The organism is Halolactibacillus sp. JCM 19043, assembly GCF_001310395.1.
Lineage (GTDB): Bacteria > Bacillota > Bacilli > Bacillales > Amphibacillaceae > Halolactibacillus > Halolactibacillus miurensis.
On the sequence record NZ_BAXD01000011.1, the window covers coordinates 1 to 57671 of the forward strand.

The 57671-nt window shown below is 38.3% G+C and carries 54 protein-coding genes and 6 pseudogenes (1 of these 60 running past the window's edge); 13 read left to right on the forward strand and 47 right to left on the reverse strand.

Annotated elements, in window-relative coordinates; translation table 11 throughout:
• Positions 1-338 precede the first annotated feature (338 nt).
• The 7 genes and pseudogenes from JCM19043_RS07260 to metE all read right to left on the reverse strand — a co-directional run bounded on the left by JCM19043_RS07260 (position 339) and on the right by metE (position 11525).
• A complete protein-coding gene (locus tag JCM19043_RS07260) occupies positions 339-1262 on the reverse strand; it encodes a cation diffusion facilitator family transporter (RefSeq protein ID WP_231631439.1) in 924 nt (307 codons plus the stop codon).
• On the reverse strand, positions 1246-2172 hold the full coding sequence (locus JCM19043_RS07265; protein WP_082394471.1) for a DUF72 domain-containing protein: 927 nt from the start codon (positions 2170-2172) through the stop codon (positions 1246-1248). The genes JCM19043_RS07260 and JCM19043_RS07265 overlap by 17 nt, the downstream gene beginning before the upstream one ends.
• A gap of 221 nt (positions 2173-2393) precedes the next feature.
• Positions 2394-5828 (reverse strand): glycoside hydrolase family 2 TIM barrel-domain containing protein, encoded by a 3435-nt coding sequence (locus tag JCM19043_RS07270; protein WP_369813814.1) that lies wholly within the window; start codon positions 5826-5828, stop codon positions 2394-2396.
• Between the two features lie 117 nt (positions 5829-5945).
• Positions 5946-6347: a cupin domain-containing protein gene (locus JCM19043_RS07275; protein WP_062321295.1), complete on the reverse strand. Its 402-nt coding sequence runs from the start codon at positions 6345-6347 to the stop codon at positions 5946-5948.
• Positions 6348-6471: 124 nt separating this feature from the next.
• Positions 6472-8069, reverse strand: a pseudogene (locus JCM19043_RS07280) (xylulokinase).
• Between the two features lie 318 nt (positions 8070-8387).
• Positions 8388-9254 (reverse strand): methylenetetrahydrofolate reductase [NAD(P)H], encoded by an 867-nt coding sequence (gene metF, locus JCM19043_RS07285; RefSeq protein ID WP_062321297.1) that lies wholly within the window; start codon positions 9252-9254, stop codon positions 8388-8390.
• Positions 9241-11525, reverse strand: a pseudogene (gene metE, locus JCM19043_RS07290) (5-methyltetrahydropteroyltriglutamate--homocysteine S-methyltransferase). The gene metF and the pseudogene metE overlap by 14 nt, the downstream one beginning before the upstream one ends.
• Positions 11526-11732: 207 nt before the next feature.
• Here metE and JCM19043_RS07295 point away from each other — a divergent pair.
• Together JCM19043_RS07295 and JCM19043_RS07300 are read left to right on the forward strand one after the other, a co-directional pair.
• Positions 11733-12899 (forward strand): sugar MFS transporter, encoded by a 1167-nt coding sequence (locus JCM19043_RS07295; protein ID WP_062321299.1) that lies wholly within the window; start codon positions 11733-11735, stop codon positions 12897-12899.
• Between the two features lie 82 nt (positions 12900-12981).
• Positions 12982-13605, forward strand: a complete 624-nt coding sequence (locus tag JCM19043_RS07300; protein ID WP_062321302.1) for a flavodoxin family protein — start codon at positions 12982-12984, stop codon at positions 13603-13605.
• Positions 13606-13707: 102 nt separating this feature from the next.
• On the opposite strand, the gene JCM19043_RS17465 is transcribed toward JCM19043_RS07300, so the two are convergent.
• Entirely contained in the window at positions 13708-13824 is a 117-nt protein-coding gene (locus JCM19043_RS17465) for a hypothetical protein (protein ID WP_231631442.1), read from the reverse strand.
• A gap of 194 nt (positions 13825-14018) precedes the next feature.
• Positions 14019-14462 (reverse strand): CopY/TcrY family copper transport repressor, encoded by a 444-nt coding sequence (locus JCM19043_RS07310; protein WP_062321304.1) that lies wholly within the window; start codon positions 14460-14462, stop codon positions 14019-14021.
• 215 nt (positions 14463-14677) lie between these two features.
• Here JCM19043_RS07310 and JCM19043_RS07315 point away from each other — a divergent pair, with 215 nt between their 5' ends.
• The 4 genes from JCM19043_RS07315 (at position 14678) to JCM19043_RS07330 (ending at position 17434) form a co-directional block, all read left to right on the forward strand.
• Positions 14678-15643, forward strand: coding sequence for a tocopherol cyclase family protein (locus tag JCM19043_RS07315; protein WP_062321305.1), 966 nt, complete (start codon positions 14678-14680; stop codon positions 15641-15643).
• Between the two features lie 211 nt (positions 15644-15854).
• Positions 15855-16193 carry a hypothetical protein gene (locus tag JCM19043_RS07320; RefSeq protein ID WP_231631443.1) on the forward strand — a complete coding sequence of 113 codons (339 nt, stop codon included), beginning with the start codon at positions 15855-15857 and terminating at the stop codon, positions 16191-16193.
• Positions 16194-16252: 59 nt separating this feature from the next.
• A complete protein-coding gene (locus JCM19043_RS07325) occupies positions 16253-16573 on the forward strand; it encodes a hypothetical protein (RefSeq protein WP_062321309.1) in 321 nt (106 codons plus the stop codon).
• A gap of 246 nt (positions 16574-16819) precedes the next feature.
• Complete coding sequence (locus JCM19043_RS07330; RefSeq protein WP_062321311.1) at positions 16820-17434, forward strand: hypothetical protein; 615 nt, start codon at positions 16820-16822, stop codon at positions 17432-17434.
• A gap of 99 nt (positions 17435-17533) precedes the next feature.
• Here JCM19043_RS07330 and wrbA read toward each other — a convergent pair whose 3' ends face one another.
• From wrbA to JCM19043_RS07375, 10 genes are all read right to left on the reverse strand, one after another.
• Complete coding sequence (wrbA, locus tag JCM19043_RS07335) at positions 17534-18139, reverse strand: NAD(P)H:quinone oxidoreductase (RefSeq protein ID WP_062321313.1); 606 nt, start codon at positions 18137-18139, stop codon at positions 17534-17536.
• A gap of 142 nt (positions 18140-18281) precedes the next feature.
• Complete coding sequence (locus JCM19043_RS07340) at positions 18282-18878, reverse strand: flavin reductase family protein (protein WP_062321315.1); 597 nt, start codon at positions 18876-18878, stop codon at positions 18282-18284.
• 234 nt (positions 18879-19112) lie between these two features.
• Complete coding sequence (locus JCM19043_RS07345; RefSeq protein WP_369813815.1) at positions 19113-19448, reverse strand: nucleoside deaminase; 336 nt, start codon at positions 19446-19448, stop codon at positions 19113-19115.
• Positions 19445-19582: a hypothetical protein gene (locus tag JCM19043_RS17470; protein WP_231631444.1), complete on the reverse strand. Its 138-nt coding sequence runs from the start codon at positions 19580-19582 to the stop codon at positions 19445-19447. Before JCM19043_RS17470 ends, JCM19043_RS07345 begins: the two co-directional genes overlap by 4 nt.
• 95 nt (positions 19583-19677) lie before the next feature.
• On the reverse strand, positions 19678-20784 hold the full coding sequence (locus tag JCM19043_RS07350; protein WP_197274771.1) for an ankyrin repeat domain-containing protein: 1107 nt from the start codon (positions 20782-20784) through the stop codon (positions 19678-19680).
• A 540-nt stretch (positions 20785-21324) separates the two neighbouring features.
• On the reverse strand, positions 21325-22116 hold the full coding sequence (locus JCM19043_RS07355) for an ABC transporter ATP-binding protein (RefSeq protein WP_062321319.1): 792 nt from the start codon (positions 22114-22116) through the stop codon (positions 21325-21327).
• Between the two features lie 31 nt (positions 22117-22147).
• Positions 22148-23188, reverse strand: coding sequence for an ABC transporter substrate-binding protein (locus tag JCM19043_RS07360; RefSeq protein ID WP_062321382.1), 1041 nt, complete (start codon positions 23186-23188; stop codon positions 22148-22150).
• 2 nt (positions 23189-23190) lie between these two features.
• On the reverse strand, positions 23191-23826 hold the full coding sequence (locus JCM19043_RS07365) for an ABC transporter permease (protein ID WP_231631445.1): 636 nt from the start codon (positions 23824-23826) through the stop codon (positions 23191-23193).
• Positions 23827-24167: 341 nt separating this feature from the next.
• On the reverse strand, positions 24168-25865 hold the full coding sequence (locus JCM19043_RS07370) for an FAD-dependent oxidoreductase (protein WP_062321321.1): 1698 nt from the start codon (positions 25863-25865) through the stop codon (positions 24168-24170).
• A 106-nt stretch (positions 25866-25971) separates the two neighbouring features.
• Positions 25972-27309 carry a YeeE/YedE family protein gene (locus JCM19043_RS07375; protein ID WP_062321324.1) on the reverse strand — a complete coding sequence of 446 codons (1338 nt, stop codon included), beginning with the start codon at positions 27307-27309 and terminating at the stop codon, positions 25972-25974.
• A 476-nt stretch (positions 27310-27785) separates the two neighbouring features.
• Here JCM19043_RS07375 and JCM19043_RS07380 point away from each other — a divergent pair, with 476 nt between their 5' ends.
• Positions 27786-28700, forward strand: a complete 915-nt coding sequence (locus JCM19043_RS07380) for a LysR family transcriptional regulator (RefSeq protein ID WP_062321326.1) — start codon at positions 27786-27788, stop codon at positions 28698-28700.
• 106 nt (positions 28701-28806) lie between these two features.
• On the opposite strand, the gene JCM19043_RS07385 is transcribed toward JCM19043_RS07380, so the two are convergent.
• From JCM19043_RS07385 to JCM19043_RS07405, 6 genes and pseudogenes are all read right to left on the reverse strand, one after another.
• On the reverse strand, positions 28807-29967 hold the full coding sequence (locus JCM19043_RS07385; protein WP_062321327.1) for a cobalamin-independent methionine synthase II family protein: 1161 nt from the start codon (positions 29965-29967) through the stop codon (positions 28807-28809).
• Positions 29968-30087: 120 nt separating this feature from the next.
• A pseudogene (locus JCM19043_RS07390) lies at positions 30088-31010 on the reverse strand (LysR family transcriptional regulator).
• A 64-nt stretch (positions 31011-31074) separates the two neighbouring features.
• Entirely contained in the window at positions 31075-31197 is a 123-nt protein-coding gene (locus tag JCM19043_RS18150; RefSeq protein WP_255349947.1) for a hypothetical protein, read from the reverse strand.
• Positions 31198-31604: 407 nt separating this feature from the next.
• Positions 31605-32177, reverse strand: coding sequence for a class I SAM-dependent methyltransferase (locus JCM19043_RS07395; protein ID WP_062321329.1), 573 nt, complete (start codon positions 32175-32177; stop codon positions 31605-31607).
• Positions 32178-32467: 290 nt separating this feature from the next.
• Complete coding sequence (locus tag JCM19043_RS07400) at positions 32468-33307, reverse strand: metallophosphoesterase (RefSeq protein WP_231631446.1); 840 nt, start codon at positions 33305-33307, stop codon at positions 32468-32470.
• Between the two features lie 109 nt (positions 33308-33416).
• Entirely contained in the window at positions 33417-34115 is a 699-nt protein-coding gene (locus tag JCM19043_RS07405) for a helix-turn-helix transcriptional regulator (protein ID WP_062321334.1), read from the reverse strand.
• A gap of 122 nt (positions 34116-34237) precedes the next feature.
• Here JCM19043_RS07405 and JCM19043_RS07410 point away from each other — a divergent pair, with 122 nt between their 5' ends.
• Genes JCM19043_RS07410 through JCM19043_RS07420 form a run of 4 tightly spaced genes read left to right on the forward strand, consistent with a single transcriptional unit; the run spans position 34238 to position 35942 of the window.
• The gene (locus JCM19043_RS07410; protein WP_062321335.1) at positions 34238-35062 is read left to right on the forward strand and encodes an alpha/beta hydrolase; all 825 of its coding nucleotides are present in this window, start codon (positions 34238-34240) and stop codon (positions 35060-35062) included.
• A 13-nt stretch (positions 35063-35075) separates the two neighbouring features.
• Entirely contained in the window at positions 35076-35450 is a 375-nt protein-coding gene (locus JCM19043_RS07415; protein ID WP_062321338.1) for a ChaN family lipoprotein, read from the forward strand.
• A gap of 37 nt (positions 35451-35487) precedes the next feature.
• Complete coding sequence (locus JCM19043_RS16810; protein ID WP_197274772.1) at positions 35488-35637, forward strand: hypothetical protein; 150 nt, start codon at positions 35488-35490, stop codon at positions 35635-35637.
• The gene (locus JCM19043_RS07420; RefSeq protein ID WP_062321340.1) at positions 35634-35942 is read left to right on the forward strand and encodes a hypothetical protein; all 309 of its coding nucleotides are present in this window, start codon (positions 35634-35636) and stop codon (positions 35940-35942) included. The genes JCM19043_RS16810 and JCM19043_RS07420 overlap by 4 nt, the downstream gene beginning before the upstream one ends.
• A gap of 171 nt (positions 35943-36113) precedes the next feature.
• Here the strand turns inward: JCM19043_RS07420 and JCM19043_RS16815 are convergent, their stop codons facing one another.
• The 9 genes from JCM19043_RS16815 to JCM19043_RS07445 form a co-directional block, all read right to left on the reverse strand.
• The gene (locus tag JCM19043_RS16815) at positions 36114-36569 is read right to left on the reverse strand and encodes a GH32 C-terminal domain-containing protein (RefSeq protein ID WP_197274773.1); all 456 of its coding nucleotides are present in this window, start codon (positions 36567-36569) and stop codon (positions 36114-36116) included.
• Positions 36566-36718, reverse strand: a complete 153-nt coding sequence (locus JCM19043_RS18155; protein WP_197274783.1) for a hypothetical protein — start codon at positions 36716-36718, stop codon at positions 36566-36568. Before JCM19043_RS18155 ends, JCM19043_RS16815 begins: the two co-directional genes overlap by 4 nt.
• A 41-nt stretch (positions 36719-36759) precedes the next feature.
• Positions 36760-37554, reverse strand: coding sequence for a glycoside hydrolase family 32 protein (locus JCM19043_RS16825; protein WP_197274774.1), 795 nt, complete (start codon positions 37552-37554; stop codon positions 36760-36762).
• An 84-nt stretch (positions 37555-37638) separates the two neighbouring features.
• A complete protein-coding gene (locus JCM19043_RS16830) occupies positions 37639-38349 on the reverse strand; it encodes a PTS transporter subunit EIIC (RefSeq protein WP_197274775.1) in 711 nt (236 codons plus the stop codon).
• A 118-nt stretch (positions 38350-38467) separates the two neighbouring features.
• Entirely contained in the window at positions 38468-39001 is a 534-nt protein-coding gene (locus JCM19043_RS16835; protein WP_197274776.1) for a PTS transporter subunit EIIB, read from the reverse strand.
• Between the two features lie 214 nt (positions 39002-39215).
• On the reverse strand, positions 39216-40199 hold the full coding sequence (locus tag JCM19043_RS07435; RefSeq protein ID WP_062321342.1) for a LacI family DNA-binding transcriptional regulator: 984 nt from the start codon (positions 40197-40199) through the stop codon (positions 39216-39218).
• 14 nt (positions 40200-40213) lie between these two features.
• On the reverse strand, positions 40214-40738 hold the full coding sequence (locus tag JCM19043_RS17475) for an NmrA family NAD(P)-binding protein (protein ID WP_231631447.1): 525 nt from the start codon (positions 40736-40738) through the stop codon (positions 40214-40216).
• Complete coding sequence (locus JCM19043_RS17480; RefSeq protein WP_231631448.1) at positions 40638-41141, reverse strand: SDR family oxidoreductase; 504 nt, start codon at positions 41139-41141, stop codon at positions 40638-40640. The genes JCM19043_RS17475 and JCM19043_RS17480 overlap by 101 nt, the downstream gene beginning before the upstream one ends.
• Positions 41129-41557, reverse strand: coding sequence for a MarR family winged helix-turn-helix transcriptional regulator (locus JCM19043_RS07445; protein WP_062321343.1), 429 nt, complete (start codon positions 41555-41557; stop codon positions 41129-41131). Before JCM19043_RS07445 ends, JCM19043_RS17480 begins: the two co-directional genes overlap by 13 nt.
• A 158-nt stretch (positions 41558-41715) precedes the next feature.
• Between JCM19043_RS07445 and JCM19043_RS07450 the strand changes: the two genes are divergently transcribed.
• Positions 41716-42480, forward strand: coding sequence for a DUF3784 domain-containing protein (locus JCM19043_RS07450; RefSeq protein WP_062321345.1), 765 nt, complete (start codon positions 41716-41718; stop codon positions 42478-42480).
• A gap of 273 nt (positions 42481-42753) precedes the next feature.
• Here JCM19043_RS07450 and JCM19043_RS07455 read toward each other — a convergent pair whose 3' ends face one another.
• The gene (locus tag JCM19043_RS07455; RefSeq protein WP_062321347.1) at positions 42754-43617 is read right to left on the reverse strand and encodes an ATP-binding protein; all 864 of its coding nucleotides are present in this window, start codon (positions 43615-43617) and stop codon (positions 42754-42756) included.
• 542 nt (positions 43618-44159) lie between these two features.
• On the opposite strand from JCM19043_RS07455, the gene JCM19043_RS07460 reads away from it, so the two are divergent.
• Positions 44160-45431, forward strand: coding sequence for a RidA family protein (locus tag JCM19043_RS07460; RefSeq protein WP_062321349.1), 1272 nt, complete (start codon positions 44160-44162; stop codon positions 45429-45431).
• A 453-nt stretch (positions 45432-45884) separates the two neighbouring features.
• Here JCM19043_RS07460 and JCM19043_RS07465 read toward each other — a convergent pair whose 3' ends face one another.
• The 12 genes and pseudogenes from JCM19043_RS07465 to JCM19043_RS16860 all read right to left on the reverse strand — a co-directional run.
• A complete protein-coding gene (locus JCM19043_RS07465; protein ID WP_062321351.1) occupies positions 45885-46781 on the reverse strand; it encodes a zf-HC2 domain-containing protein in 897 nt (298 codons plus the stop codon).
• The gene (locus JCM19043_RS07470; protein WP_062321353.1) at positions 46781-47263 is read right to left on the reverse strand and encodes an RNA polymerase sigma factor; all 483 of its coding nucleotides are present in this window, start codon (positions 47261-47263) and stop codon (positions 46781-46783) included. The genes JCM19043_RS07465 and JCM19043_RS07470 overlap by 1 nt, the downstream gene beginning before the upstream one ends.
• 620 nt (positions 47264-47883) lie before the next feature.
• Positions 47884-47985 (reverse strand): annotated as a pseudogene (locus JCM19043_RS18775) (YkvA family protein); the annotation flags it as partial.
• A 361-nt stretch (positions 47986-48346) separates the two neighbouring features.
• Positions 48347-49471 (reverse strand): DUF2812 domain-containing protein, encoded by a 1125-nt coding sequence (locus tag JCM19043_RS07480; protein ID WP_231631449.1) that lies wholly within the window; start codon positions 49469-49471, stop codon positions 48347-48349.
• A gap of 66 nt (positions 49472-49537) precedes the next feature.
• A complete protein-coding gene (locus tag JCM19043_RS07485) occupies positions 49538-49858 on the reverse strand; it encodes a PadR family transcriptional regulator (protein ID WP_062321357.1) in 321 nt (106 codons plus the stop codon).
• A 510-nt stretch (positions 49859-50368) separates the two neighbouring features.
• A pseudogene (locus JCM19043_RS16840) lies at positions 50369-50687 on the reverse strand (recombinase family protein); the annotation flags it as partial.
• 439 nt (positions 50688-51126) lie between these two features.
• The gene (locus tag JCM19043_RS16845) at positions 51127-52980 is read right to left on the reverse strand and encodes a DEAD/DEAH box helicase (RefSeq protein ID WP_231631450.1); all 1854 of its coding nucleotides are present in this window, start codon (positions 52978-52980) and stop codon (positions 51127-51129) included.
• Between the two features lie 20 nt (positions 52981-53000).
• Positions 53001-54269 (reverse strand): DNA replication ATP-dependent helicase dna2, encoded by a 1269-nt coding sequence (locus tag JCM19043_RS16850; RefSeq protein WP_197274777.1) that lies wholly within the window; start codon positions 54267-54269, stop codon positions 53001-53003.
• Positions 54270-54292: 23 nt separating this feature from the next.
• Complete coding sequence (locus JCM19043_RS07495) at positions 54293-55054, reverse strand: recombinase family protein (protein ID WP_197274778.1); 762 nt, start codon at positions 55052-55054, stop codon at positions 54293-54295.
• A gap of 439 nt (positions 55055-55493) precedes the next feature.
• A complete protein-coding gene (gene rlmD, locus JCM19043_RS07500; RefSeq protein WP_062321360.1) occupies positions 55494-56663 on the reverse strand; it encodes a 23S rRNA (uracil(1939)-C(5))-methyltransferase RlmD in 1170 nt (389 codons plus the stop codon).
• 10 nt (positions 56664-56673) lie between these two features.
• On the reverse strand, positions 56674-57081 hold the full coding sequence (locus tag JCM19043_RS16855) for an MATE family efflux transporter (RefSeq protein WP_369813818.1): 408 nt from the start codon (positions 57079-57081) through the stop codon (positions 56674-56676).
• Positions 57045-57671, reverse strand: a pseudogene (locus tag JCM19043_RS16860) (MATE family efflux transporter) (it continues 350 nt past the right edge of the window). Before JCM19043_RS16860 ends, JCM19043_RS16855 begins: the two are co-directional and overlap by 37 nt.

Below are 57671 nucleotides of genomic sequence, written 5' to 3' on the forward strand. Positions count from 1 at the left end.
TTTAATGCTAAATAAACTCTCTTGTCGTATAATAGGCATAGGGAGTTCTCCTCCAGTCTTTTGGTTTAGTTTGTTTACTTACCATTATACAAGACTTGGGGAGGTACTTCCTTTTTTATGCTTCAAAACCATTGGGCTGCAAGGCCTCAGAATTATGAAATTCATTCAATGAAGTCCTTGAATAATTTTAAATGCTGTTTTGGCCATATGCGCTCCAAGCGGAGCGCTTTTCGCTCTGCAAAAAATTGAGAAAAAATATAAAAAGCGGCATCTCATATTTTTGTATGAAATGCCGCTTTTATCTAGTTATTTAGAATTTTGTCCCTGGCTCTTCAGTCTTACTCACAATCACTTGCCTCACAGAATTCTTTTTCAAATTCTAACTCTAACGTGACGTGATCAATTTCATGATCATTGAGCCATTGTCTGACCCGACTTTTTTCTTCGATTAATTCATCCGTCGTTAAATCATCTTTAACTTCTAAATGTAATGATAACATTGTTTTCTCCCCATCCAGTGACCAAAGGTGTAAATGGTGGGTATGAACGTTGAGTTCTTCCTCAAGCGCCTGTTTAAGCTCGCTCTTTGACACACCTGACGGTGTTTTTTGTAAGAAGATCCCGACGATTTCTTTTAAGTTACCGACGACATTATATAAAATATATAACGTTAGACCGAGTGACAGTAGTGGATCGATAATAGGCCAATCAACAAACATTAAGACGATACTCGCAGCTAACACTACGACCCAGCCTAAAATATCTTCCATCAAGTGCCAGGTGACAACTTTTTCGTTCATTGAGCTACCTTTTTTTAGTCTCAACACCGCTAAACCATTCATCACGATACCTAGAATCGATAGCAGCAACATTCCACTTGCTTCAACGGGTTCGGGATTCAATATTCTTGGAATCACATGGTATAAAATAATCGTTGACCCGACAATCAATACCATACTATTGATGAAAGCCGCTAATAAAGAAAAGCGCGCATAACCAAAGGTAAATGTCTCATCTGGTTTTTTTCCTGATACTTTTTCTAAAAACCATGCGATGCCTAGGGATAACGAGTCACCTAAGTCGTGCAGAGCGTCGGCTAAAATGGCCATACTATTTGTCATTAAGCCCCCGATAATTTCAATGATGGTAAAACTGAGATTGAGGAAAAATGCGATTTTAATATTACCTGTCTCGTGACCATGATCGTGATGGTGGTGATGTCCCATAATGCTTCTTCCTTTCTTTTCATAACGTTTTAACATGCCTACGTATCATTATATTATTTGCTCTGTTTGCTATGTCGATAGAAATAACAGACACTTCATTAAAATAAAGATAATTGAGATGGCAAGAGCCTTCTTCTTTAATGTTTAATAGCCGCTTTAACTCAGCCGCATTATCATTAGCGTCCTTACCTGAATTATTATTAAAGATCACATACACATTTTTCACTTCCGCTTGTTTCGTTAAGATCAGATCTTTAAATGCTGTTAATTCCTCGGTGTTGTAGCGATACAAATACCTCACCTCGCGCCAATTCGTCTCTCTGTCCTTAGGTCGATACCAGCCGGCTCTATTTCTACCGTGAAGCCGGATAAACAACGTCTCATTGACAACATCTGAAACAAACGGAACTGAGCCGTCACCGATTTGCGGTTCATCCGCCGCCGTATGAATAAAAGCTAACTCCCTTAACAGCTGTAGCATCTCTCTCTTTACTTTTTCGTCATACCACGTCCGGTTACGAAACTCAATCGCTACTGGGATCTCTTTCATCTCTTGACGCACATACTTCAAATAGAGAAGATGATCTTTCCGGTAATCAAACCATGGCGGAAATTGAAACAACACAAAGGCTAACTTTTTATGTTCAATATATGGCGAAAGCGCCTCTCGAAACGCTTGAAACATCTCACTTTTTGATGCGTAACGCTCATCGTCTTTCACATGCCCTGTCATGCCGCGATACGCTTTTACGATAAACTTAAAATTTTCCGGTGTCGTCTTGACCCATTTTTCTACTTGTGTCAGACGCGGAATCGCATAATAGGTGCTATCTATTTCAACGAGTAAATAATGGCTCGCATAATCAGCAAGGCGTTCGCTCGGTTTTGTTTCTGGTAAATAAAGCTGTGGATGATCACCAAAGCTTGATAGGCCAATATGTATCATACTTCTCACCTTCTTACTGATGACTTTACCATTCAAACAATCGTTTGATTAATTACATTCTAATACACATTTGAATGTTCGTCAATCTTATTCTTTTCCCTTATCTTTTCCCATCAAAAAGCACGCAAAAACCTGTACCGGTCTTTACGCGCTTTTTTATAAAGTATTCATCCATCTCTTTCTATTTATAGTCTTGACTATTTTAGATTTTGACATAGCGCCTATTTTCTCGTGAGCTTAAATGAAGCAAAATCAAACTGTGAACCAGGAAGAAAAATAAAGGTCACGGATTGTTTGCCATATACAGACTCAAGTTCAAACACTTTTTCAGTTAGCGTGTCTGTCTCAGTAAATTCAATAAGCTGATTCATTTCCACTTCACCGTCAGAAAAACGCACATGAACGGTATTTTTATCAATCGGCGAGTGACCGTTGATGACTAACCTGTTCGCACCCGCTTCGCCAAAATCAAAGTCGTTGAATGTAAGTGAGACATTATTGCCAATCTGACTGATTTTATCTTCTTCTAGCGTATAATGATCACCATAAAGTGTATCAACCGTTGTCACGTCAACGGTTCGATTGGCTCGGTTAAATGGCTCAAATTGAAAACCTTTGACATGCATTTTATTAGCTGTTTCAATATACAACGATTGAATATTCGTCAGGCGTTTATTTAAACGATATGTTTCTGATTGATAGACATTCCAGATGGACGGTTTTTGATACGTATCATCGAGTAATAACGTTGCCCCTTCATCTGGATGACAATCCCAAATCTTTAACGTATAGACATCATCATTTAAAGTAAAAATCGGTAACGTTACTGTATCAGCGCCACGATCTTTAAAATCCAAATCATGAAAACCAACGAGACATCTCTCATCATTGCTTGTCGCAAATCCTCGATCATTCCCACCTCCCACATCCCCTGTTGCGTCGTCATATAAACTGCCGGCAATAAATTGATACGGATCTTTATAAAATTGACCAAGGCCTGTTGCAGTAAAATCCAACTCTGAAATAAGACGCACAGCATTTGTATGATCTTTACTCATCGCCCGTAGCCTAAAGTTTCCGTCTCCTTTAGCGGTAACCCTCACACCTTGTGGCGTTTCTTCAACAGCGCCGCGGGTCGTTTCTGCTCCTTCATCGGTCACAATTTTATAAGCGATAGCTTTATCTGTCGCGTACTCTGGCGACAATGTGACAGACACATCAACCGATGGTTGTGCATGCGTCAACTGATGGATACCGTGACTATCGAGCGTGATCTTTCTGACCGTCACTTCATCTCTTTTTCCCGTCACAATCATCTGATCACTATTTTCTGCCACAACACCAATTGTTTGATCCCGTGGACACATAACGTCAATCGTTTCTGTCGCTTTAGTTAAACCAATGGATGAGACGTTAATCATGACTTTTCCACGCGTCTGTTTTGGTTGTATGATTGCCATTAACTTTCCACTAAAGAGACGCTTCGACTTTCCTTTATAGGTATCATAGTCGGTACTGTCACCATTATCTAGCCCAACCAGTCGGCCAGCACCTGAGACATCAACATAGATACGATTTGTCGCGTTCTTCACTTCACGCCCGAACTCATCAAGCGCTTTAATCGTCACAAATACAAGATCTTCGCTATGGGTGAGAGTCTGTTTATTTGTCTCAATCACAAGCAAAACCGGGTCGTTAAAACTCTGTTGATTATCCGTCGCGATGACGTGACCTGTTTCATCATAAGCCACCGCTTTTAATTCACCGGGTTCATAACGCACCTGATAGGTCGGTACAAGCACTGTCCCATGTTGGTGATCAATGGCTTTTTGACCGAGTGATTCACCGTTTATAAACAGTTCTACTCGCGGTGCATTCGACGCTACCCGCACATCAATCAGTTGACCGGGATTAAAATCCCAATAAGGAAAAATATGAACTATCGGATTGGTTTTTACATCCATCCATCCGGCTTGATAAATGTAATAACTATCTTTCTTAAAGGTAGCTGTATCGAGTTGGCCAAAATACGCATTCTTCGTATGATACGGGGTTGGTTCTCCAATGTAATCAAACCCGGTCCAAAGAAACTGGCCAACGGAATACGGTGTGTCTCGTTCAGCGATGATACACGCTTCAGGAGATTTCGCCCCCCAACTTGTCGTACTATTTCCTAAAGCGGAACACTGTTGATCATCATCAGATAAAATATTGGTATCATACGGAAAATGATAAATGCCCCGGCTTTGCACGACAGACGCTGTTTCACTCCCGTAAATAATCCAATCGGGATACTTTTTATGGTGTTGATCGTAATATTTTTCTGCATAATTATAGCCAGCCACTTTCACCACATCTGCACAGGCCTTTGCATGTTCCCACGGCATATAATTAGACCCAATTGTCACACGGGCATTGCCTTTTGGGTCATATGTTTCCACTAAAGCTCTTAACATTTCCGTAAGCTCTACCCCGCGGTTTGACGCATGCGTATCATATATTTCATTCCCAATACTCCACATCACGACCGATGGGTGATTCCGGTCGCGCTTAATCCAGCTAGCGACATCACGATGAACCCAGTCGTTAAAGAATCGGCCATAGTCATAAGGTGTTTTTGTCCGCTCCCACATATCAAAGGCTTCTGATACAACGTAAAAACCCATCTCATCACATAAGTCCATCAGGCCTTTTGCCGGCATATTGTGTGCTGTTCTAATACCGTTAACGCCCATGTCTTTCAATAACTCAAGACGGTAACGCATCGCTTCTTTATTAAAGGCCGCACCTAAAGCCCCGAGGTCATGGTGTTCACACGTGCCGTTAATTTTTACTTGTTGACCATTTACTATAAACCCGCGATTCGGCTCTAATTGAAACGTTCTAAAACCGATGCGCTCACGGTAACGCTCCAGTACAACTTGTTGATCTGTCAACAATTCCGTGGTTAGGGTGTATAGCGCTGGATCACGATGCGACCATTCTTTTGGTGAGAGAACCGTAAGCGTTTGGGATGTTGTCCCTGTTGATTGGTCTGTCGCTTCAATAACGGACGCTTCACCATGCCCGGTTAATGTACATCTGACGGTAACAGGATGCGTGGTTTCAATCGTCGTATCAATCGTCAATTGATAATCGTTACCGTTTTTTTCTGTCGTGACATAAGTACCATCCGTTTCAATAAAGGCTGTCCCTCTCACTTTTAAATAAACATCCCGGTATATCCCAGCACCAGAATACCAGCGACTATTAGGCGCTTGATGCGTCACCTTTAATAGCAGGTTATTATCTCCTTCAACTAAAAAGTCCGTCATGTCAAACTCAAAACTTGAGTAACCGTATTTCCATTCCCCTACTAACTTGTCATTAACATAGAGCATACTGTCCATATAGACGCCTTCAAAATACAACGCGTAACTTTTCGATAAGTCCGTGATGGTCAGTGTCTTCTGATACCAACCGATACTATCTTCATATAAGGCTTGACTGTTATAAATCAACCAATCGTGCGGAATGTCTACTGGTTTGAAATGTTCTTGTGTAACTGTTGTGGTATGTAGTGGTGTTTTTTGAAACGACCAATCGTGATTAAATAATAATGTCTGGTTCATTTTATTGTTTATCCTTTCTCTCAATGTTTTATTGTCATACATCATCACTCTAACTTTATCAGAAAGCGCTCACATGAAAAACCAGATAAAGTAGTGTAAAAACACCCTGTTTTAATGACGTTAAAAACGCAACAAGACCATTGTCTCGTTGCGCACAGTGACTCACTCTGGCTGTTGTTGGATTAACTGCGGTGGATGGTGTGGCGGTGCATAAAGGGTATAGAGTTTAAGCGGGGTATTATTTAAGTTCTTAATGTAATGGGCATAGCCTTTTGGGATCAGTAAGACGTCATCTTCTTCTAGCATCCATTGTTGATTTAACTGTTGCTCATTTGGTCCAACGATAGCCCAAGCCCGGCCCTGTTCTACTCGAATAAATTGGTCTTCTGCCTCATGTCGTTCTACCGGAATATCACCCATAGGTGGGATGCTCATGACGACGAGCTGTAACTCATCCCCTGTCCAGATGACTCGCCGATAAGCATTGTTTTGCTTAGTGAGCGTTTCAATATTCGTCACATAAGGGACAGCATTTTGGCGCGGGAAGCGATTAAACGGATACATATAAAACCTCCTCTTTTTCTCTTGCTACCTCTAACGTATGCGCCAATAAGGTAAGCCGTGCCTAACTTAAAGCGAAAAAACAGACAGATCACTATAACAGCTGATCTGTCTAAAGAAACGTGTATTATTTAAGATGATCAACGGCTGCCCGTTCAATCGGTAAACCTTGTTTATATCGCGTCATAAACTGTTCAAACCCTAAAACATCGTCTTGGTTTGGATGAATCGTGTCCGCTTCCGCTTGATTAAAGACATGGACATTGAGGAAGTGATCCAATGTTTGCCCTTCTTCTTTTTGAAGCATAAAGGAGGCAAGTACCGCAATCCCCCAAGCTCCACCTTCACCAGCTGTTTCCATTACGGAGACGGGTGTATTTAAAGCTGCGGCCATCATCGATTGGCCCACGCCCTTTGTTTTAAATAAGCCACCATGACCAAGCATCTCATCAAGCGCGACGTGTTCTTCTTTTAGTAAGAGATCCATACCAATCTTCATCGCTCCAAGCATGAATAGAGGTGGGTACGCATAAAGTTACTTAAGTTAAACTTCGCATCGGTACCACGGACAAAGAGAGGGCGCCCTTCTTCGAAGTGTGTCATATGTTCACCCGATAGGTAGCCGTAACTGAGTAGACCGCCACCATCTTTATCACCTGAAAGTGCTGCTTCATATAGCGTTTGATATAACGTATCCATATCAACAGCCATCCCCATTGTCTCTTGGAATTCTTTAAACAAGTTCACCCAAGCGTTTAAGTCAGACGTACAGTTATTTGAGTGCGCCATCGCCACGAGATTTCCAGTTGGTGTGGTGACTAAATCAATTTCCGTATAGACTTTTGATAATTCTTTTTCTAACACCACCATCGCAAACACAGACGTACCTGCTGAGACGTTACCTGTTCTCACCTTGACACTGTTTGTCGCCACCATGCCCGTACCCGCATCACCTTCTGGTGGACAAAGTAATGAGCCGCTTGTTAAGTCACCCGATGGATCAAGTAATAAACAACCCGCTTCCGTTAACGCCCCTGCTGATTCACCTGCCACTTTTACTTCAGGTAAAATCGCGCGTAAATCGATCACTACACCTCTATTGCTCGCAAGCTTTTCAAATGTATCCACCATTTTTTGTTGGTATGACTTTGTTTCTAAATCGATTGGGAAAACACCTGACGCCTCACCAACACCTAAAATCTTTTCACCGGTTAACTTCTCGTGCACATAACCCGCTAACGTCGTTAACGTATGAATATCTTTCACGTGTGATTCCCCGTTTAAGATTGCTTGATATAAATGCGCAATCGTCCAGCGCTGTGGAATTTGATAGTTAAACGCTTCCGTTAACGCACTGGCTGCTTCTTCTTGACGATTATTTCGCCACGTCCGAAACGGTACTAACCAGTTACCTTCTTTATCTAGCGCAATATAGCCGTGCATCATGGCACTGAATCCTAACGCACCAATTTTTTTAAGCGTGACACCATACTGATTTTGAACATCTTCTTTCAACTTCAGATACGCTTGTTTAAGCCCTTCCCAAATCGATTGTTCACTATATGTCCAGTAACCCTCTACCAATTGATTTTCCCAATCGAATGCACCACTGGCAATCGGCTGGTTATTCTCCGCAATGAGTACCGCTTTAATACGCGTAGATCCGAGCTCAATCCCTAAGACTGTTTGGCCTTGTTCAATCATTTGTTTCATATCATACATCATAAACCCTCCATTGACTTAATCATTTTAGACTTAAAAGATAACGTTTACATAAATACACCTATTCTTATAAGTTGACCTTATGATTCTCTTATTAAATCATACCATGATTAACTTGTAAGTCCAAGTTAAAATTATAAAAGACATATACTTTTTAAAATTAATTGCTTATAAAATAAGGATTTATCATTAAGTTATTGTTAAAATAAAATTAAAATAATCAATAAATTAAAAGGTACGTACAAAAATTAATAAAATTAAAAGCCCCATATTTTAAATACAACTTTTACTCCATCAAAAAAAAGAGAGGCAGACCTCTCTTTATGATGCAATCAACAATTGATTGACCGCTTGATAAATTCTATGGGCAATATAGGGGTTATTCATCGTATAAAGGTGAATACCATCTGCCCCTTGAGTAATCAAATCAACAATCTGATCAATCGCATAAGCAATCCCCGCATCACGCATCGCTTCTGGATGATATTCATAACGCTCCATCATTTTCAGGAATTTTTTCGGTACGTTAACCCCACACATTTTAACCATTTTTTCGATTTGGCGTTTATTCACAACTGGCATAATGCCCGCTTGAATCGGCACATCGATCCCAATCAGTTCGGTGCGTTCCTTGAAGGTGTAGAAGTAATCATTATCAAAAAACAATTGCGAAATCAGTTGATCACAGCCGCTGTCGACTTTTTCTTTTAAATGCCGAACATCATCAAGTATAGACACAGATTCAATATGGCCTTCTGGATAACAGGCGCCAATGATGTTAAAGTCACCTTCCGATTTAATATATTCGATGAGATCACTCGCATAATGAAAATCTTTTTTCTCTTTGTGCTCTGTGATGTCATCTCCACGTAAAGCAAGAATATTATCAATCCCTAATTGTTTAAAACGGGTGAGCAAGGCTTGCACGTCTCTTTTTGTGAATTGACTAGAAGGTAAGTGCGCCACACTTTCCACGCCATACGTGTGTTTTACCGTTGAGGCAATATCTAACGTGCGCTGGTTATTCTTTGTGCCAAGGGCGCCGAAGGTGACACTAATAAAGTCCGGCGCCAGTTCTTTTAAGGCATTGACCGTTTGATAAATAGCCGCTAAATTTTCCGTCTGTTTAGGTGGAAAAATTTCAAAAGATAACACCTTTTTATGCTGAAATAGCTCAGACGTTTTCATAAACAATCTCCTCTTTTACCGTCCGAGTGGCAGATACTAAATGTTTGAGGCTTTGATCGACTTCTGCTTCTTTCCGCGTTTTCAAACCACAATCTGGATTGATCCAAACATTTTCAATCGGTAAAACAGACAGAATGTATTCGATGGTCGTTTTTAGCTCAGGTACTGATGGGATACGTGGTGAGTGGATATCATACACACCTGGTCCGACTGCCATCTTAAAATCAACGGCTTTAAGGGTTTGAAGTAGCTCTAAGTTCGAACGCGAGGACTCAAAGGTGATGACATCCGCATCCATCGCATCTATATCGTGAATAATATCGGTGAACGCACTATAGCACATATGGGTATGGATTTGTGTCTCCGGTTTGACTTTCGCATGGGTCAATCTAAAGAGCGGAATGGCCCAGTCTAAGTACTTCGCATGCCAATCGGTTTGTCTTAGCGGTAATTTTTCACGTAACGCCGCTTCATCGATTTGAATAATACCGATACCGGCTTCTTCTAAATCTAATACTTCCTCACGAATAGCTAAGGCGATTTGAGCGACTGTCGCTTTAACCGGTAAGTCCTCACGCGGGAACGACCAATTCAAAATCGTGATTGGCCCTGTCAACATCCCTTTAACGGACGATGCGTAAGGCTTTGAGCATACGTCGCATAATCAACAGTCATCGGCGCACGTCTTGACACATCGCCCCATACAATCGGTGGTTTCACACAACGCGTGCCGTAAGACTGTACCCACGCATGTGAAGTGAAAATAAAGCCATTTAGTTGCTCCCCAAAATACTCGACCATATCATTGCGTTCATATTCTCCGTGCACCAACACATCGAGTCCTAGCGCTTCTTGCCATTTGATACACGCCTTTACTTTATCTTTATTAAAACGGTGATAGGCGTCGGCTGTTTTTTCTCCTGCCTTAAAGGCACGTCGATTGTCTTTCACATCAGCCGTTTGCGGAAACGACCCGATTGTCGTTGTTGGGAGAAGGGGTAACTTTAGCCGTTCTTGTTGGCGTTTCTTTCGCTCATGCAGTGACGGCGAGCGCTCAAAGTCTCGATCCGTTAAACGCGCCACGCGTTCTCTTACATGTTGGTCGACTTCTGTTCGTGCGTTTTCAAATAATTGTTGATTATTTATAAAATACTCATCAGCGGCAACATCCGTTACGTCTACTAACTGACTTAATTCATGTAATTCCGTCAGCTTTTCTTCCGCAAAACTAAAATGTCGCACATGCTCAGCCGATAAATGTCTCTCGCTTTTCACTGTATACGGCACATGAAGTAGTGACGATGATGACGATAAGACAATCTCACCAACGTGTGGCTTGATTTGGTTAATGATCTCTAGTGATTGCTTATAATTGTTGCGCCAAATATTCTTCCCGTTGACAAGGCCTAGAAAGAGCACTTTTGATTGATCGAAACCATACGTTTTAATGAGTTCAATGTTGTAGACACCTTCAATCACGTCAAGACCGATTGCATCAAACGGTAAAGATTGCAGTGTTTGATACACATCTCGTACATCACCGAAGTACGTTTGAAGCAGGACGTTGACGTGTTGTTTATGACGTGAAATTTCTTCATATAATCGAGTAAACAGCTTTTGGTCTTCTTCTGTTAAATCATAAACCAATGCGGGTTCATCGATTTGAATCCATTCTGTTCCTAGTGTATCAAATTGATGCAGAAGTTGTTGATAAGCTTTTATCAGCGGTTGAACAAATGCGTCTTTGTTCAAACCTTCCTGATAACTCGCCAGCTGTAAGAAAGTAAACGGGCCAATGAGGACGGGTTTTGTTTCAATCCCGAGTGTTTTTGCTTCTTTGTATTCATCGAATGGTTTAGTGCCGACGAGTTTTATCTGTTCAGGGTCTGATAACTCAGGAACAAGATAATGGTAGTTCGTGTTAAACCATTTTTTCATCGGTAAGGCATGGACATCCTTATCCCCTTGTTGATAACCTCTTGCCATCGCAAACATGACATCAAGCGGTGATAAGTTCAGTGCACGATAACGTTTTGGAATTGCATTTAACAGGACCGCAGTATCAAGGACTTGGTCGTAAAAAGAAAAGTCATTTGACGGGATATAATCGACCTTTGCATCTCGCTCTTTTTCCCAATGTTTTTGTCGTAAGTCCTTTCCTACTTGTTTTAATTCCTCCGCTGTTTTCTCTTTTCTAAAATAAGCCTCGGTCTGAAATTTCAACTCACGGTTTGTACCGATACGCGGGTAACCAATAATCGCACTTTTCATATTAAAATGCCTCCTCTAATTAAGTTAACGTTACTATAGCACGCCCAGACGCTTGGTAAGTAATGGTTATTTCTGATAGTATGTTATAGCGTGACCCTATAACACAATCAACCTAAATCAAATCGGTCATTTTCTTAGCTTTTTCTTATTTAATCGCTTACAATAATGAGAAGCATTGAAACTATCATACAACCAAAGGAGTCACTTATGTACACATTATTACTCGTCATTATTTACATAGCGTTTATTAGCCTGGGTCTCCCCGATTCACTACTTGGTTCAGCTTGGCCCGTGATGCATCGATCACTGGATGTGCCCATTTCTTATGCCGGCATGATTACGGTTGTCATTTCCATCGGAACGATTGTATCTAGTTTACTCTCAGATCGCTTAACAAAAAAATTCGGTACCGGTCTAGTGACGCTTGTGAGTGTGATGTTAACGGCCATCGCCTTATTTGGTTTTAGCTTTAGTCAGTCATTCATCATGTTGCTCGTCTTTTCTATTCCGTATGGGATTGGTGCCGGGGCCGTTGATGCTGCGCTTAATAACTATGTCGCGCTCCACTATGCCTCACGACATATGAACTGGCTTCATAGCTTTTGGGGTGTGGGGGCGTCGGTTAGTCCATATATTATGAGTTATTTTTTAACTGGCGGGCGAGCGTATACCGAAGGGTATTTCTTCGTCTCCTTGCTACAAATCGGTTTAACTTTTATTTTATTTATGAGTTTACCGTTATGGAAACAATCAAGACGCGTATCAGCAGCTGATGAGCATTACGAACCCATCGCCCTTAAAGACACGTTAAAGATCAAAGGGGTCAAGTTTGTCCTCATCACCTTTTTCGGTTACTGCGCGATTGAAAGTACCGCTGGACTTTGGGCGAGTAGTTACTTGGTTGAACACCGCGGGGTACCAGCAAATATCGCCGCTCAGTTTGCGTCTTACTTTTTTATCGGTATTACAGCAGGCCGGTTCCTGGCGGGGTTCATCTCTGATGTTGTCGGCGATAAGCGGATGATTCGTTACGGGTCCTTGATTATTCTCTTAGGTATTAGCCTATTTATGTTTGAGTACCGTTCACATTCGATGTATATGATCAGTTTAATCATTATTGGTCTCGGGTGCGCGCCGATTTATCCAGCGATTATTCATTCAACACCGGTCAACTTCCCTAAGCGCTATTCGCAAAGTATTATCGGGATTCAGATGGCCAGTGCTTATCTCGGGACAACGGTTATGCCACCGCTCTTTGGGTTCATCGTGAGTGTGTCTACTATCGGCCTCTTCCCCGTCTACTTACTTGTCTTAACTGGGTTTATGCTGTTTTTCTCTGAAAAACTCAACCAGACACTAAAGCTAACAGCTTAATACGTTAACGACCATCGTACGTTTAACGCTGATTGCTAAGTGGAACATGTATACTGACAGACAAAAAGGAGGAACGGTCCACATGACAGACATTCATGTTTTGTTTCTAAACGCTTCGTTAAAAGATAGTTCAGAACCGTCGCACACACAAGGATTATATGAAAGAGCACGGAAGCTTTATGAACAAGAAGGGGCACAGACTGAAAGTGTGCGCCTAGCCGATTACGACATTCGTCACGGTGTCACAGGCGACGAAGGAGACGGTGATGAGTGGCCACAGCTATTAGAGAAAGTTATACAAGCTGATATAGTCTTAATCGGTACCCCGCTTTGGCTCGGCGAAAAAAGTAGTCTCGCCACCCAAGCCATTGAACGGTTATATGGTACGAGCGGTGATACAAACGACAAAGGGCAAGCAATTTATTACAACAAAGTAGGAGGCGTTGTGATTACTGGGAATGAGGACGGCGCAAAACATGCCGCCGCTTCGATTCTTTATGGTTTGAGTCATATCGGTTTTGTCATTCCACCAAACGTCGATGCCTACTGGGTCGGAGAGGCAGGACCAGGGCCATCTTATATGGATGGTAAGGCAAGTGAGAATGCCTTTACGAATAAGCATATCGAGATGCTTGTTTATAATACCTTGTATTTTGCTAAGCTGTTAAAAGACCACCCGATTCCTGCGAAAGGGAATACGTTGTAAGCTGATCAGTGAACAGCTTACACAAATAAGAGAGGCATTAGTCATTGACCTAACGCCTCTCTTATTTTTTAACATTGTATTTAACCCTTGATGATGATTGGTTTATTTGGTTGTGGCAGTGTAGCCCGCTACTTTGATGCTTTCGATTAACTGATCAGCGGTAACGGCTGATTCGTCGTATTTCACTTTGGCTTCACCTTTTTTTAAGTTTACTTTCACTTTCTCTACACCTGCTTGATCTGTGAGGCTGATTCTACTTTACCTACACAGTGCATACAATTCATACCGGCTACTTCAAAGATTGTTTTAGTCATACTATTTCCCCCCTTAAATTTATTGAAACCCATTTTAAATGGCTAGCTTCTCTCGCCCAATATCCATTGAGTGATACGATCATCACTTGTATTAAATCGTTATCTGTGATGCTGACACTGACACTGGCCTTTTACACAATTACATGGCACCGTATCATAGGCTACCTGCTCTTTTTGAATCAGTTTTTCTTTTAATAAAGCAACATCGTCATGACTCAACATTGCCTCGTCAATCAACACGCCAATCGTTTTACCAATATCTTTACTACAAATGTTGTGGAAAAACTGATCCAGTGTTTCATTGACAAGCGTATCTTCTTTAATATCGGTTGAATAAAGAAATTTCCGTCCGTCTTTCCTTGTTTTCAGCGCGCCTTTTTTAACAAGGCGACCGATTAAAGTTTTAATCGTTGGTTCTTTCCACCCGCGTTTATCTGTTAACACATCGATAATGACGTGAGAAGGCACTTCTGTTTGAGCCCAGACAACGCGCATCACTTCCCACTCCGCATTGGTAATGTCTTTATCCATTTCAATTGTCATTGTATCACCACTTCCGTTTACAAGTGTAATCTTTAATTATAGTGTACAAGCGATTGCTCGTTCTGTCAAGATAAAGACACACTTTATCCCTTGGGGATAAGGGTTATGTTGTTATTCATCTGTTACTCATAAGATTAAAACAGCTTTCCTTGCTAAAAATTGTTATAATGGATAAAAGCTATCAATTAAAACCATCGTTTGAAAGGATGACGCATATGATTAACCGACATACTCACCCTGAAATCTTTCAAGGGCAGTTAAAACATCAGCACTATTTTGAAGGTTGGTATTTTAAGCATACATCGACATCATCAAATCAAAGTATCGCTTTTATTCCGGGTATCAGTTTAAATCCTGATGACAGCCATGCTTTTATTCAGGTGATCCAGTCTCACCCGGTGAGAACATATTATTTCACTTATCCACTTGATACTTTTCATACAACGGATGTTCCTTTTTCCGTGACGATTGGTGATTCTTTCTTTAGCTTAACCGAAACGCGCATTGATATAAATGATGACACCTATCATTTTAAAGGACAATTTCTTTATGACACTATCATACCCATCAACCGATCACTATTGACCCCTAACATTATGGGGTTTTTCAGCTATATCCCAAAGATGGCCTGTAAACACGGGGTCATCAGTATGCATCACCATGTGAACGGGACATTAACTGATGCTGGCGGGCATACCTTAACATTTAAACAGGATCACGGCTATATCGAAAAAGACTGGGGGCATTCGTTCCCTGAAAAATACATTTGGTCGCAAGCCAATCACTTTCCTACAAAACAAGCGAGCTTAATGGTGAGTGTCGCAACGATTCCGTTATTAAAAACGTCTTTTATCGGGCATTTATGTCATCTTCACCTTGATGGGAAGGACTATCGCTTCGCGACTTATAACGGCAGTAAAATTACGCAGCTGAAAATCACCGACCAGCATCTATTCTTAATCTTGACTAAAAACCAATGGCGGCTAGAAATAAATGCCTGGCTTGATGATGCGAAAGAATTAAAAGCACCACTCAATGGTGCCATGACCGACACCATCAAAGAAGGCTTAGGTGGCAAGCTTGACTTTAAACTCTACCACCACAACCAATTAATCCATGCGGATTCAAGTCCATATGCCGGTATAGAAGTTGTTAAAATGGCCAATATTAATGTTGATTAAACACCTAACATATCATCTCTTTTTTAACAAAAAAACCATGTAATTCTTTGACAAATGTTTTTGTTTCCTTCACACTAAATATATGGTATTTTCTTTTGTTTCATATATTCTCTACTACTTTAATTGGGAGGTGTTTTAATGAAAAAGATATTACCTACCATCTTGATTGTATCAGCAATGATTGTGTTGCTATCGCTAATGACCATTACTTATGCTGATATTGAACAAGCATCAAATCAAGCTACCGGCAATTTATCAACTGCTTATTCTCACGTCCCTCTATGCTTTTCTTTTTGGTATGTTAATGGAATATAGGGGACTATCCCGCGTCATTAAAGGCGACATCCGCCTTCAATCAACGTTACTCGTTGTGACAGCAGTATTGATGGTCTTTGTCTTTATCCCTGCGACAAGTTGGATTGCTTGGTTTAGTTTAGATCATCCTTTGTATCTTGAAGTACTGATCATTCCTGAAACACATATGATTTTAGCCGTTTTAGCCGGTACATTATTCGTAAGATCCTTTACCAAAGAATCACGTGCCATCTAGCCTTACAGCAGACTGTACGTAAACATTTATCAACCACAAATACATAAGGAGGTATATAAGTGAAGAAACTTGTTTTCATACTTTCAATTATACTGCTCACCGCTTGTAGCAGTGACCAACCAATGAAACCAACCACACCAACGAATACAGCACATTTAATGAAATTTCACATCGATAGTCAAAATTATGATTATTTCCAGTCGTTGTTCTCAGAAGGACGAGAAGACATCATTTCCGAGGACGCATTTGAAAGCTTTGGTGAGCTGTCGACATCAGGCGCAAATTTTAAAAACTATGAATTACTCACTTTCGATAGTGGTGAAATGCTGTTGATTGAATTTAAGCCTCAACTCGACAATGAGGAAGACTCAAGATTGTGAATGTGATCCGCGTTCCTGATAATATTAAAGAATTGTTTGAAACACAAAATTAATCACTCCATTTAAAACAATCATGCGGTTTAGTGTGATTGTTTTTTCATGTAGAAAAATGTTATTGTTTTTTCGAAAAATACCGTCATTGCTGATTTTCACCCTTATGAAGCACTACTTTTTCCATTTTGGTTGTTCTCTTCCTTTAACTCGTTTTGATATACTCTTAATCATAACGATGAGAGGAGTATATTTATGGAACACTACAAACAGATCCCCGACCATTTAGCGACGAAAACAACCCTTCTGAAAGTCCACCACCGAAAAATCACTGAAAAGACTAAAGTAAGAGGGACCGTAAGCCTCTGTACACCACACGGACGTAAAACTTTTAAATTATATGCGATTGAAGATGCTATTCCGATTAAGAGGCGTCATGTAGAAACCAAGCATTTCCCCCTTACAGATAAAACATTGAGCGAAGCGTTATACATTATAAACAAATCCGCTAAAAAAAGCCGTGATGCAAAAAATCTCGCCTATTTGTTAGGTGATCACCAGACAACACAGAGTCAAAAATCTCGCCAACAGAATTTATATAAACTGAAAGATAGGGCATTAAAAATATTAGCTGATCAGAGAAAACTAACGTATCTCGGCTATCACGAAATGGATGATGATTATTTATATCTTTATCGCTTCGGTGAGTATACCTTCCATATCCCCAAACAAGCAGAAGGAAGTCCCCCCTTACTAAATGATCTATCTGAGCCAATTTCTTCAGAACAAACAAGAAAGACGACTTTGAAATTTAGAGAAGCACAAGCTCTCATCCAAAAGTTTTTAAAGGAAAATGGTGAGAATTCCTGATGCAGTATAAGTAGCTTCACGAAACTTTTTAGTATAATTAAAAGAGGATTCACCCCAGAAGGCGAATCCTCTTTTGATTTTCATTTAGTTAATACATGCTTAAGCTTGACCTTGTTTTACCCAATTAGCTACTGTCACTGTACGTTTAGCCTGATATTTTACTGCTGCTTCAACATCTTCAACCATGTTACCGTCTTGGTCAACCGATACACTTGTACCATACGGGTTACCACCCGCACCAAAGACAACCGGATCAGAGTAACCAGGTGTCACAATAATAGCCCCCCAGTGCATCATCGCTGTATAGAGTGATAACAATGTCGCTTCTTGTCCACCATGAGGGTTTTGAGCTGATGTCATGGCACTTACGACTTTATTGACGGTCTTACCATTCGCCCATAGCCCCCCTTGCATATCAATAAATTGTTTCATTTGTGATGGCATCGTACCAAAGCGTGTTGGTACACTAAAGATAATCGCATCGGCCCATTCAATATCATCACTTGTGGCTGATGGAATATCTTTAATTGACTCAACGGTATTTTTCCAACCTTCATTACCATTAATAACCGATTCTGGCGCTAATTCATCTACTTTAACTAAGCGCACATTAGCACCTGCTTGTTCAGCACCTTCTTTTGCCCATTTTGCTAATTGGACGTTTGTTCCACCCATACTGTAAAAAATTACGGTCACGTTTGTCATAATAATCTCGCTCCTTTTTCTGTTGTTTTTTATTTGTTTCTTAATATGTTATCTACCCATTCCACTTATTTCTAATCATTTTTTCATATATCGTTTGAATTGACTCGATACTTATCGACATACTTGTTTATCGTTACCTTTATTAAGGTCTAACTAATTCGAACATTTCACCTAATTTACTGTATGACTGCCCACCTAAGCGCGCCACCGGTTTTAACCGTTCATCATCAATGACTGATCCATCAAAAATGGCGTCATCTAAATGATAGTGGACCACGCGTACAACGATAAGATCGGCACTCTCATCACCTACAACCGTATGTGTGTCGAGCTCGCACTCCATTCTTATCTGAGCCTCTTTCACCCCGTCTACTTTCACGCGTTGACTCTGCACGCGCGTAAAATCAAAGGTATCTACTTCACTTTCATCTGTAGGTAGTGCGCTGGCGGTCTTATTTATTTCTTCAACATTTGTTTCGTCAACAATATGGATCACACACTCACCCGATTTAATGATGTGACGCGCTGTATCCTTCATTTTTTTATCTTTACGCTGAACAGAGATCATCAAAAGCGGCGGCTCTGCTGATACAATCGTAAAGTAACTAAATGGCGCGCCATTAAGTACTCCTTCTTTAGATTGTGACGTCACGAAAGCAATCGGTCTCGGGGCAACTGCCCGCGTTAATAAATGATAATGTTCCCGCTTTGATAATGTTGAGGCATCTATTTGAACCATCACACCACTCCTTTTATCTCGAATTCAAGATAATTATAACGTAAAGAAAATAGAAAGGCAACTCCTATGCCTTCCTTAAATCATCTACTATGATTTTGTTAGAACCATAGTCTCTGTGTCAGATAACCTGTTAGCAACCCACTCATTCTTCTAGCATAAAATATAGATCAGGGTTAACCTAACCTATTTTATCTAATTAGGAATATAGCCTCGTTATTTTACCGCTGACACATTTTATTCTTTTTCCGATTGAACTTGTTCAAATGTTGTCCATAAGCGATGGCAATCTTCTCTTTCTCCAACAGCTTCCATATCGAATAACTCTTTATTCCCCTCTAAATAATCCCTTAAATGTTGATCGGAAAAACCGTATGTTGCGGCATCTTCTTTCGTACTGCTGTAATATACTTTTTTAATATTTGCCCACATCATGACCCCTATACACATCGGACAAGGTTCACACGTTGCGTATATTTCACAGTCAGATAAATCCATCGTCCCTAACTTTTTACAGGCTTCCCTCACTGCCACCATTTCTGCATGTGCTGATGGATCTGTGTCACGCATCATAGTGTTTCCAACTGAGGCAATAACCTCACCATGACGAACAATCGTTGCACCAACGGTCCACCATCTCCTCGTTTCATTCCCTCAATCGTGGCTTCTGTTGCTAGTTGAAAGTATTTATCTCTATCTTTACACATCATTCTCACTCCTGATCTTTTATTATTAACTCACGCTTGAACATTCGTCCTATTTTCTATGGATAAGTTTAAACTAACACTGTATATATTCACTACTAACGGTTATCACGAAAAAATAAAGGATTCGCCGGTTGCAATAGGTTCGCTTGAGACATGACATCAATAGCCGCTTGATACTGTCCTAAACGACGTAAACTATTGGCTTTATGAAACATATAATCAACCCGGTCAGGATTATTATCCAACAGGCTATCCATTAGTTTTATAGCTTCTTGATGTCTATCAATTTCTCGCAGAACATTTGATTGATGATAGATAAAGAATTCTGGTGTTTCACTTTCTTTTGCGCCTTGGTCATAGTATGAGAGCGCCTGTTCAATATGCTGTTGTTTCTTCGCGACGTTCGCTAAATAATACGCAAATTGCGGATCTTCTTGGAAGCCTTTTTTGTAATAAAATTGAGCTGTATCGTATTGATGCAAGCGTTCGTAAACCACACCTAAATAATAGAATTGTTCTAGTGATTTTTCCATAGCAAGCAATCGTTTTAATGCGCGATAATAGTCATTCTCACGAATCCATCTCTTCACCTCGGTAAAAGACGTCTCGACAACACCCTCAGTCAAGATCGAATAAATGTTAGCCATCTGTTGATTTTTCGCATAATCAACCGCTGTATTTCCATCAAAATCTTGAATGGTTATATCGGCTCCTTTTACTACTAACTCCTCAACAATTTCTTGATAGAGAAACCCATCATTCCCTAAGACAACGGCTTCTAAAAGAGCTGTCCAACCTAATTGATTCACATGATTGACAGGCACACCGGCATCTAGTGCTAATTGTACGACAGGTAAAAATCCTTTCTCACTCGATGGTAAAAGAGCCGTACCACCGAACCGATTTACTTCCGTTAAATCTGGCTGATACAGTAATAGCAACTGAAACAACACCGCATGTCCCATTGCTGCCGCGGCAATAAACGGCGAAAGCATCGTGTGATCTTTTTGATTAGGATGACTTCCCATATTTAGTAACCAGGCCGCCACTTCTAGTTGGTTTCTCTTTACCGCAAGGTGAAGCATTGTCTGTCCTTCCCCATTCACAATCGCTGTATCAAGTGGAGATAATGCTTCGAGCATCGTTAATATCGTTTGTTCATCTTCTGTTTGTAAAATTTTAAATACAGCTTGATTATTCATCGTATTCATCACACCCCTATATTTATGTGTTTTTAATATTTTGTTGATTTGACCCCTCGTAACGTATGGTAAATATGTTGTTCATCAAAAGGATAATATGATTAACTAAGGAATGGTTACTTAAACAACGATAACATATTTTTCAATCATCTTCCTTATATCATAAGACATTACGTTTAAAGGTTTCTTTGAAGAGTTTATCGTGAGGGTTTTGGATTTGGATCGTTTTCACCTTCTTTTTGATCATTAACGACATGAGATTGTGAGTGCCTTGCCACCCAATCAAACATTCAGCTTAGCCTTTAGTTTTCTCTCATAAGTTGTGCTTATCATATAACGACCGATTAACTTTTTCAATGCCATCACCGTTGTTGTCTTTTTATGTTTTTCATATTCAGCGCACCCTTTACATTCTTTTCTTTAAAAAATCATAGGATACATCATTTTTTGTCGCTAACCACTTAGATATTTTTAATACAAAAACAGTCTTGATCCTCTCGCTAAAGAGTCATCAAGACTGTTTGACAATAAAGACAGTCATTATGCTTCATTTAAATCAGCATTAATTAAATCCAAAATATCATTTTTAATCTCTAAATATTGTTCGTCTACTTTCACACGATGATTGTCTGTTTCTAATGCTTGATAGGTATAATTTAAATCGTACGACTTAATAATTGTTCCTGGCTGTTTTGACATCACAATCACACGGGTACCAAGCGACAATGCTTCTTCAACGTCATGTGTGATCATCACGACCGTGTTTTTATTTTTATGCCACAGGTCACGAATAAGTGTCTGCATATTCAGACGCGTAAGCGCATCAAGTGCCCCAAGTGGCTCATCCATTAAAATCATTTCCGGTTCATTCGCAAGCACACGCGCTAAGGCCACCCGTTGACGCATGCCACCAGACAAATCAAAGACCGCTTTATCTTTATCTTTCAATAACCCAATTTGGTCAAGGAATTGATCCGTTATTTGATCAATCTGTGCTTTCTTTATCCCTCTGACCTTTGGACCAAAGCCGACATTGTCTTTCACTGATAACCAAGGGTATAAGGTAGGTGATTGAAAAACGACCCCGCGGTGCCAGTCTGGACCGGTAATTGTTTTCCCTTGAAACGTCGCTTCACCTGTTGTTGGTTTTTGATAGCCCGCAATAATTTTTAAGAGGGTACTTTTCCCGCAACCAGACGGACCGAGAATACAAAGAAATTCATTTTTTTCTATAGCTAAGTCAATGTCTTTTAAGGCAAGGACAGATTCTGTTCCATCACCATAATCCATACTGACATGATTAAGTGCTATTAAAGGTGTTTCTTTTGCCATAATAAAAACTCCTTAGTTGTAGATGGTAATATTATCGTGCCAAGTAAGCTTCGATATATTCAGGATTAATAAAGTCATCAAACGCTTCTTGTGAAGGCGATTCAGAAATAGAACCTTGTTCAAGTAGGAAATCTGACGTTTGTTTCATTACGCGTGAGAAGTCACCCGCTTCTTCAGATGTTCCTAAATATTCACTGCTAATTTCTTCTTCTGGTGTTAACCAAACAGACCCTTCCATTTGCATCAAAGCTTCTTCTGGTGTGATTTCTAAGGGATTTGCGACAATTTCAGACGCCGTTTTACTATCCTCACGGTAAAGGTTCCCACCTTCAACGAGCGCAGCGATAAAGTCCGTCGTTAAGTCTTTGTATTGTTCGGTAAAACCTTTACGCGCCAGTAAAATATTCGCTGTTTTGTGTCCCATTTCAGCTGCCTGTTCAGAAGAAATCAACATCTCGCCACCGTCTAATAATTTACCAAGTGATGGTTGCCACGTATACGCCGCATCAATATCCCCGCGTTCCCAAGCCGCTACAATATCAACCGTCTTCATATCAATCAGTTCAACATCATCCGCAATACCTGCATCATTTAATACTTGAAGTAAACTGTAATGTGATGTTGAAGCAAAGGTGGTCGCAATCTTCATGCCTTGTAAGTCCGCGACTTGTTCAATCCCACTTCCCTCACGTACAGCTAACCCTTCAATTTCACCAAGAATCTCATGCAGCCAAATCAGTTCAACGTCTAGCCCGCGAGAAAGGGCGATGATCCCGTTTGTGTTACCCATTGAGGCAAAATCAACACTACCTGAAGCGAATGCTTGATTGGCTTCAACACCTGAATCAAAGACAACAAAGTTTGTTTCAATACCTAAATCGGCAAAGTACTGATCAAAATACCCTTCTGTCTTTGCGACCATCTCGTCATTTGGCACGCGTAAATAACCAATGTTGACGACTTCCGGTTGATCCGCTCCAGATTCATTACCTTCTGAAGCCTCATCACCACATGCGGTAAATACGAGAAGCCCGACTAACATCACGAATAATCCTTGCATCTTTTTTTTCATCATTAATCTTTTCCTTTCCAAAATACTAATTTGTTTTCAAGTAACAGTAAACCACCGTCCATGATAATACCAGTCACACCCATGATGATAATCCCAACAAACATCACGTCAGACCGTAAGTATCTCGACGCGTCAATCACCATCCAGCCTATTCCGCTTGTGGCCGCTGTCATTTCAGCGGCGACGAGTGTCGTATAAGCAAACCCCATCGCTGTTCTTAGACCGGTAAAAATATCAGGCATACAGGCTGGAAGGACAACTTTGGTGAACACATCTTTTTGGTTTGCGCCCAGTGACTTTGAACTTAAAATGTAATCTTGACTAACGCTATTAACCGCTGCCACACAAGCGATGTAAATAGGCGCAAAAGCGGCTAGATAAAGCAAGGTTACTTTCGATCCATCATCAATGCCCATCCATAAAATCAAAAGCGCATAGTACGCCAGGGGAGGAATCGGACGATAAAATTGTACAATGGAATCAACAATCGCTTTAAACTTACTAAAATAACCACTAAGAAGTCCTAAAGGTACCGCGGTTATAAAGGCTAAACTTACTGCCCAGAAGAGTCTCACAAAGCTATCACTGAGATGTTGCCACAGACTCACATTCCCGTACCCGTTCTTTACAATATTCATAAATGTCTCCCACACCACTTGGGGGATGGTAAAAGGAGTGAAGACATCTCACCGACGTTTGTGAATATAAACCATAGTACAATGACAATAAGCCACGTCAATAATGTCAGTGTGATTTCAAATGGATTTTTTGACTGTTTGACATTCATAATAATCCTCCAATGTTTCGTTCTCTTATTTATTTATACCATTTACTAGCTTACCAGAAGATTTATCCTTATTACAAGGGGGGGTATGTATTTTGTGGGTCATACTTTTATTTTAATTATGTTCACTAGAGGAATGTAAATAGCGGGAAGCATGCTTCCCGCTACGAACATTTAACCTGTCAGCTTTATGACTTAGTTGAAATTGTAATCAGTGACAATAGGTTCACGATTTAATACAACATCATTAAAGTACTCATATTCAGACACACCTAGGAATGAACCATCTAAGTTATACACATGATCAAAACCTAATTGACCAAGCGCACGCACCATATTGTAGCTACGTTGACTTGAACGACAGTGAACGTAAACAGGTTGGTCTTTTGGAATCTCATCGAGACGATCGCGGAACTGGCTTAATGGAATATTAACGGCGCCTTTGATATGACTTAACACATATTCATCTTCTTCACGCGCATCAATAATGACAGCCCCTGATTCAACGAGTTCACGTACTTTTGTGACAGGCACTTTTTTCACTTCACCATTTAAGATGTTTAATGCTGCGAGTGCCGCATGATTCACCACGTCTTTTGCGGTTGAGAAGTGTGGTGAGTACGTTAATTCTAATTCTTTTAAGTGTTCTAAGTTACCATTTAGCATAATCGCTGTCGCAATCACATCGATCCGTTTATCGACATTACCGCGACCAACAGCTTGCGCACCAAGAATCTTACCTGACGGTACTTGGAAGATGAGTTTAAAGAATAAGTTTTCTGAATCTGGCATCAAACCTACTTTATCTTTTGGAATCACATAGCTGTAATCATAATCAATGCCACGTGCTTGACATTGTTTTTCATTTAGTCCTGTATTGGCGGCATTCATACCAAACATTTTCACACTAGATGAACCAATCACACCCGTATTCACATACGTACGACCATAGACATGGTCAGCTGCCGCACGTGCTTGACGCTGAGCTGGACCGGCGAGGGTTAATTGTGTTTTTTGACCCGTAAAGAAGCAGGTTGTTTCAATCGCGTCACCAACTGCGTAAATATTCGGGTCACTTGTTTGGTAGTGGTGATTAACTTTAATCGCACCACTTGCTGAAAGCGCTAAGTCTGCTTGTTTTGCGAGCGCATTTTCTGGACGAACCCCAATTGCCATGACGACGGCTTGGGCATTAATTTCACGACCTGACGCAAGGATGACTTTATCTTTAGCGATTTTTTGAACACTATCACCTAACACTAAATCAACGCCATTTTTCATAATTTCACGGTTAATCATTTGAACCATATCATAGTCAAGGGGTGCCATGACTTGGTCTTGTGCTTCAACTAATGTGACGTTATAGCCAGCATACTTCAAGTTTTCAGCAACTTCTAAACCGATATATCCACCACCAACAACAGTGACATCTTTCACATCATTGTCTTTCGCATACGTTGTTAATGCTTCAACATCTGGTACAGTCTTCATCACAAACACGTGCTCATCGTTAATCCCTTCAATGCTTTGTGGACGAAGCGCCACTGCACCTGGCGCTAGGAATAAAACGTCATAGCTTTCTGTATACGTTTCGTTTGTTTGAACATTTTTCACTTCAACTGTTTTTTCTTCTTTATTAATCGCCACTACTTCGTTGTAGACACGTGCATCAATATTATATTGCTTATCAAATTCTGGTGGTGTCATTAAGACTAAATCTTGTGACTTTTCAATGTCGCCACTGATATGAAACGGAATACAGCAGTTTGAGAAGGACACATAAGGGCCTCTTTCAAACATAATAATCTCTGCTGCTTCATCCAAACGTCTGACACGTGCTGCAACTGAAGCACCACCTGCAACGCCACCAACAACTAATACTTTTTTACCCATAATAATTCCTCCTTAAAATTGACTGACTATCATGATAAGAATAAAGCTGATCATCAGTTTTCGCTAAATAGATTTGACTTTCTTACATCTTCTCTAACTTGATTGCTTATTTATTTTTCCCAATACGATGTGGCAAGATACAGACTTTACCTGCGAAGAGTTTCATACCCGCAATACCGCCGAGTGTCATCGCAAGCAAGAACACCCATCCTGAGAATGAAAAACTTGAAATCGCCGCATACATCGCACCAAGGTTACACCCTAAACCAAAGCGTGAACCGAAACCTAACATTAAACCACCTAAGGCAAAATAAAAGGCATCTTTTTTATTGAAGTTAAAATCAAATGTAAAGCGTTTAGCGAGTAGGAAAGCAATGGTACAACCGAAGAATAACCCTAAGTTACGAATCGTCCCACCATCACTTAATAGTCCTGCTTCAACTTTTGCTAAGTGCGATCCAAAATATTCTGGATTAAAATCAAAACCTAATAAATCAAAGAACCAGACATTCAATGTTAAAACCGCTGTTGATGCTCCCCAGTTCTTATCTGTCGTTACAAGAACGAAGATCGCTCCCATCGCTAACGCTAAAGCACCAAGTTTAAAGCCCCACCGTTCAATAAATAGTTTATGATATGTTTGATAACTGAAGAATGGTGCTTTTTTAGCATCATCCAGTGGTTTTTCAAAGTCTTCATAATCACCCTTAGGATCCATGTAGGTCCCTTCAGCTTTACGCATATTTTCATATTTAATGGTAATCCAGTAAAGGACACCAAGTAACGCTGCGGTCATCGCAAAAGCACCGAAGTAACCCATCACTTGCGGGAAGTGTAAACGCACACCCACTTGGCCAATCGCTGTTCCGTCAACCACTTGTCTTAAATAATGACCCGGTGCTGTTCCTAGTACGAAGAAGATAAACGCGATCATCGCACGTCCTGCCCCTTCACCAAAGTCAGCTAACGTACCAGAACCACAAGCACCCGCCAGCATCATCCCCATACCGAAGATAAATCCACCAATCACGGTCGCGATATTGGTAAAGTAAACGTTTGTTGTCCCCGGAATAAACGCTTCACCATCACCCGCTAGGTACGCTGGTAATAAGCCGTCCGCTGCCGCTTTCCACTGCAAGCCCATTGTGACAAAAGCTGTCACTAAAATAAGAATAATTAACGCTTTTGTTAAACTACCTTCACCGCGCATATAAATACGCTTGATACCACCCGCAAAACCAAAACGTGCACGTGTTAACACATACCCTAAGTACACACCCGCGATTAAATAGACAGGTAAACTTGCCTTTAAGCCGTTAAGATACACACCAAACACAACCATTAAGCCTAATAACACAAATCCAATGATTGGCTGTGCGTATGAGGTGCGTTCATGCGCTGGGTCGATGAACGTCACCTTCTCACTACTTTGTAATTGACTCATTTTTCTTCCTCCCTTTCATTAAACAACGTCATGATGTCCACCACAAACATTACGCTCATTTTTTCACAAATAATATTAAAAAATATTCCAAACTATCTCGTTCTTTTTGTTTGTGATGTCTTTAACAAGTTTAATTATAATCGTAAAATCAACGCTTTGTGAAATGAAGAATAGGAATACTACTATTACAAAAATGAATATAACGGACTTTTATGTATGTAATATTGTAAAAACATTCACAAACATTTTAATTATAAAAGTTGACAAACGTCTTTAAACACGCCCCCCCTTTCTCTTCCAGCTCTTATCTCGATAGCGAGGTTGTTTGTGCAAAAAAAATCTCTTATCCCTATTCTTTTACGCCGTATGCTATAGTAAATATACAGCTTCATATTTTTTATTATGGTGTATTAGATTTTGTTATAGTGATATAAGACAATATGACTTAATCATCAAGAACCGAGGGAGAGGATAGCATGTTAGATTATCGCTACCGCACATTCTTAGTGCTCGCAGATCAACTGAATTATACAAAAGCAGCCAAGTTACTTTCTTTATCTCAACCAGCTGTCACTAAACATATTCAATATTTAGAAGAACATCTAAACGTGAAATTATTTCTATATGAGGATCGGGTATTAAAACTGACGAAAAAGGGGAAATTCTTAAAAGATCAAGTAACAATATTAAACCGAGATATTGCGGAAATCATCGATACGTTGTCTGAACATGAAGATGTTCCTTCATTCATGATTGGTGTCAGTCGGACGATTGGCGAATACTATATTCCAGAACACACCTGTCTTTTCTGCGAAGAAAAGCGCGTGAAGATTCATTTGATGGTAGAAAATAGTGAACGCTTACTCCAACTACTTAAAGATGGGAAAATTGATTATGCGCTCTTGTCTGGGCCGGTAAAATCAGATGACCTTACCGCTGTGAGTTTTTACGAAGATGACGTCATACTCACCTGTTCCCCAAGACATCATCTAGCCAATAAAACCGTTTCTCTTAACGATTTAAAACATGAGCGTCTCCTATTGCGGGAAGAAGGGGCAGGTCTTAGTGAAGCGATTGATCAACAATTAAAACAAGAGAAGCAATCTCTTCACCAACTATTGCGCATTAACCGAATCGGTAACATTCAATTATTAAAAAATTACATTAAAAATAATGATGGCATCGGCTTTTTATATCACATTTCCATGTTAAATGAATTAAAATCAGGCGAGTTATCTACCATTCATTTAGCGGATTTTAAAGTCACACAACCTTTTTACTTAGTCTATCCGAAGCAAGCTAAGTCACCAAAAGAAGTAGCATGTATGTTGGAAATATTTTCACCCGCAAACACGACAAATTGTGAAGAGAATGAACAACTGATCAGATAAGCAACAGCTATATCGTTCATCATTAAATCAATTGACATCCCTCAACAGAAACAAAAACCAAGCATGTCCATCACGCGACATGCTTGGTTTTTTTATATCTTATTGTTTAACTACCAAAAAATTGTTCAGCTAATCGTTGACCTTGATTAATTTTGGCCCATTGTTCTTCTTCTGTTAGTTCATTTCCACCATCACATGAAGCAAAGCCACATTGATGCGATAAGAATAACCGGTCTCGGTCAATAATGGTCGATGCTTTTTCAAGTAAGTCTAGCGCACGCGTTTCGTCATCTAATGTATTTGTTTTTGATGAGAGTAACCCTAAGACAATGTCCGTATTTGGTTTATCTTGAAATACTTTTAATGCTTCAATTGAACCTGCTCGGTCATCATCCCACTCTAAGAAGAACCGATCATATTTTAATTGTTTCAAGAAAAGGTTCGCAATCTTTTCATATGACCCACCGCCCATGTTGCGAGAATCATAATTCCCACGGCAGTTATGTGTCCACATGTTAAGACCTAAGTTATGGCCATAGTCAATGATGATATTATTGATGTCGATGAAATCTAACGCCAGTGCTTTTACTTCCTCTTGATTAATATGTTCACCTGTATACGGTGAGTTTGGGTTGTCATCGGCGAAGATTTCCCAGAGACAGTCATCAAACTGTAAAATCTCACCACCCGCTTCCACGTAGTCATAGACAAAGGTTTTATAAGCCCGGATTAAGCCTTGTTTTAGTGCTTGCGGGTCACTGTAGACCGCATCTTTTCCGCCAATGTTATCAGACCATGATAATTCACCGTAAATATGTGAAGGTGATGGGACACATAATTTTACTGGGTGGTTTCCGGCATATTGTTTTAACTTCTTAAAGATATCGATAAAATGATGGTTTTTCGCATCGAGCTCATCAGTAATTCTTAAACCAATGTCTTTTCTCGTTTCATATTTTGAACAGCCATCGGTATCACAGAAGAAATAACCATGATCTGCAATGTAACGTTCAATGCCTTGGAGACCCCAGACAAAATCTAAGTGCCACAAAGATTTCGAATATTCCCCGTCACTGATCACCGTCAGCCCGTGATCGATTTGTTTTTGAACGACCGATTTAATCGCCTCATCCTCACACGCTTGATAGCCCTCAAAGTCATCATAAAAAGGATACGTAATATCCTCTCTTTGTTCAATTTTTTTCTTATAGTCTAATAGTGCTTGTGGTCTCAGTAAACTGCCGACAATTTGAAATTTATCACTCATGTTTTGTCCCCCTCGTTAATTCTTTAAATGTTTTTAATAGTATGATAACTATTTAAACATATGCTCAAGGGAGCTGACTAACACATTAAACATATGCCTAGTTATAGCTTTTAGCTATAACTATACGTTTATATCTACATCATAGGCTTTAATGACAGCGATAAGTTCCGCCACGTACAGTTTTGCTTGTTGGGTGAGCTGGAGATCTTTATGGGTGATATAGCCCAGCGTCATATCGTCATCCACATCAAGGGGTACGGCGACAATGTTATCTCCATTTAAATCCGCACTCACAATCCCCGTTGAGATGGTGTAGCCATTTAAACCAATCATTAAGTTAAAAATCGTCGCCCTGTCACCAACTTTAATATCTTTTTTCGCATACTCGGTACTTAAAATTTCTTCAGAGAAATAAAACGAATTAAAATCCCCTTGTTCATATGATAGCCTTGGATAATCTTCTAAATCGGCTAGTGTCACCTTGTCTTTTTGACTAAGTGGGTTCGTAGAACTCACAAACACATGGGGTTTAGCGGTAAAGAGCGGATGAAAAAGTAAATGATTTTCTTTTAATAGCTTGTCGATGACTTGTTTGTTGAATTTACTTTTATAAAGAATCCCTAACTCACTACGTAGGTTCTTAACATCTTCTACGATTTCAAACGTCCGCGCTTCTCTTAGCGTATATTCATACTCTAGCGCGTCAGTTTTTTTACCATATTCACAAACGCATTAACCGCAAACGCATAGTGCTGAGTTGAAATCGCACAAAGACGGCGTGACGGGGTTTTATTTAACCAACGCTGTTCGAGTAATGCTTGTTGTTCAACCACTTGTCTCGCATAACCTAAAAACTCCGCCCCATCAGTCGTAAGAGAAATCCCGCGCGGGGTGCGGATAAATAGATCTTGCCCAATTTCTGCTTCTAGTTCTTTTAACGCATTCGATAAACTTGGTTGTGCGATAAATAAGCTTTCTGCTGCTTTATTAATCGAGCCATGTTTAACTGTTTCAATAAAGTACTTGAGTTGTTGTAGTGTCATTGATTTTCACCTCTTCTAAAAATAGGGATTACGACTGGGTCTATCATCCACGGATTTTCGTACGTTATAACGTACGCTTATAAATCTGTGATGTTTCTCCCGGTGGATGATAGCCTTCAGGCATCGCGTAAAAACGATGTTTTTTATAAAAACCTTGATGATCGATTGCTAATTGAACTTCCCCCACCTAACATTCTAACGAATATTTGAGGAAGGAGATGCCGTAAGGACGCCATAGATGAACATCCTTTCTTTGTTTTATGACGGTCATTGTTGATATCTTAATCAAACTACGAAGAACGCATGTTTGTCACTTCAAAAAAAACAAGCGATTTATCACCCGTTTAGTGCTCACGCACTTGAGGAAGGTGTCTACTCGCTCTAAATGATAAAGGTTGATCAAATTCACCAAGTAAAGCTTCATTTTAAATTAACTTAAAATCCTTTTTTTGAAAAAAGATTGATTAAAACGAGCTTATTATTTATGACGTACTGTGCATTCTTTATAATATAGTTTGATCATTTGTTACTGTTGACCTACAACAAACGCACCCAAGTCTTGAATAGTCACTTTCTACTATTAGCTGGTATAACTTAACTAGAAACCCCAATATATTTTCCTTTTTTTATTGCGAGTAAGTGAAATTCTGCATTAGCTTCACTGTACTCAGTATAAACATCAGTTAATGTTTCCCATTCATACGAAGAATCTTTAATAATTTTTTTCAGAGTCTTTTCACGTGTATCTCCCTTGAAAATACAATTCACGAAAACTCCGCCTTCTTTAAGTTCCGTCAGTATCTTATTTACAAAAGCCGTCTCTTTATCCAAATCATTTTTATAAAAGTGTAACATTGAATCTAATAATACAATATCAATGTCCTTAGATATCGGAAAATCATATACGTTATCTACTATACCTTCAACATTTATATTTCTTTTTTTAGCTTCCACATTAAGCTGGTTTATCCCAACTGTTGAATGATCAATTCCAATCACCTTATATCCTAACTCCCCAATAAACAAAGAATCTCTTCCTTGCCCACAGCCTAAGTCAAGTACCATTCCTTTGGGTTGATAACTCGTGAAAAAATCAATGAGACCCGGATATGGATTTCCAAAATAATTATGCTCTTGATAATAACCGTCGTACGCTACCTTTTTCAATATAATTAACCTCCACTATAATAAAGTCTTTCTATGTTAACCTAGCCAATTGTCGGATGACCATCACCCATCTTGTCAATGCAATTATATCAAACTTTTTTAAAAGATATACCAATATATTAAAGCGACTCTTCCAATAATCGTCTCTTTTTCAATTAAGATATACTACTCAGGTAACGCGTCCTGTTTGTTGATACTATGGTGAATCACGTCTTCTTCTATTGTTGGTACTTCACTCACTGATGTAACTTGCATGTTCACAACTCCCTTAAGAAATACAGAGCATCATTTCACTCGCCTGAGTGCTCTAACGTGACCACGATAAGTTCTGGTGGATTATTCACACGAATCGGAAACAAACTATTCCCTAGCCCGCGACTAACCACCATTGTCGTTTCATCTTTTGCATACTTACCACTCGTATACTGAGGCAACCATCCTTGGTGCGGGGCAATTAATCCACCGATAAAAGGAAGCCTCACTTGACCGCCGTGCGCATGACCTGAAAAGACCAGGTCAACACCTGCTTGTTCATATAACGAAAAATGTTCCGGTCGGTGTGACAAGAGAATCGTATAGTTGCTCTCTTCAGGCAAAGCACGGCCCAGTTGATTAATCATAGTCGCTTCTTCTGATAAGGCTTGTTGGAATAATGGGTCATCGACACCTGTTAACGTGACTGTTTCATTATTTTTTGTCAGCTCAATCGATGTATTCCTTAACACATGTATCCCTATGTCCTCAATCCTTGATTCAAACGTTGCATACACATCAAGCCTTGCCTCATGGTTGCCGGTGACATAATAGACAGGCGCGATGCTTTTTGCCGCTTCAAAAAAGCGATAAGCGACGTCGACATCGGTGCGTCTTGAATCAATCACGTCACCCGTTACGACAATAAGATCAGGTTCAGCATTTTCTAATGCTTCGATTAACTTATGATTATCTTTACCAAACACAGCATTATGTAAATCTGATACTTGTGCTATCTTAAACCCATCAAAACTCTCAGGTATGTGATCACTCTGTATTGTTAATGCTGTTGTTTCAATGATGGTATTTCCTCTATAGAGCCATGCACTTACGATGAGGATGCTTATAAACAAAACCATCCATTTGTACCTTTTCACCTTAACACCTCATTTAACCGATATTTACTATACTTTTCACCTATCTAAACCATGATCGGTTGATTAATATCTTATCATATCCAACAGATATTGACAGAATATTCTTCATTTAGCGCATCCGTTTATCCACTAATTCACTATTTTGTTGGCGAAATGCTCGCGGCGTAAGTCCTGTCACTTTCTTAAATACCCGCCCGAAATGACTGGAATCATAATAGCCTAAGCGTTCACTGATGACCAATATACTTAAATCTGTGTCCTGAAGTAACACTTTCGCCCGGTTGATTTTCACATCCGTCACATAAGACATAACGGTTTGGCCGGTCTCTTGTTTAAATAGCTGACTTATATAAGGTTTTGTCAGCCTAAGAGATTCTACCATGTCATTAAGCGTGAAAGGTGCTTCAATATGCAGATGAATGTAGGTTAATATATGATTGAGCGTACGATGATACGTCACTTCTGACTGGACTTTTTCACCGTTGATATAAGTGTAAAACAGTTCTTTTTCTAGTCGCTGACAACTGACAAGTGTTTGACACAGGCCGATGCGGTGATAAAAATCGTTGTAACGGTCATGGATGATATCTTTAACAACTTGGTGAGATTGACTGGACAGCCGCCTGACTAAGATGGCTTGCCAAATGTATAAATCGATTCGTTTCACGCTCACTGCTTTATCTTCCGCCACTTCAGTCAGGTGCTTTTTCGTTAAAATTTCTTCTATCGCCACGAGGTCTCCTCGGTCTAATAACAAATCCATCTCCGGGACAAACACTGTCGCATCCCCAATGAACGTCTCTTCCATCTCCATCACCTCCATTAAAAACAATGATAATATTATACGACTTATCTTAATATTATACTATTTAATGACGTTAAAACCACTTATACTAAACACAACAAAACATTCCCTTAGGAGGTAATCATATGGCACATAGTCAACTGTTACATCTGGATCATTTTTATCTACCCGAACTTGATCGCCGGCGAACAGTTCGGATCTATTTACCACCTGATTATAACGAGACGAACCGCCACTATCCGGTTATTTATATGCATGACGGACAAAACTTGTTTGAGAAAGAGACGTCAAGTTTCGGAAGCATATGGGATGTGAGACACTTACTTGATGATGTCTATCATCACGACGAACGTCAAGCTTACATTGTTGTTGGTATTGATAACGGTGGGCTTTATCGATACGAGGAGTATTGTCCATGGACAAGCACAAAAGGAGGGGAGTATTTACCACATGCGAAAAAGACCAATCGCTTAGGTGGTAAAGGCTTTGAATACCTGCAATTCCTCGCAGAAACATTAAAACCTTATATCGATACCCATTACCGGACACTAACAGCTAGAGAACACACAGCGATGATGGGGAGTTCTATGGGTGGGTTGATTTCTATTTGCGGTGGGCTTTTTCATAGCAATGTCTTTCATAAAGTCGCTGCCCTATCGACCGCTGCTTATTTCGCAGAAGAGCAACTGATTCAAGCCATTTATACATCAAACCGTTCTGATACATTAAAGCTATATTTAGATGTTGGCACAAATGAAACAAGTGATGCGACTAATCTTAACTTTCCGCACATCTATTTAGATAGTAACCAACATGTTTTTGATGCGTTACGTCAGACAGCTTTACCGCATGATCAATTAAGATTTAACGTGATTGAAGGTGGCGCGCATCATGAAGATGATTGGCGGGAGCGATTTATCAACATAATTCAGTGGTTATTTCATGAATAGGAGGTAAAGATACATGACTCATCAATCTATATTTAATCACCCAAAAGACTACCTGCTTCAGGCCTTTAAACAACATGATGTCGTTTTATTAGCGGAAGATCATGCGGTTAAGACCCATCTTGATTTCGTTAAAGATATGATTCCTGATTTACATGCGGCAGGTGTGACTTATCTGGCGATGGAATTTGGGGCAAGTGAAGATCAAGACATACTAAATCAATTACTAACGGGAAAGACGTTTGATAGAAACTTAGCCCGACAGCTAATGTTTCGCTATAACGTCAGATGGGCTTATCAAGAGTATCTTGATTTATATGAAGCAGTCTGGCGTTTTAATCAAAGCAGACATAAGAATACACCCCCTTGCTCAGTCACAATCAACATCTGAAAGCGAATTACAAGAGACAAAATGGCTTGGTGAGTATTTGTATGAAGTCTATGGTCACCGGGTCACCAACTTGCTTTTCCATCAACCACTTGAACCTTTGATGGAGATGGTGACACAAAAACAAATACTACCTTCACTAACGGCGTTTGTTGAACAACATCTATCTAACCAGCAGGGTTTGATTTGAAAAAGTACGTCACTCATCATGACCTAGACCGTCAAAATACCTTTGATTTCTTCGCTCAATTCTTTGATGGGTATCTTTATCTCGCACCTCTTCATGGCTGCACCGGGGCAACAGTAGATAAGTATTTCTTAGATGAGCAATCCTTTTCTGACGTTTTATCTCAATGGCCGGATAAAGACTGGACACCGGCGCCGAAAAACGAAAAAGACTACTGGCAGATTGTCAGTGATTATGTTGATCTAAAGCAGCGATACAGAAACTATATCGAGCCTGGGATAGAGATGAAAAGCAAACAATCCGAATGAATTTCCACATTAATTAAATAGACCTACCGCTGAAGTCTAATATACTTAATATCTGACTTTAACAGTAGGTCTATTTTTTCTGTCGTTAGAGCGTATAGCGTTCATTTTTTATACTTTAATCATGACTATTTTATTCTTGATTTTCAGTCATGCCTTTAACACAGTGTCATATTAAATGGTTTGTCCGTTCTTAATGTTAGACAAATAATATAGATTCCCCGTTATATTTTCTATTTTTAATAGTGATAACTGATGGATAAAAAATCGGCTCGTCAATACCGTTTCACCATCATCACAAAATATTTCCATACTAGAATGATCAACGAAAATTCTGATTGTATGATTCTTTTGTATTTTTCGCTTCGCGTACCTTACCGTTCCAAATTTCTCAGCATATACTTCAGACATGTGGGTTCGGTCTAAACAATACGCCATTCCGTCTGAAGAAAAAGTTATATGATCCCCTTTGTCATTCTCAAAACTTAATTGAAACACATCTTCAACGTCACATACCAACTCAAATGCCTTTGATGTTAAGTAATTCGTTTGATGTAACGCTTGTTTTTCTGTTCTTAAAGCTTTTAATTCAGCTAAAGGTCGCTGTCTGAGCGTATCATTTTTGATCATGATTCTCGAGGAATCGTTAACATATGTGCCCAGCCATTCTTATCTGTTGGGTACTTACTCTTAGAATTCCCTAACCACCCAAGCATAATTCGTCTTCCTTGATGATCTAAATACGTTTGTGGTGCATAGAAATCGAAGCCTTTATCCATTTCAATAAATCCACCATGGGTAAACGTTTGTTGATTGACATCTACTTGTCACCTATGGCGTAGACGACGGAAAAAACATTTTTATAGTCATATTTATTTTGAGATGAAATACCTTGAGGAGATAGGATCAGCACACCTTGGTCTTTTTCTTCGTAATAACTCGGGCATTCCCACATATATCCGAAGTCCTCTGCCTGAGCATCAATTTTGCCTTGATATTTAAAATCATCCTCAACAGTGTCACTCACATATAAAGCAAGTGCTCCATCACCTTCAATGGTTTTTCCTCCGACAAACATCATGAGTTTGTCGTCTCGCTTAATGACAGAAGGATCACGAAAATCATGAGTAAAATCAGCCGGTGTATTTGCTATTACACCTTTTTTAATCATACTATTATTATTTCCCATTACAGCTAGACATTGTGACTGAATAAAGGTATGATCTTCTAACATTTTATTCCCTGTATAAAACAAATATAAATCTTCATCTACAGAAACGGCACTGCCAGAATAACAACCGTGTGAGTCAAAATCTTCATCTGGATAGAGCGCAATGCCGTGATCGGTATAGTCAACAAAGTCTTTTGTTGACAGATGATACCAATACTTAAGGCCATGCACAGGACCTAAAGGAAACCATTGATAAAAAATATGATGTTCCCCGTTATGATAAGCTAATCCGTTAGGATCATTTAACAAACCATGCTTAGGCGCGACATGATACCTTGGATAATACTCATCCGATAGAGTTTTCTTTTTTATCTCTCTCATATAGCTATCTGGTACATCCTCTATCTTTATAAAACGGTTACGTCTATTATCAAAGTCAAACATTGATAACTCCCCCTATATACGAAAATGAGATAGGAAGGGAGAAAATACCTTCCTATCTTAAATAATGTTCATCTTACTTTGTTGTTACTTTCTCTTTATAAAAGATTTTAGTGAATAAGAAGCTGTAAGTAATGCCACTATAATCACCAGAATATACAATAACAAGCCATCACCAATGTATAATAACAACCCTGGTAACATAGTTGATCCTGTTCCAGCCGCCGCTAGACCTAAGATAGACGCTAATCCACCACCAACAGCCCCACCAACACATCCAAATAAAAATGGTGAACCTTTCGGTAAGTTAATCGCAAACATCGCTGGTTCAGTAATACCAAAGAAGGCTGGAATAACAGAACCAATCATTGTGACGCGTTTTTGACGGTTTTTCTGTGCTAAAACAACAGCTAATGCTGCACCAGCTTGGCCAGCGATTGCTGCCGTACCAATAGGGTTAATGATATCGTAACCTGTTTCCGCAACCATCTTTACGGTTACTGGTACAATCGTATGATGCATACCTGTGACAGCTAAGAACTGTATTAAACCGCCGTAAATAACCCCACCTAATCCAAGCGGTAACTCAAAGAAGTACATGATACCTTCAGTAAGTAAGTTTTCGATGATTAAAATTGTCGGCCCAACTAAAATCAGCCCTAAGATTAAAGATGTAAATAAAGTTAAAAATGGCGTTAAAATGAGATCAATGACTTCTGGAACCCATTGTCTGAATTTCTTTTCAAGTTTAGCGGCAAGCCACCCCATAAACACAGCCGGTAATATAGAACTTTGCATACCTGTTACTGTAAAATCAAAACCGAATATCGTTAAGATAATGGTTCAACATCCCCAAAAGCAACCGCCCATTTATCAGGTAACTGCGGCGCAACTAACATCATCCCCAACACAATACCTATAACTGGAGTGCCCCCAAATTTTTCATCGCAGACCACGTGACTAATACTGGAATGAAAATAAAGGCTGTGTCTGTTAAAACTTGTGTTAACACCACCCACTCATCAGAAAACGTCATACCGAAACCATTGACGAGTAATCCTCTTAGCCCCATTAATAAACCTGTCGCAATTAAAACCGGAATAATCGGTATAAACACATCCGCGAGTGCTCTTACGAGTTGTTGTGGCTTAGACAATTTCTGTTGTGCTGCTTCCTTATGATTGTCACCACCTTCTTTTACATCCATTGTTTTTAATTCATCATAGACTTTGTTTACAAACCCCGTTCCTAAAATGATCTGGTGTTGACCACTTTGATAGAAATAGCCATTTACTCCTTCTATCGCTTCAATTTGTTCTTTATCAACCTTTTCATTTGATTCTGTTACTACTCTTAATCTTGTCGCACAATGTGTCATTGAGACAATATTACTTTCTCCACCTAATGCCTCTAAAACCAACGTTGAAACTTTCTTAGCATCTCGAGCCACGATAATTCCTCCCTCATGATATTGAGCTGTTGTTTGATTTAATCTTACGATTCAACAATTGAAACGTTTCCAAAAAGGTATATAAAATAAAGTTGAAACGTTTCCAATTTCACTTTATAAAAAAGACCCCGTCGAGTCTTCTCTTTTTTTGAAACGTTTCCAAAAAGAAATGTAAACGTTTAATTTCTACGTCTACATTCTAATACACCGTTAATCATTCGTCAACCTTTTTTGTTGTATCTCCTTCAAAAAAAGTTACCGGAACGATCACCTTCTCTTCAACGGGCTCTCCTTCGATAATCTGAATAAGCTTCTTTACTGCCAGCTGTGCTAATGTTTGAATCGGTTGAACAATGGTTGAGTGTTTAATCTCCGCTTGTTCATTCGTCTTAGCTCCATCAAATCCTATGATTTGAATATCTTCTGGTATTTTTTTACCTAGCAGTTCACACGCAACAATAGCTTTTTCAGCCCATTTATCATTCATACAAAAGAGTCCATCTAAGTGCGGGGTATTTTCTATAAAGCTTAATATCTCTCTTTGGATATCTAACACAGGTTCATTTATTTCCTTCACGCTATATGTGATTCCCTGTTTTTCTACATACTCGATAAAGCCTTTTTTCCGCAGCATCGATTCATTTTTTATCTTTGATACACTTCCAATATAACCAATCGTTTTACAGCCGTGCCTTATCAACTCTGATGCGGCAAGGCAGCCACCTTGAAAGTGATCACTCGTAATTGTTAGCACATCCTCTGTAAAATGTCGGTCAATGCTCACCATCGGTAAATGACTTGTTACATATTGGTCAATGGCTTCACTATAGGTGATCGCAATAATACCATCGATTTTATTCTTCTTTAACATATCAATATATTCAATTTCTCTGTCTACTTCGTTTCTAGAGTTACAAATAATCGTTTTAAATTTATTTTTAAATAGTTCTCGTTCTACATAATAAGAGAATGCTGAATAAAACGGATGCCATACCGTAGGGACAATTAATGCCACAGATAATGATTTTTGCATTTTAAAATTTCTTGCTGCTTCATTTGGCTGATAGTCTAATGCTTTTACCGCATTCATTACTTTTATACGGGTGCTTTCTTTTACCGATCCCGAATTATTAATCACCCTTGATACCGTTCCTAAACCCACACCAGCTTTTGCGGCAACATCTTTCATCGTCGTCATAAACTCACCTTCTTTTAATTATATCTCCTTATCATTATAGCAAATATTACTTTTAAAACGATAATATTCCGTGCCGAAAATCTTTTTTTTAAAACAAATTCACTTGCATAGTCATGCGCAAATTGTTTAAATGACGTTGGTTCTTTTCCTGTTATTTCTGAAAAATCAGCTGTCACAGCTTTCGCCGTACCTAGTCGGGTCATTAGATACAACATCATCGTGACGGTCACATAAGTCGGGTCTAATTGTCTTTCTTCGATATAATATTTTCGGTATGCTAACATACTTGGCTTCTCATATAGAATTTCTTTACCCGTCACCTCACTCAAGATATGAGCGACTTGATGATACGTGAGCGCTTCTTTACCGGTTAGTGTGTAAGCTTTATCATGATGTTTTTCAGGTTGATGAAGCATCTTAGCGATGGCTAAACCAATATCACGTGCGTCGATAAAGCTTGTCTCGCTGGTACCTGCGGGGACAAATACTTTGTTCTGTTCTTTTATCTCTTCTGCATGAACACCAGAAATGTTCTGCATGAAAAAGCCTGGTCTCACGTGTATATGGCAAGTGTTGCTTCTCAATATATTTTTCAATCCGGTGATGCGGCGGGAAAGGGTTACGACTGACACCCATTAAGGATAAGAAGACAACGAGTTGTAACGACTGTTCCGATAAGTGATCAATAAACGGATACATATCTTTTGCCTTACCTAAGTGAGGGGGGCGCATAAGAAATACACGGTCAATATTTTTAGTTGCCTCTTTAAATGTATCTGGAGACGTAAAATCAAGGGTAACTGCTTCAACATCACTTCCGAATTTTCCGATAAGTTTTTGTTTATTCGTTCCCGCAACGACAACATCTTCTCCTAGCTTTTGTAGTTCTTTTACCACAAATCGACCAACATTTCCACTTGCGCCAGTAACTAAGACTCGCATAATGCCAACTCCTCTAATATGGTATTTGCTTGTTCTGTTAATCTAATCCAGTCATTAAATTGATCGTTTCCAAGCTTTTCTTTAAGCACTGAAACTGACAATAAGTAATCCGCCTCTACTTCCTCAAGTAGACGAGATCCTCGCTCTGTCACTTGAAGTGTGTAACTTCGTTTATCAACCTGAGATCGTTGTTTTGTCACATATTCTTTTTTAATGAGTGTTTGAATCAGTGGTGTCACCGATGGTTTTTTTACCCGTAAAAACTCACTCACCATTAACGGTGTGACATCACCCGTTTGTTTTGATAAGTAAATAAGTACCCCCATTTCACTTGAGCGCAGGGGTAGATCTTGTTTCACAGCCAGTTTCAATCGGCAAAATCGTCCTAATACATCCATACTTTGATAGATTGTCATCGTGTTCTCCTTCAATATAGTTAGTTAAACTAACTATATTATATGAGACCTTCGAGCTTTCGTCAACGTTCATTTGTTGCGACTATAAATTCTCTTGTTTACAACGTATAATGGTAATAGCGACTATCTTAAAATTAAATCGTGTGAGGAGTGGCGTTATGTGGGTATTGTTGATCATTGGGCTTGTCTTCATTTTTCTTGGTGTGGGTATTCATCAATTAAAATGGTATTTTCTCATCTCAGGTTATAACACCATGTCAGAAGAGAAAAAAGCTCGCGTCGATGTAGACAAACTAGGAGCTTTCATCGGTAAATATCTTTATATGATCGGTGCTGTTCTTATTCTATTTGGCATATTGCTTCGTTTAGGTGTAGAGTCATTAACTTTACCTCTTATCATATTTTTCGCCATTTCTACTGTCTTTGTATTAATTAAAGCGCAAACATTTGATGAGAATGTGTATGATGAAAACGGACAATTACGTAAAGGACAAGGAAAACAGCTTGTTTTAATTATAAGTATCATCACCATCGCTTTAATCTTTGTCATAGTCTTACTCGTTTACTCATCTCAAGCAACTAAAGTAACATTTAATCAGGAAAGTCTAACGATTCAAGGAATGTATGGCGAAACCATTCCATGGACAGATATTCACGATATACAGTTAGTCACTGACTTACCGACCATAGAAAAACGGACCAACGGTTCGTCGTTTAACTCACACTTAAAAGGCCACTTTAGAACTACCGAGCACGGGGCAGTGATGTTGTTTCTAACGACAGACGTATCTCTATTCATCTATCTTGAAACGGATGATCATATTATCTATTTAAATACACCGACTACAGAAGAAACAAATATATTATTTGAAAACATGCACCAAACATGGCTTGTTGAATTAGACTCTTCTATAGCTAATTGACATGACTATTCCGTTGAGCTACCTCCACCTAACATTCTCACGAATGTTTGAGGAAGGTGCCTTATCGCTCTGAGACGATAAAAAAATAACCTTCTCACGATGGCGAGCGCTATGAGAAGGTCAAGTGTAAAACAAACATACTTATATGACGTTTACTATAAGTATGTTTGTTTTAAGGTATCATTACGGAAAATCTTACTCGAAAAAGTCATCGAGTGAGATATTGATTATGTCTGATGTCTGATCTAATTTTAGCGGTAGCTTAGTAAACAACTATTTTTGCGTCGTATACTTATCAAAATAAGCTGCTCGTTCTTGAAGTTTCTCGACTGTCTTATTAACTTTAAACGAAGGACGCCATTTACATTCTCCAATAAGTAATGCTTGACTCGATACTGACTCGAGAACGACGTCCACTTCTTGTACATTGCCCCTATTATCTTTCCCCCACCATGTTCCGAATGACTTGGCGATAAAAGGTGATTTCCCCTGTGCATTCTTTCTACGAAGGTACTGACGTGTGACTTCTTCAAATATTGGACCGATGAAATGTGACAAGTCATCAAGCGCTAAACCACAATAGATATCACCATTGCCACGATCAATCGCCGTTCTGACTGAAAAAACGTAACGATACCAAAAAGCAATAAAATTCTCCGTTATATGATACTGACTTGTTTTACCCTTTAATGGATTTGAGCCAAACGGAATGACACGCACAATATAATTTATTTCCTGAAGCGTCACAAGGTACTTTGAAATCAAGCTGGTTTCAAGTTGTGTAAACCCAGCAATCTCACCCAGCGTGTTAGAACCACTCGCAATGGCTTGTAGAACAGCATTATAGTTCGCTGGTTCTCTAAACGCTTGTTTCATCAAAAGAATACCTTCATTGTTTAAATAGCCATTAATTTCAAAATAAAGTTCTCCAAGATCCTCTTCAAAACTCATGCCTTGATCAATCAATGAGAGATAATAAGGCGTCCCACCCATACAGGCATAATATTTTATTTTATCCTCAGCACTTGCTTTTGGATAGAATTTTGCTGAATCATAGTAATCAAGTGGATTCACTTTCAACTGTCCTGTTCTTCTTCCGAACAGAGGACTCTTTTCACCTAATACGTGATTTTCCATGAAATGTACTCTGAAACGGGAAATTACTCTTGGAATATTTTATCCATGGATTATATTATCATTTTCAATTGATGAAATGACTTACTTTATTAACAATTTATTAAAAAATGTAGTAATAATAAAAAAAGCTTGTTATAATTGCCTCTACAGTAACCGCCATTGGGTTACTAACTCACGTTTACCCGCAGAAATTAGGCATTAAATCCTTGATATAACTAGGCTGAGAGTTCAATCCAAACATGACTCACTCAAAAATTAAGGCCGTTTTTTAGTGAGCATTGTTTTTTCATTTATGTGAGAATGTCATCAGTTCAGCTAACGTAATCAAGTAAGTTGAAGCGCTAACATTACTGATTGGATGATAGGTACCATCCTCCAATCATGCCATATGTTTGAATGATTTCAGGTGTAATTCTAGTCTTTATTCGTAATTTTTCAAAAAAAATCGTTAGTTATTAAAAGATTAAAACCGACTTTTACGGAGCGAAACATGGGTTATTTATGTAGCTTAACTAAAAAACATTTAAAAGGGGAATACAACCATGAGCAATTATAATACAGTATTAGCAAGAAATTTAGAAAGCGCTCCCAAAAGTATCGGGCCATATTCACAAACCGTCGCTTTCTCTCATTACAACAATCTTTCAGCACAATTACCTATTGATCCAGCGTCTGGTGAATTAGTATCTGGCGGTGTAAAAGAGCAGGCGAAGCAGTGCTTTGACAACATCAAGACTATTGTAGAGGGCATCGACCATGTTATGAGCGATGTTGTTAGAATTAGTGTATTTCTTAAGGATATCAAAGATGTTGATGTAGTAGACGAAGTGTTAAAAACATTCTTCCCAACTTACGTTCCTACACAAACAATCGTTGCAGTTGAAGCACTGCCAATGAATGCGTTGGTACAAATTGAAGTGCTTGTTTCAAATGGTGAAGGTACAATTCCAAACGCACCGCAAGCAGGCGACCTTATAAAGCTGACAAATAATACGGTAAATGCACCAACAAGTGCTATTTCTACACAAACGGTAGCTTTCTCACACTACAATAACCTTTCAGCTCAATTGCCTATCGATCCTAAAACAGGTAGATTAGTTGTTGGCGGTGTAAAAGAGCAAACTGGACAGTGCTTAAAAAATATTAAGGCAATTTTAGAGAGTATTGACGTTCCTTTTGATGATATTGTTAAAATAAATATTTTCTTAAAGAACCTTTCAGATATTGATACGGTGAATGAAGTATATACAACATTCTTCCCGGATTCGGCGATTGCGAGAGCTGTGGCCTATATGCCGGCTCTAACAACTGTCGAAGCGTCAGCATTACCAATGGATGCATTAGTGCAAATTGAAGCAGTTGTGTCACACGGAGACGGTACGCCTCCACAACTTATAGAAGACAGACACGGAATCGTCATCAAGGCAAATAATACAGAAAATGCACCAATCAGTTCTTTGTCTACACAAACGGTAGCATTTTCTCATTACAATCACATCTCAGCACAATTACCTTTGGATGCTAAAACGGGTGAAATCGTGGTTGGTGGTGTAAAAGAACAATCAGAGCAGTGCTTAAAAAATATTAAAGCAATTATAGAAAGTATCGATCACGCTATGGACGATGTAGTAAAGGTCAATATCTTCCTTAAAAATATTACAGATATTGATGCGGTAGATGAAGTTTACACAACATTCTTCCCAGACGGTGTCCCTGCAAGAAGAACAGTTGGTGTATCTGCTTTACCTAAAGATGCTTTAATTCAAATCGATGCCGTTGTATCAAACGCTGAAGGTACACCTCCACAAGTATAACAAACATTAATTAGTGAATGCGCAAATACTTAAAGTGACTTGTTGATGAAGACGGTGAATGAAACTTTAAATCTAAATCACTAAAAGCTGTTGTCTCAAATATAAAAAGTAACCGTTTTATTTAAACAGTTTAAACGAAAAAGCATCGAGATTTTAGCTGATTAAGGCGAAGATCTTGATGCTTTTTTAGTATTCAGCGATACTTTGCTATGATTAAAAGTCCAAAGTAAGAGTCCCTATTTTCGATAAACTCATTTAAAAAGGCTTTTTTTCAATTTAATACCGTCCGTTGACCGCTTCCATCTGATAGTTTTTCTTTATATATCCGCCTTTAGCAACTTACGTTCTTTTTCTCTTACTAAAAATATTATCAACTCTCCCATTTTACTACTTGCGATTATAATAATCGCAAGTAGTAAAACCTTATACATCTCCTATAAGTTATTTCTAATTTTACAATAGCGTTTTGTTGTTTTTATAGTTGCTGGTTAAATGCCACATCATCAAAAAAGCACTATAAAGCGGCATCGCAATTAATAATATGACATAAAAATCTCTTGTTGCTGCATATGATGTGGTTGTAAATCCTTTAATAAGTAGATGTGCTATTAAGTAAGCTACGGGTAAAAAGAAAAGTTTCAGCGAGAATGTAAACACTTTTTTATTACGGTAATTGATCAGCATAACTAATCCACTCACTATAGCTAATCCAGCAGCAATTATAACGTAATAAGATAAATTTAATCTTGGTAATGTTATAACGCCTCCATCGGGCTCTATTTCTTGACCAAATATCAATACATCTTCACTTACACCGGCATTGTAGTAATAGACAGACGTCACATTTTCACCATTTGGATTTAAAAGCGTATTGTTAATATGAGATTTTTTTATATTCCTGTTCCAAATATTAGTCCATGTTGTAACGTGATAGACATATCCATCATCTGTTAAATATTTATCAATATCATAGCCATTTATTGAATCATCAAACTGAGCTAGGACTGAGCCATTTCCAATCTCATTTATAGTGACACTTCTTTCGTTGTATGGGATATACTCTGGTTCAGTCAAAAAAGCAAATGCGACAATAAAAAATATCATTGAAAACAAGACAGAGAGTATGACCGTCTGAATTTTCTTCTTACGTAACGTTGATTTGATTTTTAGTAAAGGAGAAACATCCCTATTTACTGGTACTTCATTAAACGTGCGCATGTCATTTAGGTCATTCTTGCAGTTCTGACATTGTTCAATATGTTCTTCAACCATTTTACATGAGTCTTCACTCAGCATATTTTCTGAATATAACGGCAACATATCTTTAATAACATGACAAGTGACTTTCATCAATTATCCCTCATTTCTTCTCTGATCTTATGTCTAGCCCGGTGAAAAGTGACACAGGCCCAATTATCGGTTTTCCCAAACAAACGACCAATCTGCTTAAAACTCAACTCTCCAAAAACTCTTAGCGAAAACACCTCTTTGTATGGCTCAGATAAATGATGAATAATATCATGAATCTCCATCGATGCTTCAGCTAAAAACACTGACTTCTCCAAGTTATCATCACTTTTCTTTTCCGGTACTGCCTCGAGCTCAATTAAGCGCTTATGTTTTCTTACATAAGAATAATATGAGTTTTTTGCGATTTGAAATAGCCACACCTTGATATCACAATTTCCCTTAAAGCTTTCAATTGACTTCATTGCTTTTACAAATGTTTCAGACGTCAAATCTTCCGCAATATGTTTATCTTTTGATAAACTGTATATGAAGAGGTATACGTCCTTAAAATACTCATTGTAAATCTCTTCAAGCTCCGTCACTTTTTCACCCCCTATATATAAGACGCACAAACGTTAATAATCTTACATAAAAATATTCAAATGGCCGATAGAATATCGTTCGCCTATCGACCACTTAATTAATCAAGCTTATTAAAAGAATAACGATCATTCAGCTAATCCAATACTTAAAATAAATGCTTTATTCAAAACTGTATGCTTTATTATGAAAGATTTATTAGCTCAAATGTTCTCAGATCTTCACAGCTACATATACGAGAGTAACGGAGATTCCGTTCATTTAATTCTTGATACCTCGTTTGATTAAATAGGGCTTTCACATCAGAAAAAAAGCTAGTAACCAAAATAATGAGATTTGCTACAATGACCAGCAACAACTTAGAATACTAATTCATGTATTCCCTCCGTCCGAGCAATTAATAATCCTAATATTACTTTTTATGTAAATACATTTTAATCATACTATAACCATTTATCTTATACCAGCGTCATTAAAAAAATCAAAATAAATAAGACGCACAAAGTCAAATAGCTTTGTACGTCTTACTTACTTACTCATCCTCGAGAACACGTTTCCCATTGGCTTTTTGCCACTGTTTATATTCAGTTACATCATCTTCTACCAGTGTCCAGACAAAGGCAATAACGGCCGCATCATCTAAATAACCCGCAACTGGGATGAAGTCAGGAATTAAATCAACAGGCGAGCCAAAATATAGTAGTGCACTCACAACCGCAATCATACTACCGATTGGTATCTCGCGGTATTCTTTTTTAATGTAAGCTCGAGCAAGCGAAATTAACATCGGAATACTCGACAGTTTATTACCTACCATCGGTACTTTCTGAAGCTTCCGCTCCATGCGCTCTAAGAACTTCTCCATCTTATCCTCGTCATTCAGTAGGCGTTCTGCTTCTTTCGAATGACCACTCAATTGACTTTTCAATTCTTTATCCGAAAATTCTTGTGTCATGTAAAACAACTCCTTTTCGATTTAATAGTTAAGAAATCTTCAATTGCATTTACAAAATAAGCTGGTCCTTTTATGTAAAAAGCGCAGATCCTAACTCTGGAAATGCATCTATTTGTTAAATAGGACAACATTAATCTGAAATTAAGGTAATCTTCTCCACTATGTTTTCTATTACTGAATTTATATCTGCATAGCCATAATACCTAACATGCATGACCGCTTTTCCTTTGAAAGCAAACACTTCTTTCATTTCCTTTTCCACATGAACAATCAAAAAATCCAGGTCTGGATGTTCTGTTTCAACAAAATCTTCTCTGCTATCTTCATATCTATATCTTTCTATTAAATCAGAAATCAGATTATCCGCCAGAGTTGGTATACTTAGCTGATAAACCTGTGTATGAATAGCCGGTGAATATTCACCGCTTTCGTCCTCCCACATTTCTCCGGGAACCACACCCTGTTCATCTGTTTCATATTGCACAGGTGCCCATGGACTCCAATCATACGAATACCGGTTGCCCCAGTCCACATTGCTATTCACATAGGAAGGTTCCGCTCGAACCAATGCTGGGTTCTCTTCTACATCAGCTAACCTGACAATCGGTAAGTCAAGATTTGCTTCAGGCAATGTTTTCGTATCCATCTTTACCAGCTGAACGAATGGAATGATAGCACTCAATCCAACTACTACTGTAAAGAGAAAAGCGATAGTAGAATGTAATCGGTGGTGCTTCTTCCACGGAGCATGATGAGTAATTGGTTTTCCTTCGATAAGTTTTCTTCGCAATGCACGAATGGAAATGGATGCTCGGAGCGAATTATAGACTGTGTATGCGAAGAAAATCGCTAAAATTAATGGCTGAACAGCACCACCTTCCACCATAACTAAGGTCGGTGTCCCATCAAGAAACCAGATAGCAAAATTCATTACGATAATTAAAATCGCCGAGACAACTACTATAACAGCATTTGAAGCTAATTTCTTGTCCAGTTCCTTTAATGTATAAGCCTGTTCAGGGGGATCTGTATGAAGTTCTGGTGCCTTGCGTTCTTCCGGTGATGAAAAGACATGAAAAGAATTATAGCTTGTTACATAATCCCAACCACTTTCGGCATACATTAGTATTTGTTCTGGTGAAATCTTCTTCTTTATGGATACATCTATTCTATATCTCATTTTCTTCTGTTCACCTTTAACGAATTTTGCGAAATGTATTCCCATCTTTTTTAGATGCAACCCTTTAGCCGCCATGTCTGCAAACCAACTTTCATGCTCACCAATTCGCCAATAATCACTGGTCGAAGTTTATGGACTGTTTTATTCATACTCATCACCTTCCTCTAAAATTCTGCTATCTTTTATCAGAGCTTGTAATCGACCATACTCTATACGTAAAGCCTGTTCCCCTTCTGGTGTTATTTGATAGGTCTTCCTTCTGCCATCATCTTCTGCTAGAGATATAAGACCGTCTTTTTTCATGCGTGAGAGTACTCCGTAAAGTGTTCCAGGTCCCATTTTTAATCTGTCATTTGATACTTCTGTAATTGTATGTATAAGCTGATACCCATGGTTAGGCCGCATAAGTGCAAGTAGTACGTAATACATTGCTTCTGTCATCGGTCCCCCGTTATATGCCATTGCTTACACCCCCTCTTTGGTTCTTTAAAATGTTATGTATCGCGTTATTATGTTAAGCGATATATCGTGTAACATAATAATACATTAGCAAATTTCTATTGTAAATAAAAATAGAAGTAATTTTCATTTTTTTCTTCTTGCAACAATAAAAGATCACGTAAATAATTATCTACTTGTTTCAACTTTTGTCACTTTTACTTGAAGAAGCATACTATAGCATTGGCTCAAATTCCATAATGTATCATGTATTTGTGTGGTTCATAGTGATGAGCCAAAATCGAGGCACCAAACCTCCCTAAGCTATAATAAAAATTCAACTTCCAAAAACTAACAAAAGTTTTAGCGAAAACTTGTTTTGCATGGTGTTTTTCAGTTTCGTTAAGTATCTTTAAACACCAAACAAACACCAACGCGAAATCAAAATTGCTTTAAATAGCGTGTTTTCACCTTCAGTACAGTATCAGTGTTCATGTTTTCAAAAAACACGGATATGTTCTTATCCTTTAGCTACCTAATATACTTTAGGCAGTCCAGAGTGTTCTGGAAAAATCGACCGATGGACTTTGTAATTACCCGATCGATGTTGCCTTCCATGTACTCGTCAATCTGATTAAACTCTTCTCATTTTGTCGAGTTTGTGCCTGAAATACCGTCATCGGCAAATATACCAGCAATCTCCCGTTCTTCATTTTTCTTTATAAACTCAGTGTAATGAGCAACCTGGACCTCATAGCTCGAATTCTACTCTTCCGTTTCTATAGAAACTCGGCAATAAGCAGCAACACGTAGTTTCTTTACTTTTTCATTTTGCGGCTGTACTTCCGCCTATTTAATGTACTGGATAAATTGCTGTTATACTTTTCTTATCTAAAACGATGTATTTCACACGTAAAGAAACCGTGATTATCCTCCTGGTTAAATGCCAGATTTCAAATCACGGAAACTACTAATTTACATGTATTTTTACGCTCTTACTTTGCTACCCTTGACATCAAGACTATCGTCTCCACATGATATACTTAGGCTGTTTCTTTTTTAAAAAAACTTCATAAAACTACTGATTTAAAGCTAGTTTGACACCTACATCACTCACACGAGAAATATTTTTTAATTAGACTATTCTAAGTTTTTTATAGCGTCAGCAACATGATTATCAATTTTTTAACACTTTTAACTTTGCCGAATCATTAATTTGATTTACTTCATGCGCCTGAATGATAAATTCAGAGTTCAAATATAAAACAAAAATCTATTTATCTGTTATCTACTTACACACCAGCTATTTCTAAATTAAACTGGCTAATTATTTTATTCGTATTATTAATCACGTCACTATTCAATTTCATATAAAGCTGTTTGTCACCAATAATATAAAACTCTTCTTTAGCACGTGTTGCAGCCACATTCATTATATTCGGATTATCTGAACCAACTGCCCAGTGTGCAGCACCGGTAGATCTTGTATCCGCTCCAAGCACCATGAATACAATGGCAGCTTCTTTACCTTGGAATGTATGAACAGTACCTACGTTCGTGGACTTCTTATTTTCATCATAACGAGTGAAACCAATTTTATCTAATTCTTTTGTTAATTGATATGCAACATTTTTAAAAGGTGAAATCACATAAATTAAATCTTTTTTACTTTCATCATTTATATCTGGATTATCTTTAATCATTTCTGATATTTTTTCCTTTAAAAATTCACCCTGCTCTTTCACATATTTATCTATAGCATTTCCACGAATATTATACCATTCAGCTTTACCAGATACCTCGTTACTCTGCACCATATTTCCACCATAAGATATTTCATTAGAAATACTGAACATAGGGTACTTACATCTTCTATGTACCCATAAAGGAATTCCAATCCATTCTTCTTTTTCTGCATCTTTATAAAATCCATATTGGCTCGCTTCATCAAGCAATGTCTGAGTTGATGCTGATTCTGATAGATATTTTTCAGATACACTAAAAGATTCTCCAAGCAGTCTTAAAATACCTGAGTCTAAGGTCAATACCGGCTTGATTTGTGCAGGATCGCCTACTGCCATAATATTCCTACTTTTAAAAATTGCACCTACACTGGCTTGCGGTAGAGCTTGTCCCGCTTCATCAATAAATAAATGACCTAAAGTTTCTTTTTCAAAATTCGCACACATTCGTGACACACTTGCAAATGTCGAACTTATGACAGGTATAGCTATATTTATCCAATTCCATGCTTGAGTAATAATTAATTTATTATCAAGATAATCAATTTGCTTATTCCATATGATAGAAGCTGCATTTAAATTTTTTCTATTTTCATATAAAAATTGTTTACGTACTTTCAAAGCATCAATAAACAACTTTGACTGCATTATTCTATAATCTTCATCAAACCAAGGACTGATTTTTTGAATTTGTTCATAATCAAGCTCCATGTCTAGTGCGTTAATTTGATTATGATTTAGGCTTTCTTCAAAGTTATTGATTCTTTCCCGCATAATTTTTAGTTCATCTTGATTTATTTGTATCCAATTTTCAATCAATATTTTATCTTTATCAAATTTTTGTTCTAGTTTTTTAAATCTATTGGTAATCTCTCTTTTTTCATGTACAATTCTGTTTTTTTCTCTACCTAGTTCTATCTCTTGTTCAATTATCAACAGCAGTTGATCAGAATAAACTTTTCGTTTCTCACTATATATCTGTCTTGTTTTTCCCCGACTAAACCAACTTGGCTTTTGAAACTTTAATGCTTGTAATGATTCATTTGTTCTTGTCTTCTCATTTTCCAACTCATTTATTTTTACATCTATAAATTGAAGTTCATCATCTAATCTTATTTTTTGTTCTTTTATATCCTGCATCTCATTGATATCAGATATATTTTTCTCTTTAATAGATTTTTCTTTTTTAGACTTATCTTTTAAAAAATTCCTTTCTTTTATTTTGAACTCACGAGATAGCTTTTGCATCTGAGCATAATCATTTGCATTTTTTTGACTTGCTTCTTTATAAGATTGAACTTTTTTGTATTGCGTCATGAAGTTATCATATGTTTTTTCATCAGGTTCATAATCTTCATTTAAGTAGTTCAGGATATGCTTTAAAACCGTTAAAACATATTCCATATTATCTTTTTTTCCACCTTCTAAAGAAAAACTCCCCAGTATTTATCTCTATCATTATTTGGTTCAGCTTTTAATACCTTTCTAAATTTCCCGTTTTTTTCTTCTTTCCATTCATCTGATACTTCTGAATTAGCTATATCTTTAAAATAATCTGCTTCAAAAATATCTTTTCTAAACATCTCATTTATTTCTGATGTTAAGGGAAGTTCATTAACTATATTTTGAACTGCACCGTTATTTGAACTTACAACCACTATTCCTTTTTCTGCAATAATCTCAGGTATTTTACCAATGGATGCTTTCTGAAAGTATGCTGTTTCTTTAGATCCATAAATAACCTTATTTGATAAATTACAAATATCAACCGCCTGTTGTACAATTAATTCTGAAAAGATATCTTTAAGTAAAGTTGTTTTACCTGTTCCTGGCGGCCCGTTTACACTTCTCATATTTTTATTGTCAAATCCAATTGCTAAATTAACGGCAATCTGTTGCATTAAAGAAAGTGCATGCTCTGGATTACTTGGAAATCTTGAAACTGGAAAATTTGATGGTTGCAAAACATTTTTAATCGTATCAGGATTATACTTATCTGATTCAGATCTACAATCCAAGTCAATTCGTTTAGATCTCTTTCCTAATAAATAAGCATCCAGATTTTCACTATCTATGTGCTTGGCAATCTCTAAATCTTTTACATAAAATGAATGTAAATTTGTCTCATCTGTTGCTATATTTGAAACGACCTTCATCCTACATTGCTTTATATCAACAGAGAATTTATTCAGTAATTTTTTAAAAGCCGAATTAAAACTTTCTTCATAATCTGCGTCTGCATTAAAATCAAATAATTCCTCAATATATTTTTTTGTTCCCTTCTCAAAACTGTCAAATTCCCTCTCACTAGGAATGTTTTTAAATTGTTTAATATAGTGACTCATTGTGAAGAAAGTCATTTCTTCATTTAATATAAGTTTTTTATCAAAATATATAGCAAATGAAAATTTGTCTCCCATTTCAATCTCTTGTTGCGACCGAGATAAACGATATTTTTTTCTTAGTAACTCAACAATTTCATTAAATGAGAATATATTAAAATATAAAACTATGCCACCCTTTTGGTGACTTTTCAATCTTCTCTCTTCAATTTTGTTTTTAAATAAATCATAATAATTCTCTTCGTGCAAGTCATTCCATGTTTTCAAGCTCTTGTCTCTTAAACTTATACTTCCTTCAGATAGGTGCTCAACCATTATCCAGGATTCTAATATATTATTTTTACTGTCCATATTGATTATAATCTCTCCTTAGACTAGTTCTTCTTCGAACTATATTTCCTACTCTTCCTTTGAACACCATCTTCACCTTTCACAACATTACTTCTATTTTTCTTCTCGATTTGTACCGCTTCAAATTGCTCTTTTGAAATGATTGCTGGATGATTATTTTCTGAAACATAATGTTCTTGGTGTTCTCCCACATTAAGTAGTCTAACTACACCAATATATTTTTCATTGCTTAACATAACATCGATTGTACGTTTATTCCACTTCTCTTTTCCTGTCGGTGTTTTTATTTCACGTTTTTCCAATTCCCGCTTTATCCCTACAATACTATATCCTTTCAAATACAAAGCAAAAATCAACCGAACGTTTTTAGACTCATCTTCCTTAATAACCAACTGACCTTCTGTATCATTTTGATAGCAAAAGCATTTTCGATTATATAATTTTGATGTGCCTTGTGCCGCATGGCGTCTGTATCCCCATTTAATATTTTCACTGCGCGATTCATTTTCTGCTTGTCCAATTGATTCAATAATTGAAATCATCAATTCACTATCTGTATCAGCTGTATCGAGTCCTTCTTGTTCAAATATGACACGAACCCCGTGTTCTCTTAACTTATGAAGTGACTCCAGCACTTCAACTGTATCACGACCAAAGCGACTAATGTTTTTAGTGATAACGATCTCTATCTTCTTTGCCTGACAACCTTCCAATATATGCATAAATTCTTTTCGTTTTGAACCTGTCTTCCCCGATGCAATATCTATATATGTATCAACAAGCAATCAATTCGGAGTGGCGGCTGCTAACCTGGTAAGTGCAGATACCTAGTTTGTTAAACTATTTAATTGTTCCATGCTGTTCGAACTGACTCGGCAATAGATTCCTACGCTATTTTGACGTTTAACAGGTCTTGGTGGAATGAAATGAATTTTTCTATTTTCAGACATTTTCTTATCCTCCAGAAATCGTATTGAAAATATCATACTTAAACTAATCACATTCAATTTATTTTCAGCAATATTAGTTAGTCTAAATATATCACGATTTCCTTCAATTATCTATCCTGTCAACTCCCCTACTGAAAATCTAACCTATCAACTCAACCCCAAATTTCAATGCTTGTAAAGCCAATAACAAAAAGGGGTTCACCTACGTTTATTCACTTAAAATAAACGCAGGTGAAACCCTATAAACCTTGCTATATCAACACTTATACTACACTTATTCATCCACCCTAGACATCAACGCTACCACCTCAACATGTGCCGTCCCAGGAAACATATCGACAGGAATCATATTTTTGACTTGGTACCCTTTACGCGTCAGTTTCTCTAAGTCTCGCTTTAACGTAACCGGGTTACAAGAGATATAGACAATCTTTTTCGGTTTCATAAAGGCAAGTGCTCTGATGAAGTCATCGCTACTACCTGCACGAGGAGGGTCCATAATGACCGCATCGACAAACTGCTTGCGTTTGGCACTCTTGATCATAAATTCTCCCGCATCGGCGTTATGGAAGAAGACATTTTTGATGTCGTTTCGTTTCGCATTATTGATCGCATCTTTAAATGCATCGTTATTCAGTTCCACACCAATGACTTTCTTGACGCGTTTACTGGCAATTAATCCGATGGTACCAATACCACAATACGCATCGATAATCGTTTCATTGCCGGTAAAGTTCGCTAAATCTAACGCCTTATTATACAAGATGTCCGTTTGAACGGGGTTCACCTGGTAGAATGACTTCGGAGAAATTCTAAACTTAAGCCCACACAGTGTATCTTGAATAAAACCTTTACCATAGAGCACCGTTTCACGATCACCTAGTACCATACTTGTTTTTTTGTTGTTGACGTTCATCACAACGGTCGTGATTTCTGGGTGTTTTTCAAGTAACGCTTTGACGAAGTTTTTACGCGACGGAAACACATGGGTCCCGAGTACTAACACGACCATAATTTGACCACTTTCAAAACCGGTACGGATAAGAACGTGTCTTAAGAGACCTTGGCGCGTATCTTCATTGTAAGGGCGCATTTTAAACGATTTTAATAACCCTCTGATTGAGACGATAATTTTATCCGCGCGTTGGTCATGTAAGAGGCACGAATCAATGGGCACGACTTTATGCGTGCCTGATTGATAAATACCAGAAATAATCCGGTTCCGACGATCGGTTTGGAACGTCGCATGGATTTTATTCCGGTAATAGTACGGATCTTTCATCGGGATAATTGGTTCCACGCGGCCAAAGGCCTTTAATAACTCAATCACCTGTTTTTGTTTTTGTTCTAACTGTTTTTCATAAGGTAAGTGCTGGACTTGACACCCACCACAAATATCAACGACGGGACATTTCAACTGTCGGTACGTTTGATTAGATTGCATGTATAAGCTCCTATCTCATCGCTTTCTGTTCGACTAAACCACGACTAACTACAGTATACAATATTATTGAGATAATCACAGTCAAGATATCAGTTACTGGTTGAGTATAAATGATTCCATTTAATCCTACCGTATAATCGAGAATGTACAACAGTGGAATAAAAACCAACCCATGTCTGGATATAGAAAGGATAAGTGATGGAATGACTTTACCTAAACCTTGAAGGACATTAATGAAGATAAACATAACCCCAACAATCGGTCCTGAAATAATCAAAGCTCTAAGCATCGTTGTTCCGTAATCAATCACAACCGGGCTATCAATAAATGATTGAACAATCGCATCCGCAAAGACCCAATAAATCGCTGTGAGTATACTACCTAAAATAACGGCGGTAATAATAGAAAATTTAATAATGCCTCGTAGACGATCAAAATGCTTCGCCCCATAGCTGTAACCAACAAGTGTTGAATCCCTTGACCCAGACCAATTTGAACAAAAATCATAATGAGATTGGCTCGAATCGCGACACCCATGGCGGCAAGTTGAATATCTCCATAACTCATTAAGAAATTATTTAAAAAGATATTGGCTACACTCAGCATGAGATTGTTTAGTGATGCTGGAATACCAATCGCCAGTACACCGACTAACACACCGTTCTTAATCATAAAGTCTTTTGGTTTAACCGATAGAATTGACTTTCCACTCACTAAATAGAAAATAAAGAAAGCTGCCCCGAACATATTACCAATGACCGTCGCAATCGCCGCACCACTGACACCCATATCAAACCCTAAAATAAGAATCGGATCTAAGATTATATTGGTAATTGTTCCAAGCATCATGCCTTTCATCGCAAGTGTCGACTTACCTTCTGATCGGATAATGTTACTAAACGTTTGCGATAAAATAATAAACGGCGCACCTATCGCTAAATACGTTAAATAATCACGTGTATAATCAACCGTATCGGCACTAACCCCTATAATATTTAGTAGCGTCGG

Excerpts from the sequence above, each read along its gene's own strand:
- JCM19043_RS07260 (WP_231631439.1), bottom strand. The coding sequence starts at position 1,262 with ATGTTAAAACGTTATGAAAAGAAAGGAAGAAGCATTATGGGACATCAC.
- JCM19043_RS07265 (WP_082394471.1), bottom strand. The coding sequence starts at position 2,172 with ATGATACATATTGGCCTATCAAGCTTTGGTGATCATCCACAGCTTTAT.
- JCM19043_RS07270 (WP_369813814.1), bottom strand. The coding sequence starts at position 5,828 with ATGATGTATGACAATAAAACATTGAGAGAAAGGATAAACAATAAAATG.
- JCM19043_RS07275 (WP_062321295.1), bottom strand. The coding sequence starts at position 6,347 with ATGTATCCGTTTAATCGCTTCCCGCGCCAAAATGCTGTCCCTTATGTG.
- metF (WP_062321297.1), bottom strand. The coding sequence starts at position 9,254 with ATGAAAACGTCTGAGCTATTTCAGCATAAAAAGGTGTTATCTTTTGAA.
- JCM19043_RS07295 (WP_062321299.1), top strand. The coding sequence starts at position 11,733 with ATGTACACATTATTACTCGTCATTATTTACATAGCGTTTATTAGCCTG.
- JCM19043_RS07300 (WP_062321302.1), top strand. The coding sequence starts at position 12,982 with ATGACAGACATTCATGTTTTGTTTCTAAACGCTTCGTTAAAAGATAGT.
- JCM19043_RS07310 (WP_062321304.1), bottom strand. The coding sequence starts at position 14,462 with ATGACAATTGAAATGGATAAAGACATTACCAATGCGGAGTGGGAAGTG.
- JCM19043_RS07315 (WP_062321305.1), top strand. The coding sequence starts at position 14,678 with ATGATTAACCGACATACTCACCCTGAAATCTTTCAAGGGCAGTTAAAA.
- JCM19043_RS07320 (WP_231631443.1), top strand. The coding sequence starts at position 15,855 with ATGCTGATATTGAACAAGCATCAAATCAAGCTACCGGCAATTTATCAA.
- JCM19043_RS07330 (WP_062321311.1), top strand. The coding sequence starts at position 16,820 with ATGGAACACTACAAACAGATCCCCGACCATTTAGCGACGAAAACAACC.
- wrbA (WP_062321313.1), bottom strand. The coding sequence starts at position 18,139 with ATGACAAACGTGACCGTAATTTTTTACAGTATGGGTGGAACAAACGTC.
- JCM19043_RS07340 (WP_062321315.1), bottom strand. The coding sequence starts at position 18,878 with ATGGTTCAAATAGATGCCTCAACATTATCAAAGCGGGAACATTATCAT.
- JCM19043_RS07345 (WP_369813815.1), bottom strand. The coding sequence starts at position 19,448 with ATGATGCGTGACACAGATCCATCAGCACATGCAGAAATGGTGGCAGTG.
- JCM19043_RS17470 (WP_231631444.1), bottom strand. The coding sequence starts at position 19,582 with ATGTGTAAAGATAGAGATAAATACTTTCAACTAGCAACAGAAGCCACG.
- JCM19043_RS07350 (WP_197274771.1), bottom strand. The coding sequence starts at position 20,784 with ATGAATAATCAAGCTGTATTTAAAATTTTACAAACAGAAGATGAACAA.
- JCM19043_RS07355 (WP_062321319.1), bottom strand. The coding sequence starts at position 22,116 with ATGGCAAAAGAAACACCTTTAATAGCACTTAATCATGTCAGTATGGAT.
- JCM19043_RS07360 (WP_062321382.1), bottom strand. The coding sequence starts at position 23,188 with ATGAAAAAAAAGATGCAAGGATTATTCGTGATGTTAGTCGGGCTTCTC.
- JCM19043_RS07365 (WP_231631445.1), bottom strand. The coding sequence starts at position 23,826 with ATGAATATTGTAAAGAACGGGTACGGGAATGTGAGTCTGTGGCAACAT.
- JCM19043_RS07370 (WP_062321321.1), bottom strand. The coding sequence starts at position 25,865 with ATGGGTAAAAAAGTATTAGTTGTTGGTGGCGTTGCAGGTGGTGCTTCA.
- JCM19043_RS07375 (WP_062321324.1), bottom strand. The coding sequence starts at position 27,309 with ATGAGTCAATTACAAAGTAGTGAGAAGGTGACGTTCATCGACCCAGCG.
- JCM19043_RS07380 (WP_062321326.1), top strand. The coding sequence starts at position 27,786 with ATGTTAGATTATCGCTACCGCACATTCTTAGTGCTCGCAGATCAACTG.
- JCM19043_RS07385 (WP_062321327.1), bottom strand. The coding sequence starts at position 29,967 with ATGAGTGATAAATTTCAAATTGTCGGCAGTTTACTGAGACCACAAGCA.
- JCM19043_RS07405 (WP_062321334.1), bottom strand. The coding sequence starts at position 34,115 with ATGGAAGAGACGTTCATTGGGGATGCGACAGTGTTTGTCCCGGAGATG.
- JCM19043_RS07410 (WP_062321335.1), top strand. The coding sequence starts at position 34,238 with ATGGCACATAGTCAACTGTTACATCTGGATCATTTTTATCTACCCGAA.
- JCM19043_RS07415 (WP_062321338.1), top strand. The coding sequence starts at position 35,076 with ATGACTCATCAATCTATATTTAATCACCCAAAAGACTACCTGCTTCAG.
- JCM19043_RS16815 (WP_197274773.1), bottom strand. The coding sequence starts at position 36,569 with ATGATCAAAAATGATACGCTCAGACAGCGACCTTTAGCTGAATTAAAA.
- JCM19043_RS18155 (WP_197274783.1), bottom strand. The coding sequence starts at position 36,718 with ATGGATAAAGGCTTCGATTTCTATGCACCACAAACGTATTTAGATCAT.
- JCM19043_RS16825 (WP_197274774.1), bottom strand. The coding sequence starts at position 37,554 with ATGTTTGACTTTGATAATAGACGTAACCGTTTTATAAAGATAGAGGAT.
- JCM19043_RS16830 (WP_197274775.1), bottom strand. The coding sequence starts at position 38,349 with ATGCAAAGTTCTATATTACCGGCTGTGTTTATGGGGTGGCTTGCCGCT.
- JCM19043_RS07435 (WP_062321342.1), bottom strand. The coding sequence starts at position 40,199 with ATGACGACGATGAAAGATGTTGCCGCAAAAGCTGGTGTGGGTTTAGGA.
- JCM19043_RS17475 (WP_231631447.1), bottom strand. The coding sequence starts at position 40,738 with ATGCAGAACATTTCTGGTGTTCATGCAGAAGAGATAAAAGAACAGAAC.
- JCM19043_RS17480 (WP_231631448.1), bottom strand. The coding sequence starts at position 41,141 with ATGCGAGTCTTAGTTACTGGCGCAAGTGGAAATGTTGGTCGATTTGTG.
- JCM19043_RS07445 (WP_062321343.1), bottom strand. The coding sequence starts at position 41,557 with ATGACAATCTATCAAAGTATGGATGTATTAGGACGATTTTGCCGATTG.
- JCM19043_RS07450 (WP_062321345.1), top strand. The coding sequence starts at position 41,716 with ATGTGGGTATTGTTGATCATTGGGCTTGTCTTCATTTTTCTTGGTGTG.
- JCM19043_RS07455 (WP_062321347.1), bottom strand. The coding sequence starts at position 43,617 with ATGGAAAATCACGTATTAGGTGAAAAGAGTCCTCTGTTCGGAAGAAGA.
- JCM19043_RS07460 (WP_062321349.1), top strand. The coding sequence starts at position 44,160 with ATGAGCAATTATAATACAGTATTAGCAAGAAATTTAGAAAGCGCTCCC.
- JCM19043_RS07465 (WP_062321351.1), bottom strand. The coding sequence starts at position 46,781 with ATGAAAGTCACTTGTCATGTTATTAAAGATATGTTGCCGTTATATTCA.
- JCM19043_RS07480 (WP_231631449.1), bottom strand. The coding sequence starts at position 49,471 with ATGGCGGCTAAAGGGTTGCATCTAAAAAAGATGGGAATACATTTCGCA.
- JCM19043_RS07485 (WP_062321357.1), bottom strand. The coding sequence starts at position 49,858 with ATGGCATATAACGGGGGACCGATGACAGAAGCAATGTATTACGTACTA.
- JCM19043_RS16845 (WP_231631450.1), bottom strand. The coding sequence starts at position 52,980 with ATGGAATATGTTTTAACGGTTTTAAAGCATATCCTGAACTACTTAAAT.
- JCM19043_RS16850 (WP_197274777.1), bottom strand. The coding sequence starts at position 54,269 with ATGGACAGTAAAAATAATATATTAGAATCCTGGATAATGGTTGAGCAC.
- rlmD (WP_062321360.1), bottom strand. The coding sequence starts at position 56,663 with ATGCAATCTAATCAAACGTACCGACAGTTGAAATGTCCCGTCGTTGAT.